40 protein-coding genes and 1 pseudogene (2 of these 41 cut by a window edge) are annotated in these 57,671 nt (G+C 75.7%); 20 read left to right on the top strand and 21 right to left on the bottom strand.

Going from position 1 to position 57,671, the window contains the following annotated elements:
- The 4 genes from ACGFZ2_RS28600 to ACGFZ2_RS28585 form a co-directional block, all read left to right on the top strand.
- Positions 1 to 623, top strand: the 3' portion of a protein-coding gene (locus ACGFZ2_RS28600) for an ATP-binding cassette domain-containing protein (protein WP_393458847.1). It extends 319 nt beyond the left edge of the window; the window shows 623 of its 942 coding nt (coding positions 320–942); the start codon falls outside the window, past its left edge; the stop codon is at positions 621 to 623.
- Positions 620 to 1,357, top strand: a complete 738-nt coding sequence (locus ACGFZ2_RS28595) for an ABC transporter permease (protein WP_393458844.1) — start codon at positions 620 to 622, stop codon at positions 1,355 to 1,357. Before ACGFZ2_RS28600 ends, ACGFZ2_RS28595 begins: the two co-directional genes overlap by 4 nt.
- Positions 1,358 to 1,617: 260 nt before the next feature.
- The gene (locus ACGFZ2_RS28590; protein WP_393458841.1) at positions 1,618 to 1,863 is read left to right on the top strand and encodes a DUF5988 family protein; all 246 of its coding nucleotides are present in this window, start codon (positions 1,618 to 1,620) and stop codon (positions 1,861 to 1,863) included.
- Between the two features lie 20 nt (positions 1,864 to 1,883).
- Complete coding sequence (locus ACGFZ2_RS28585; protein WP_393458838.1) at positions 1,884 to 2,255, top strand: VOC family protein; 372 nt, start codon at positions 1,884 to 1,886, stop codon at positions 2,253 to 2,255.
- Between the two features lie 130 nt (positions 2,256 to 2,385).
- Here ACGFZ2_RS28585 and ACGFZ2_RS28580 read toward each other — a convergent pair whose 3' ends face one another.
- The 7 genes from ACGFZ2_RS28580 to ACGFZ2_RS28550 all read right to left on the bottom strand — a co-directional run bounded on the left by ACGFZ2_RS28580 (position 2,386) and on the right by ACGFZ2_RS28550 (position 12,653).
- A complete protein-coding gene (locus ACGFZ2_RS28580) occupies positions 2,386 to 4,107 on the bottom strand; it encodes a hypothetical protein (protein WP_393458835.1) in 1,722 nt (573 codons plus the stop codon).
- Positions 4,108 to 4,112: 5 nt separating this feature from the next.
- Complete coding sequence (locus tag ACGFZ2_RS28575; protein WP_393458832.1) at positions 4,113 to 5,564, bottom strand: VWA domain-containing protein; 1,452 nt, start codon at positions 5,562 to 5,564, stop codon at positions 4,113 to 4,115.
- 35 nt (positions 5,565 to 5,599) lie between these two features.
- A complete protein-coding gene (locus ACGFZ2_RS28570) occupies positions 5,600 to 7,768 on the bottom strand; it encodes a tetratricopeptide repeat protein (protein ID WP_393458829.1) in 2,169 nt (722 codons plus the stop codon).
- Positions 7,765 to 8,634: a hypothetical protein gene (locus tag ACGFZ2_RS28565; protein ID WP_393267816.1), complete on the bottom strand. Its 870-nt coding sequence runs from the start codon at positions 8,632 to 8,634 to the stop codon at positions 7,765 to 7,767. Before ACGFZ2_RS28565 ends, ACGFZ2_RS28570 begins: the two co-directional genes overlap by 4 nt.
- A gap of 13 nt (positions 8,635 to 8,647) precedes the next feature.
- A complete protein-coding gene (locus ACGFZ2_RS28560; protein WP_393458826.1) occupies positions 8,648 to 9,685 on the bottom strand; it encodes a transporter substrate-binding domain-containing protein in 1,038 nt (345 codons plus the stop codon).
- A 50-nt stretch (positions 9,686 to 9,735) separates the two neighbouring features.
- Positions 9,736 to 11,124, bottom strand: a complete 1,389-nt coding sequence (locus ACGFZ2_RS28555) for a hypothetical protein (RefSeq protein WP_393458823.1) — start codon at positions 11,122 to 11,124, stop codon at positions 9,736 to 9,738.
- 290 nt (positions 11,125 to 11,414) lie between these two features.
- A complete protein-coding gene (locus tag ACGFZ2_RS28550; protein ID WP_393458820.1) occupies positions 11,415 to 12,653 on the bottom strand; it encodes a PucR family transcriptional regulator in 1,239 nt (412 codons plus the stop codon).
- 84 nt (positions 12,654 to 12,737) lie between these two features.
- Between ACGFZ2_RS28550 and ACGFZ2_RS28545 the strand changes: the two genes are divergently transcribed.
- From ACGFZ2_RS28545 to ACGFZ2_RS28510, 8 genes are all read left to right on the top strand, one after another.
- The gene (locus ACGFZ2_RS28545) at positions 12,738 to 13,826 is read left to right on the top strand and encodes a ferredoxin reductase (protein WP_393458817.1); all 1,089 of its coding nucleotides are present in this window, start codon (positions 12,738 to 12,740) and stop codon (positions 13,824 to 13,826) included.
- A gap of 14 nt (positions 13,827 to 13,840) precedes the next feature.
- Positions 13,841 to 14,983 (top strand): fatty acid desaturase family protein, encoded by a 1,143-nt coding sequence (locus ACGFZ2_RS28540; RefSeq protein ID WP_393458814.1) that lies wholly within the window; start codon positions 13,841 to 13,843, stop codon positions 14,981 to 14,983.
- A gap of 262 nt (positions 14,984 to 15,245) precedes the next feature.
- Positions 15,246 to 16,418: an alanine--tRNA ligase-related protein gene (locus tag ACGFZ2_RS28535; RefSeq protein WP_393458811.1), complete on the top strand. Its 1,173-nt coding sequence runs from the start codon at positions 15,246 to 15,248 to the stop codon at positions 16,416 to 16,418.
- Positions 16,419 to 16,690: 272 nt separating this feature from the next.
- Positions 16,691 to 18,463 (top strand): non-ribosomal peptide synthetase, encoded by a 1,773-nt coding sequence (locus ACGFZ2_RS28530; protein WP_393458808.1) that lies wholly within the window; start codon positions 16,691 to 16,693, stop codon positions 18,461 to 18,463.
- Entirely contained in the window at positions 18,460 to 21,615 is a 3,156-nt protein-coding gene (locus tag ACGFZ2_RS28525) for an AMP-binding protein (RefSeq protein WP_393458805.1), read from the top strand. Before ACGFZ2_RS28530 ends, ACGFZ2_RS28525 begins: the two co-directional genes overlap by 4 nt.
- Entirely contained in the window at positions 21,551 to 22,516 is a 966-nt protein-coding gene (locus ACGFZ2_RS28520) for a thioesterase domain-containing protein (protein ID WP_393458803.1), read from the top strand. Before ACGFZ2_RS28525 ends, ACGFZ2_RS28520 begins: the two co-directional genes overlap by 65 nt.
- Before the next feature lie 53 nt (positions 22,517 to 22,569).
- Entirely contained in the window at positions 22,570 to 22,914 is a 345-nt protein-coding gene (locus ACGFZ2_RS28515) for a phosphopantetheine-binding protein (RefSeq protein ID WP_393458800.1), read from the top strand.
- The gene (locus ACGFZ2_RS28510; protein WP_393458797.1) at positions 22,907 to 34,789 is read left to right on the top strand and encodes an amino acid adenylation domain-containing protein; all 11,883 of its coding nucleotides are present in this window, start codon (positions 22,907 to 22,909) and stop codon (positions 34,787 to 34,789) included. The genes ACGFZ2_RS28515 and ACGFZ2_RS28510 overlap by 8 nt, the downstream gene beginning before the upstream one ends.
- A 37-nt stretch (positions 34,790 to 34,826) precedes the next feature.
- Here ACGFZ2_RS28510 and ACGFZ2_RS28505 read toward each other — a convergent pair whose 3' ends face one another.
- Positions 34,827 to 35,564 (bottom strand): hypothetical protein, encoded by a 738-nt coding sequence (locus tag ACGFZ2_RS28505; protein WP_393458794.1) that lies wholly within the window; start codon positions 35,562 to 35,564, stop codon positions 34,827 to 34,829.
- Positions 35,565 to 35,951: 387 nt separating this feature from the next.
- Here ACGFZ2_RS28505 and ACGFZ2_RS28500 point away from each other — a divergent pair, with 387 nt between their 5' ends.
- The gene (locus ACGFZ2_RS28500; protein WP_393267847.1) at positions 35,952 to 36,515 is read left to right on the top strand and encodes a DinB family protein; all 564 of its coding nucleotides are present in this window, start codon (positions 35,952 to 35,954) and stop codon (positions 36,513 to 36,515) included.
- Positions 36,516 to 36,697: 182 nt separating this feature from the next.
- Here ACGFZ2_RS28500 and ACGFZ2_RS28495 read toward each other — a convergent pair whose 3' ends face one another.
- Positions 36,698 to 36,958: a hypothetical protein gene (locus ACGFZ2_RS28495; RefSeq protein WP_393458792.1), complete on the bottom strand. Its 261-nt coding sequence runs from the start codon at positions 36,956 to 36,958 to the stop codon at positions 36,698 to 36,700.
- A gap of 263 nt (positions 36,959 to 37,221) precedes the next feature.
- Between ACGFZ2_RS28495 and ACGFZ2_RS28490 the strand changes: the two genes are divergently transcribed.
- Positions 37,222 to 39,039, top strand: coding sequence for an acyl-CoA dehydrogenase (locus ACGFZ2_RS28490; RefSeq protein ID WP_393458789.1), 1,818 nt, complete (start codon positions 37,222 to 37,224; stop codon positions 39,037 to 39,039).
- A 95-nt stretch (positions 39,040 to 39,134) separates the two neighbouring features.
- On the opposite strand, the gene ACGFZ2_RS28485 is transcribed toward ACGFZ2_RS28490, so the two are convergent.
- Entirely contained in the window at positions 39,135 to 40,826 is a 1,692-nt protein-coding gene (locus tag ACGFZ2_RS28485; protein ID WP_393458786.1) for a long-chain-fatty-acid--CoA ligase, read from the bottom strand.
- 110 nt (positions 40,827 to 40,936) lie between these two features.
- Between ACGFZ2_RS28485 and ACGFZ2_RS28480 the strand changes: the two genes are divergently transcribed.
- Entirely contained in the window at positions 40,937 to 42,568 is a 1,632-nt protein-coding gene (locus tag ACGFZ2_RS28480) for a glycosyltransferase 87 family protein (protein WP_393458783.1), read from the top strand.
- On the opposite strand, the gene ACGFZ2_RS28475 is transcribed toward ACGFZ2_RS28480, so the two are convergent.
- Both ACGFZ2_RS28475 and ACGFZ2_RS28470 read right to left on the bottom strand, forming a co-directional pair.
- Complete coding sequence (locus tag ACGFZ2_RS28475) at positions 42,525 to 42,701, bottom strand: hypothetical protein (protein ID WP_357463340.1); 177 nt, start codon at positions 42,699 to 42,701, stop codon at positions 42,525 to 42,527. The two genes, ACGFZ2_RS28480 and ACGFZ2_RS28475, sit on opposite strands and share 44 nt — an antisense overlap.
- Positions 42,702 to 42,807: 106 nt before the next feature.
- Complete coding sequence (locus ACGFZ2_RS28470; protein ID WP_393458780.1) at positions 42,808 to 43,521, bottom strand: spermidine synthase; 714 nt, start codon at positions 43,519 to 43,521, stop codon at positions 42,808 to 42,810.
- A gap of 131 nt (positions 43,522 to 43,652) precedes the next feature.
- Here ACGFZ2_RS28470 and ACGFZ2_RS28465 point away from each other — a divergent pair, with 131 nt between their 5' ends.
- A complete protein-coding gene (locus ACGFZ2_RS28465; RefSeq protein ID WP_393458877.1) occupies positions 43,653 to 44,657 on the top strand; it encodes a zinc-binding dehydrogenase in 1,005 nt (334 codons plus the stop codon).
- Between the two features lie 204 nt (positions 44,658 to 44,861).
- Here the strand turns inward: ACGFZ2_RS28465 and ACGFZ2_RS28460 are convergent.
- The 4 genes and pseudogenes from ACGFZ2_RS28460 to ACGFZ2_RS28445 form a co-directional block, all read right to left on the bottom strand.
- Positions 44,862 to 45,710 (bottom strand): annotated as a pseudogene (locus tag ACGFZ2_RS28460) (sulfite exporter TauE/SafE family protein); the annotation flags it as partial.
- On the bottom strand, positions 45,707 to 46,312 hold the full coding sequence (locus ACGFZ2_RS28455) for a rhodanese-like domain-containing protein (RefSeq protein ID WP_393458777.1): 606 nt from the start codon (positions 46,310 to 46,312) through the stop codon (positions 45,707 to 45,709). The pseudogene ACGFZ2_RS28460 and the gene ACGFZ2_RS28455, both read right to left, overlap by 4 nt.
- 176 nt (positions 46,313 to 46,488) lie before the next feature.
- Positions 46,489 to 47,889, bottom strand: a complete 1,401-nt coding sequence (locus ACGFZ2_RS28450) for a rhodanese-like domain-containing protein (protein WP_393458774.1) — start codon at positions 47,887 to 47,889, stop codon at positions 46,489 to 46,491.
- Between the two features lie 138 nt (positions 47,890 to 48,027).
- On the bottom strand, positions 48,028 to 48,297 hold the full coding sequence (locus ACGFZ2_RS28445; RefSeq protein WP_393267865.1) for a metal-sensitive transcriptional regulator: 270 nt from the start codon (positions 48,295 to 48,297) through the stop codon (positions 48,028 to 48,030).
- A gap of 239 nt (positions 48,298 to 48,536) precedes the next feature.
- Here ACGFZ2_RS28445 and eccB point away from each other — a divergent pair, with 239 nt between their 5' ends.
- Complete coding sequence (gene eccB, locus ACGFZ2_RS28440; RefSeq protein WP_393458771.1) at positions 48,537 to 49,928, top strand: type VII secretion protein EccB; 1,392 nt, start codon at positions 48,537 to 48,539, stop codon at positions 49,926 to 49,928.
- 73 nt (positions 49,929 to 50,001) lie between these two features.
- On the opposite strand, the gene ACGFZ2_RS28435 is transcribed toward eccB, so the two are convergent.
- The 5 genes from ACGFZ2_RS28435 to ACGFZ2_RS28415 form a co-directional block, all read right to left on the bottom strand.
- Positions 50,002 to 50,607, bottom strand: coding sequence for a class I SAM-dependent methyltransferase (locus ACGFZ2_RS28435; protein ID WP_393458768.1), 606 nt, complete (start codon positions 50,605 to 50,607; stop codon positions 50,002 to 50,004).
- Between the two features lie 217 nt (positions 50,608 to 50,824).
- Positions 50,825 to 51,553 (bottom strand): phosphoesterase PA-phosphatase, encoded by a 729-nt coding sequence (locus ACGFZ2_RS28430; protein ID WP_393458765.1) that lies wholly within the window; start codon positions 51,551 to 51,553, stop codon positions 50,825 to 50,827.
- Positions 51,554 to 51,601: 48 nt separating this feature from the next.
- Positions 51,602 to 52,468: a carbohydrate ABC transporter permease gene (locus ACGFZ2_RS28425; RefSeq protein WP_357462124.1), complete on the bottom strand. Its 867-nt coding sequence runs from the start codon at positions 52,466 to 52,468 to the stop codon at positions 51,602 to 51,604.
- On the bottom strand, positions 52,468 to 53,430 hold the full coding sequence (locus ACGFZ2_RS28420; protein ID WP_393267875.1) for a carbohydrate ABC transporter permease: 963 nt from the start codon (positions 53,428 to 53,430) through the stop codon (positions 52,468 to 52,470). The genes ACGFZ2_RS28425 and ACGFZ2_RS28420 overlap by 1 nt, the downstream gene beginning before the upstream one ends.
- Entirely contained in the window at positions 53,427 to 54,821 is a 1,395-nt protein-coding gene (locus tag ACGFZ2_RS28415) for an ABC transporter substrate-binding protein (protein ID WP_393458763.1), read from the bottom strand. The genes ACGFZ2_RS28420 and ACGFZ2_RS28415 overlap by 4 nt, the downstream gene beginning before the upstream one ends.
- 116 nt (positions 54,822 to 54,937) lie before the next feature.
- On the opposite strand from ACGFZ2_RS28415, the gene ACGFZ2_RS28410 reads away from it, so the two are divergent.
- The 3 genes in view from ACGFZ2_RS28410 to ACGFZ2_RS28400 are tightly spaced (each overlapping or abutting the next) and all read left to right on the top strand, a layout consistent with a single transcriptional unit that may run on beyond the window.
- Entirely contained in the window at positions 54,938 to 55,978 is a 1,041-nt protein-coding gene (locus tag ACGFZ2_RS28410; protein ID WP_393458760.1) for a zinc-binding alcohol dehydrogenase, read from the top strand.
- The gene (locus ACGFZ2_RS28405; RefSeq protein ID WP_393458757.1) at positions 55,975 to 56,793 is read left to right on the top strand and encodes a sugar phosphate isomerase/epimerase family protein; all 819 of its coding nucleotides are present in this window, start codon (positions 55,975 to 55,977) and stop codon (positions 56,791 to 56,793) included. Before ACGFZ2_RS28410 ends, ACGFZ2_RS28405 begins: the two co-directional genes overlap by 4 nt.
- Positions 56,790 to 57,671: the 5' portion of a hypothetical protein gene (locus tag ACGFZ2_RS28400; protein ID WP_393458754.1), read on the top strand. 597 nt of this gene lie beyond the right edge of the window; the window shows 882 of its 1,479 coding nt (coding positions 1–882); the start codon lies at positions 56,790 to 56,792; its stop codon lies off the right edge, out of view. Before ACGFZ2_RS28405 ends, ACGFZ2_RS28400 begins: the two co-directional genes overlap by 4 nt.

Here is a 57,671-nt window from a genome sequence, read left to right as displayed (position 1 = left end):
GGGCCGACATCGACGAGCTGCTGACCGACCTCGGCCTGGCCGAGCAGCGCAACACCTACTTCCAGAAGCTCTCCGGCGGGCAGAAGCAGCGGTTGTCGGTGGCGTTGGCCCTGGTCGGGCGGCCCGAGGTCGCCATCCTCGACGAGCTGACCACGGGGCTCGACCCGCAGGGCCGCCGGGACACCTGGGACCTGGTCGAGCGGATCCGCGACCGGGGCGTCACCGTCGTGCTGGTCACCCACTTCATGGAGGAGGCGGAACGCCTCTGCGACCGGCTGGCGATCATCGACCAGGGGCGGGTGGTGGCGATCGACAGCCCGTCCGGCCTGCTCGACCGGGTCGGTACCGACCACCGGGTGCACTTCCGGCCCGACGAGCCGGTCGAGGACGCGCTGCTGCTCGCGTCGCCCGACGTGACCGGGGTGTCCCACTACGGCGCGGAGGTGATGGTGACCGGCACGAAGGACGTGCTCCAGTCGGTCCTGTCCGCGCTCAACGAGGCCGGCATCCGCTACACCGGGCTCCGGGTCGAGCAGCCCAGCCTCGACGACGCGTTCGTGTCCCTCACCGGCCGTGGGGGCCGGACCGCCACGCAGTCCCCGACCGACGAGAGGTCATCGTGAGCGCCCTGACGAAGCTGATCGCCGTCGAGACGAAGCTCTTCCTGCGGGAGCCGGTGTCGCTGTTCTTCGTCTTCGCCCTGCCGATCGGGCTGATGCTCGTCTTCGGGTTGCCGCAGCGCGCCGGCACGGCCGCCGACACCGGGCAGCACGCCGAGCAGACCTTCCTGCCGTCCCTCGCCCTGGCCCTGACGATCGGGATGCTCGCGCTCTTCACCCTGCCGATGGCGCTCGGCATCTACCGCGAACGCCGGGTCCTGCGCCGCCTGGCGACCACCCCGGTGCAGCCCGCCCTCCTGCTGGTGGCCCAGGTCGTGGTCAACCTCGTGATGGGTGTCCTCGGCGCCGTGGTCACCGCGATCGCCGTACGGTTCCTGCTGGACCAGCCGGCGCCGGCCAACTTTCCCGGTTTCGTGCTGGCGTTCCTGCTCGGGGTGGCCTGCCTCTTCGCCGTCGGGCTGCTGATCGCGGCGCTGGCGCCGTCCGCCCGGGCGGCGCAGTCGATCGGCCCTGCGCTGTTCTTCCCGCTGCTCTTCCTCGCCGGCGCCTGGCTGCCCCGGGACCGGATGCCGGCCGCCCTGGCCCTCATCGCCGACTACTCGCCGCTGGGCGCCACGGTGGACACCATCGGCGCGGCGTGGGCGGGTGCCAGCCCGCAGTGGGGGCAGCTGCTCGCCCTGGCCGTGACGGCCGTGCTCGGCTCCGTGTTGGCGACCCGCTTCTTCCGCTGGGAGTGAGCCGGCCGGTGGCCGGCGCCCGGGCGTGCGGAAGCATCGTCGCTGCCCAGGGCGGGTCCTAGGGGTCCGCTAAGGGTGTTCGGGCGGATGTGACCTGGATTACGTTCGCTGCGGAACGGGCGGCCGGCCACCGGAACAACGACGTTCGACCCGGAGCGTCCGTTCACCCCGGCAACGGGTGTCGTCAGACCTGTGTGGACGCGTCCGCCGGCCAGCGGCGGGCCCGTCCGAGGTGTGCGGAATGCGACGGAGGTCGTGCCATGAAGGACTTTTCGCAAGCTGATCCGGTCGCCCGGGACGTCGCCGGCGTCATCGATGCCGTCCTGGAGGGCGGCCCGGCCGATCTGCCGGCCGACCTGCGCAGTCACCGGGTGGTGCGGGCGGCGGAGAAGATCAAGGTCCGGCACTATGGAGGGTACGAGCACTTCGAGCGGGGCAGCGCCCCGGAGACGGCCGACGTGCCCGTGGTGTTCCGCTGGACCGGTCGGACCCGGATCGCCGAGTAGCGGAAGGGGGCACGAGTCGCATGAGGCCAGCGAACGACGGGCCGGGGCCCCACCTCTCGGTCAGCGACACGGCCGAGGTCGTCGCCTTCTACACGGACGTCCTCGACGCCGTCCAACTCCAGCGGGAGTGCCTGCTCGACGGCCGCGTCCTGCAGGCGGAACTGGCCGTCGACGGGCACCGGCTGACCGTCAGCGAGTGGGCCGAGGCGGGGTCGCCGGCCGAGGGCCGGGACGGCGTGCTGACCATCGAGCGGACCGACCCCGAGGCGGTGCTGCGGCGGGCGCTGGCCGCCGGTGCCCGCGTCGAACCGCCGGCGGGTCCGGCGCAGCAGCCGACCCTGCGCGATCCCGCCGGCCTGTGCTGGACCGTCGTCGGGCCGCAGCCGGCGTAGGCGAACACCGCCGCCCGTCGGGCGACGTGACAGGAGGCCCACGCTCGTCCGAGCGTGGGCCTCTGCGGTGGCACGGCTGCCGCGGGAGGTCGCCGTGCGCGTCCGGGCAGCCGGGGTCGGGAGCCGGCGCTCATCGGGGGCGGGCGTTGCGCTTGCGTACGGCGAAGAAGAGCGCCGCGGCCCGGCGGACGTCGCCCGGCCGGCGCGGATCCGTGGCGACGTCGTGCAGCAGGTCCCGGTCGGCCCGGTCCGCGGCCAGCGTCATGAGCAGCGAGAAGCACTCCCGCGCGGCGTCCCGGCCGGCGGGGCGGTCCGCGCCGCCGGCCCAGTGCGTCAGCAGCGCCGCGAGCACGTCCGCCCGGAACGGGAGTGCGCCGGCCCCGCCCGTCCCGGCGCGGCCGGCGAGCAGGTGACCGGCGGCGATCGCGCCGTCCGGCTCCGCCAGGCGGTCCCGCAGGAAGGCCGGCGCGACGGCGGCCCGGCTGATCGCCTGCAACGCGACGAACCGCGTCGAACGGGTGTTCATCAGCGTCACCCACTCGTCGGGCCGCCAGTCCCGGGCCAGCGGCCCCGCCGCCAGGTATTCCACCAGGCTGGGCCAGACCGAGGCCAGGGTGTGCCGGTCGGCCCGGAAGAGGTTCGTGGCGAGCAGGATCTGCCGTACGTGGGTGGGCCAGTCGGGCAGTGCCCGCGCCGGGGGAGTCGGCGCGTGCGCCGCCGACCAGTCCACGACCGCCGCCACCGGATCGCCCCCGGTGACCGCGGCGGTCGCCGCCACCTCGACGAGTTCGGTGTGCCGCGCCACCAGCCAGGCGGCGATCGACTCGCCCTCGGGCGGGCAGCGCAGCAGCGCCTCGCAGGCGGCGTCCAGGCTGTCCCGGCCGCCGCGCAGCAGGGCGCGGACGAACTCGTCGAGCAGGGCCGCCGGGCCGGGCTGCGGGGCCGCTTCCGCCTGCCCGCCCTCCCACACCAGCACGGCGATGGTGGCGGTCAGCGGGTTGTGCACCGGGCCGGTGATGCGCTGGGCGTGGGCCCAGTCCAGGAACCCGCGCGCCGTGGCGTCGTCCGGGAACCACCGGGCGGCCAGCAGCGCGACGTCGGCGTCGGTGAAGTGCGCCAGGTGGTACGCCGCGTAGCCGTCGCTCAGCACGGCCAACTCGTCCTCGGCCAGGTGCCGCGTGGTCACCAGGAGGCGCCACGGCTTCGGCGCCGCGGCCGGGCCGGGGGAGCGGGCCAGGGTGGCGAGGCGGTTGAGCACGACGGCCCGCTCGTCCGGGTCGGCGACGGCGTCGACCCCGTCGACGCAGACCAGCCACCGCCGCCCGGGAGCGGGCGGCTGCTCCACGTCGAGCGGGGCGCCCTCCCGCGGGTACGCCTCGGCGAGCGCGGCGGGCAGCGGCTGGTGCACCAGGGCGGTGGCCGGCAGGCTCACCAGCACCGGACCGGGCGGGGACCGTCGCCGCCGGCCGCGTCCGGCGAGCCAGCGCTGCGCCGACCGGGCGCTCTCGTAGCGGACGAGCGCGGTCTTGCCGCTGCCCGGCTCACCGATCAGCAGCACGTTGCCGGCACCGGTGAGCAGGTCCGCCACGTCGACGCCGTCGCCGGCCGGGGCGAGCCGGGGCACCACCCGGCGCGGCACGTACACCTCGGACAGCGGCTTCACGTACCCGCCGAACCGGTGCGGGTGCACGATGCCGGCGTCCGCCTCCCGCTTCCAGACCGGGCTCAGCGCGGACCACCAGCCGCGCCGGTCCCGGTCCCGGGTGTACCGGCGGACGGCGAGGACCGCGCCGGCGAGCGCCAGCGTGCCGCTGACGACGCCGGCGACCTGGTTGGGGATCTCCAGGTCCATCGGCGTCAGGGCCGGCCGGCGCCGGGCCGGTCCGCCGCCAGGTGGTGGGCCCCGCATCCCTCGCAGTAGGCGCCGGTCTGCGCCTCGCCGCAGTGCCGCCACGGCGCGGGCGGGCCGGCCGGCGCGGACCGCTGCGCCGGCGGCTCCTGCGGCCCCCACCGGGAGGTGTGGTGGGACACGACCAGGGAGGACTGGGTCAGCCGGGCGTCCACGTCGGGCTTGAGGCGGACCCGGCCGCCGGCGGCGTCCAGGACGTCCACCACCCGGGCGAGCAGGACCACGTCGTCGTCGCGGCCCGCGGCGTGGGCGAGCGCCACCGCGCGGCCCAGGTGCTCCTCCGCCTCGGTGGTCCGGCCCGCCCGGGCGGCCGTCAGCCCGCGCTGGACCGCCGCCGCGTAGTCCTGCTGCCGGGTGTAGTGGGCGACGCTCTCGTTGATCTCCGAGTACCGCAGGGCGTCCTCGGTCCACTCCACGGTGATCGGCGCCTCGACCGGCTCGCCGTCCGCGTCGGCGTGGACGCTCACCCAGCCGACCCGCCGTCGCGCCCCCGGCGCCATCGCGTCGACCTCCAGGGCGACGTGGTAGTCCCGCTGGTCGTGCGGGCTCCACGCGCCGACCGGGTAGTCGGTGGTCAGCTCGCCGGCCGGCTCGCCGCGCCCCGTGAGGTCGGCGATCGCCGGGTGTACCTGCTTGACGAAGCGGACCCGGGTCAGCCCGGTGGTGCGCACCCGGAGCCGCACGTCGGCGACCCGGCGGGACATCGCGCGCGTCAGCACCGCCCGGAACTCGTCGGCGAGCCCGGCGAGGTCCTCCACCGGCACGACGGGGTTGGCTCCCAACGCCTCCGCGATGCCCAGCAGCTCCGCCGCGTCCCAGTCGTGCACGCCGTCGGCGGAGCCGATGGCGCGGCAGTCGACGGTGAAGCGCCCCACGCAGTCGTCCACCGCCGCCCGCAGGTCGGCCGGGCGCTGGGACTCGTTGCGGCCGTCGGTGAGCAGGATGACGTGCCCGATCGCGTCGGGCCGCGTGGCGAGCAGCCGGCGGGCCAGCAGCAGCCACGTGCCGATGGCGGTGCCGCCGTGCGGCGCCACGCGCCGCAGCGCGTCGCGGGCGGCGGCGCGGGTGCTCTCGTCGGCGACCGCCAGCCGCCGGTCGCGCGGGTAGACCATCGTGGCGTTGGCGGTGCCGGCCACCACCGCGAACGCGACCCCGTCCGGCAGGGCGTCGATGGCGGCGGCGGTCGCCTGCCGGGCGGCCCGCATCTTGGCCTGCGGCGCCCCCATCGAGCCCGAGGAGTCGAGCAGGATCACCTCGGCCAGGCCGTCGTGGCGGACCTCCCCCTCCTCCGGCTCCACGCCCTGCACGGTGGCGACGACGTCGACGACCGCTCCGTCGGCGGGCACGTACTCGGTGTGGTGCACGCTCAGGCGCAGCGGCAGACCGTTGGCGGGGGGCACGGGTGACCTCTTTCCGTCGGGGCCGGCGGCCGGGCTCACCACCACGTCACCGGCCGGTACGCGTTGGCAAGGTCGACGAGCGCGATCCGCTCGCGCCGGTCGGCGGTGCGCCGGGCGCGGGACCGGCAGCGGCGCTCGAACGCGCCGCGCAGGGCGTCCTCCTCCAGCGGGTGGCCGAACAGTCGCCGCCCGGCGTGGCGCCCGGCGGCCAGGTCGCAGTCCAGCGCGATCCGCAGGATGTGCGCCTCGACCTGCTCGCGTTCGTCGAACGGGGGCAGCTTGTCGACCATTGCCGCGGCGTCGAGCGCGGCGTCGAGCCGGTGCCCGTCGTCCGGCGCGTCGAGCAGGATCCGCACCGCGCAGGTCACCGCCACCGTCGAGGCCCGGGACGACTCCGGCACCTTCAGCAGGGCGTCGGCGGCGCTGCGCGCGTCGGCTGTCGCCAGCAGGCAGCGGGCCAGCCCGAAGGCCGCGCCCACCACGCCCGGGTCGGTGTCCCACACCCCCCGGTAGTGGTCGGCGGCCGTGCGCGCGTCGCCGTCGAGCTCGCAGGCCACCGCGTACGCGAGCCGGGTGGAGACCTCGCCCGGCAGCCACCCGTAGACCTGCGCGAACCGGCGGCGGGCGGTGCCGAAGTCCCGGCCCACCAGGGCCACCAGGCCGCGGTGCCACCACAGCGACCAGTCCCGCAGCTCCTCGGGGAACTCGGCGAGCAGCGGCCCCGCCTCGTCCGCCCGGCCGGCGGCGAGGTGTGCCCGGACGGCGCGGTAGGTGACCTGCGCCGTCCGCTCCGGGGCGGTCCTCAGCAGCTCGATGAGCTCCGCCGGGTCGGCCGGGCCGAGCGAGGCGAGGAAACCGGCGGCCGGGTCGGCGCCGTCGACCAGGGGCGCGGGCAGACCGAGCGTGATCTCCACGACGTCGAGCGCGTCCCCGTCGGTGTGCAGGCCGAACGCGCACGCGGAGGGACTGAACAGGGTGGACCGGGTCGGCCGCGGCACGCCGTCGCCCGCCGAGGCGACCTGCCGCCGGACCCCTCGGACCTGCTCGCGCATCTCGGCGGCGGAGGCGAACCGGTCGTCCGGCTCGGCGGCGGTGGCGCGGGCCAGCAACCGCAGGAACGGGTCGAGCCGCGCCGGCACGGGCAACCGCAGCAGGTCCTGTCCGGGCGGGATCCGGGTCACGTCGACGGACCGGGGCACCAGGGTCAGCGCCGCGAGGGTCCGGCCGACGGTGTAGAGGTCCGACCGTACGCTCGGGCCGGCCGGCCCCAGGCGTTCCACCTCCGGGGCGGTGAAGCCCGCGGTGCCCCAGGCCGGGCTCACCGTGTTGTCGATCCGGCGGGCGGCACCGAAGTCGACGAGCTTGATCGGGTCGTTGGCGCCCTGGCCGCCGACCCGCATCACGTTCTCGGGCTTCAGGTCGCAGTACAGCCAGCCCTGGTCGTGCAGGTACTCGAAGGCGTCGAGGATCTGCACGCCGTACCCGAGCGCCTGCGCCACGTCGACGGCGCAGGAACCGCCGCCCGGCCCGGCCGCGCTGCGCGCCTCCTCGAGGGTGCCCCCGTTGACGTACTCCATCACCAGGTAGCCGGCGTCCCGGTCGGACTCGGGCCGCAGCGCGTGGGTGATCGTGACGATGTGCGGGTGGTTCAGCGCGATCAGCGCCTGCCGTTCGGCGACGAACGCCGCGACGGCCTCCCGGTCCTCCGGGTTGCGCTGCCCCTTCAGCACCCGCCACGCGCCGTCCATGTCCTCGTCCCGGGCGAGGAACACCCAGCCGACCCCGCCGTTGCCCAGGCAGCCCTCGATCCGGTAGCGCCTGGCCCGCAGGTCGCCGTTGGCCAGCGGCGGGGTGAAGGAGTACCGGGTGCCGCAGTCCGGGCAGTATCCGGCGACCCGGGGCAGCCGGCGCCGGCAGGTCGTCTTCGCGCAGTAGCGGGAGTGCTCGGGGACGACCGGCTGCGACACCAGCGCCGACAGTGGGTCGTGGGGCCGGGCGGTGGGCAGCACGGCCGGCTGCTCCCACGGCCGGGACGCCGTCCGCGCCGGGCGTCGGTCGAGGTCGGGGTCGGGGCTCGGCCCCGTGCCGGTGGCGGCGCCGGCCCCGGCTCCGGCGCATTCGTGCCCCCACAGCCGGCAGAACCCGTCGGAGTCCACCCTGCCGGGGCAGTTGCGCTCCGCGCAGCCGCGGCTGACCGCCGTCATCGCGTCCCCCCGTTCACGGCCTGCTGGTAGGCCCGGACCGCCCGGCTGGCGCCGGTCACGTCGAAGACGTCGGGGCGCAGCGCGGCCCGGGCGTCCCGGTAGCTCTCCTCGACGTCTGGATGCTCGGCCCGGCCCACGTCGGCGGCCTTCTGCCGGTACGCCTCCAGCCGCCCCGTGAGCTCCAGGTGGCACCGGCGGCGCAGCCGGCGCCGCGCGGCGTCGGTCAGCTCGACCGCCCGGTCGACGGCTTCGGACAGCGTCCCGTCGTCCCCGTCCGGCCCGGCGTCGCCGCGCAGCCACCGCCCCCGGCCCGCCGCCTCGGCGGCGGCGACCTGCTCCAGCAGCCCGTCGACCGCGAGCCCGGCCACGGGGTCGGCCCCGTCGCCCAGGCCCTCGGCGGCGGCGTCCGCGGCGAGCCGCCGGAGCCGCTCCACGGAGGAGCGCAGCCGCTGCGCCCGGACCGCCAGCCGGTCGCGGCCGTGCGCGTCGACGATCCGGCGGATCCGGGCCACGTGCTCGCGGGCCGCCACCACGACCTGCTCGACGGTCATCTCCTCTAGGCGGACCGGCTCGCCGGTCGCCGCGGTGAATCGGACCCGGCAGGGGCCGGCCAGCAGCCGGGCCAGCGCGTCCGCACCGGCGGGCGTGGACCGGTCGACGCCGTCGAGGTCGTCGACCAGGCGGTCCAGGGCCAGCGACAGGCAGCCGAGCCGGTGCAGCAGGTCCCGGGCCTCCTGCGCGGACGCCGCGGCGGGGCCGGTCGGCTGCCGGAAGGCGTCGGTGACGAGTTGCTGCACCTCGAGCAGGCTCTCGCACACCCAGGCGTGCGCCGCCAGGGTGGCGTCGAGGCGTTCCCGGTCGGACATCAGGTGCCGCCCGTCAGTCGGTCGGCCGCGGCGTGACCGGCGGCGGGTCGGGGGGCGGCCACACCGTGGTCGGCGGCTCGGGCGACGGCATGCCCCTGTCCCGGTGCCCGGGGATCCACCGGTCGTGGGCCTGCCGCCACACCGTCGCGGTGTGCGGCGAGGCCAGCACGTGGTTCACGTACGCGGCCAGCTCCCGGCCGTGGTCGAGGTGGAACGCGAAGGCGTGCGGCTCGTCGGTGAACCAGGTGCAGTCGGAGTCCTGGTGGTACGCGCAGAACTGCCGGTCGCGGCGCGGCGGCTCGGTCACCAGCATCGTGTCCGGGGCCATCTGGGCGAAGCCCAGCAGGATGTTCTCGTCGGTGCTGACGCCGTCGACCTGGCCCTGGCGCAGCATGACGAGGCAGTCGACCGAGTGGACGGCCTGCACCGGCACGAGCCGCTCGCCCGCGAGGGTGCGGTAGCTGGAGATCATCGCGAGCGAGGTCGTGTTCGCGCCGGCGCAGACCCGCTTGCCCCCGAGCTGCTCCATGCCGGCGTACTCCGGCACCCCCTCGGCGCGTTCGCGGACCAGCACGCTCTGACCGGAGTCGAGGTAGTCGTTGGAGAAGACGACCCGCCGGGCGCGTTGGCACGTCGCCGTCAGGGAGGTGGCCACGACGTCGATGTCGCCGCTCTCGATCATGGTGAAGGCGCCCTGGCCGGGCGGCACCACCTTGAAGGTGAGCCGCTCGCGCGGGTCCTCCGTCGGCCAGACGGCCCGGGCGACCGCCAGCATCAGCTCGATGTTGAAGCCCTCGAACCGCTGGGTGCGGGCGTCCCAGTGGCTCATCGTGGCGTCGGACGGGTCGACGCCCACCACCAGCTCGCCCCGGTCGAGGATCCGGGACGGCGGGGTCGGGTTCGCGGGAAGGCTGCGGCGCACCGGGCAGATCGCGTCCGCCCCGTCGGTCGTCGGGACCGTCGCCACGCCCTGCGGCCGCGCCGGGGGCGCGGGGGGCGGCGCCGTCGGCGCGGTGCACCCGGCCAGGGCGGTCAGGAGCGCGGCGAGCATCGCCCCGCGGCCACCGCGTCGCGTCGTCGTCGGAGCCCTCCGGGGCGCGTTCACTGGTACTCCAGGTAGCGCTGGCGCAGCCCGGCGACCACCCCGGCGGCGGCGAGCAGCGTGACCCAGGCGGCCGTGCCGCCGAGATGGCGTGGCGCCTCGGGCAGGTCGGCCACCATCCGGGAGACCTCCTCGTTGCGGGCGGTCAGGTCGGCGAGGAGGTGGCCCTCCGCGGTGACGAACGCCCGGCCCGCCGAACCCTCGCTGAGCACGGTGTCGACAGCGTCGCGGAACGCGTTGGGCGTCCGGCTCTGCCGGGCCGGCCAGACCGCCTCCGTCAGGGCGGTGCAGTCGATCCGGTCCCTCGGGGGCTCCTGCCCGGCGGGATCGGCGCAGAGGTCCCGCCGGTCGAAGTCGGCCTTGTGCCCCGCCGGGTCGACGCTCGCCCCGAGCCCGAGGTAGACGTCGGCGCGGCCGGCCAGCAGGCTGCCGAGTCGCTGCTGGGTGGCGCTCTGCGCGTCGATCGCCCGTTCCAGCTCGGGGAACCTCCGGTCGGCGTCCGGCCAGTGCCACCACGACGAGACCAGCATGGCCAGCACGGCCGCGGTGCCCAGCGAGGCCAGCAGCAGGCCGGCGTTCAGCCGGCGCCGGGTCCGCCGGCGCAGCCACACCTGCACCACCACCAGGGCGGCGAGGGTGCCCAGCGGCACCAGCACGGACGCGGCGAGCCACGGCCGCGCGTCGGCGCGGGCCTCGAGCAGCCGCCGGGTGTCGTAGTTCCACAGGCCCTGCGCCGCGGTGAGCAGCTCGGTGGACATGTAGTGCGACGCCTCGCGGGCGTAGGCCGAGGCGAGCACGGCGCGGGCCGCCGCGTCCTCCGCCCCGGTCTCCGCCGTCGTCTCCGCCGGCGTGCAGGGGCGGCGCTGCTCCGCGCCGGGAAGCGTGGGGAGGGGGCCGGCCACCCGCAGCGCGGCGCACACCACGTCCCGGTAGACCTTCAGCCGCGCGGCGATCGTCGCCAGCCTGGTCAGCCGGTCGGGGTCGTCGACGGCGTTGCCCATCGAGTCGGTCAGCGTGCGCTCCACCTCGTGCACCGCCGCGTCGTACGCGCCGACGAGCGAGACGCGCCGGTCCTCGGTGGGCGGGAGCAGGAAGACGGCGCTGGCGGCGACGTCGGCGTCGGCGAGGCCCTGGTAGATCTCCCGGGCGGTCGTGCTGGTGCGCACGGCGGTCTCGGCGGACCGCTCGCCGAGCGTGGTGGCGGACGCCCGGGACTGCACGGCGACGGCGGCGGTCGCGGCGAGCGCGGCGACCAGCACGGCGCCGCCGACCACGATCAGCGCCGGGGTCGTCCGCAGGGCGTCGCGGAGCCGGCCCGCGCGACGTCTCCGTCGGGTGGCCGGGGCCGACCGGTCGGTCCCGTGTCCGTCCCCCGTGTGCGGCGCCATGCACGTCCTCTCGCTCGCCGGCCCCGCCCGACGGCCCTCCTGGTGCGGGTGGCGCGGTGTCGGAAGCAGCCCCGTTCCGCCCCGCCGCGCGGCGACCACCGGCCTTGCCGGCGGCCGACGTGGTGATCGTGGGCGAGGAGGGACCAGGGTGCCAGACGAAGTCGGCCGGCGATACGGGTATGTCCGGTATCTGACCTGATCGTTCCCACGCGGGGAACCGCGCTCGGCGCGCGTCCCGTCGCCGATCCCCGAGCGGGGGCGGGGCCGATCCCCGAGGGCCGACGGTCCGATCAGGACGGCGGGTCGCCGGCCCCGTCGCGGGGCGGGAAGGCCAGGGCGAGGGTGAGGTCGAGGACGGTCCCCGGATCGGTCAGCCGGTCGCCGTACAGCTCGCGGAGCTTGCCCATCCGGTAGCGCACGGTCTGCGGGTGCACGAAGAGGTCGGCGGCGACGTCGTCGCGCCGGCCGTGGTGCAGCAGCCAGGAGCGCAGCGTCTCGACGAGGCGGTCGGCGGTGGCGGACGGCAGCGACGCCAGCGGCGCCAGGACCCGGGCGCGCAGGTCGGCGAGCCCCTCCGGGTCCGTGCTCAGCACCAGCTCGGCGAGGTGCTCCTCGGTGTCCAGCGCCGCGCCGTCGTCGGCGGGGTGGAGGCCGAGCGACAGGGCCCGGGTCGCGCGCTGGTAGGAGGAGGCCACCCGGGTCCACGGGCGGGCGGGGCCCAGCACCGCGCGCCGCCCGCGCAGCACCCGGGCGAGCTGGCGCCGCCGGTCGCCGTGCGTGTCGGGCACCAGCAGCACCGCGAGGTCCTCGCCCGCCGCGGCCGCCGGCAGGTCGTCGCCGCTCTCGAGGGTGTGCGAGGGCAGCAGCGCGAGCGCCGCCCGGAGGTTGGCCCGCGGCAGCAGGACGACGGTGAGGGTCTGCGGCGGCGGCCAGTCGGCCCGGTCGGCGCTGCGCAGCAGCGCCTCCTCGGGCTCGCCGGCGAGCAGCCGCTGGGTGAGCCGTTCCAGGTTGCGGCGCCGGGCCCGGCCCACGCTGGCCAGCTCGTCGGCGTGCCCGGCCACGCTGGCGGCGGAAAGCTCGTCGATGTACGCGAACATCAGCTCGGCGAACTCGGCGACGGTGGCTGCGGACGACCCGCCCTGCACCGTGGTGGTCGACATCTCCCGCCACGAGACGCGGGCGCCCACCCGGTACGCGGCCAGCAGCGCGTCCATGCTCCGGCCGGAGCGCGCCTCGCCGCTGCCGAGGGCGTACGCGGCCTCCAGGGCGCCGACCAGGGGCGTGCTCGGGTCGGCGCCCTGGGACCGCTCGATGAGCTGGAGGAACGTGCCGAGCGCGAGCTGCACCGCGGTCTCGATCTTCTCGCGCATCTGGCCGGTGAGGGTGCCGGAGTAGCTCGGGACCTCGGCGGTGATCGCGGTGATCGTCCGCTCGGCGAGCAGCGGCAGCCGGTCGCGCAGCGCGCCCGCGACCCGCGCGTCCAGTTCGAGGCGGGCGGCGCGCCGGGTGGCCTCGGAGCGTTCCGACACGTTTGTTCCCTTCGCACAAAAAGGCTCGATCGGTTCACCTTCGCAGGCCAAGATTTTATGCCAGGCCGCCGCGACCATCGAATCATGACGACCACCGTCCCGCGCCCACCCGCGAAGGCGTCCCTGCGGGGCCGCATCCTGCGGCTGGCCGCGTCGGTCACCACCCCGCTGCTGCCCGACGACTACCTCGACCTGGTGGCCCCGCTGCGCTCGGGGGCGGACCTGCGCGGCCGGATCGTCGCCGTCCGCCCCGAGACCGCCGACGCGGCGACACTGGTGATCCGGCCGGGCCGCGACTGGCGGGGGCACACCCCCGGCCAGTACGTCCGCCTCGGCGTCGACGTCGACGGCGTGCGCCTGTGGCGGGCGTACTCGGTCACCTCGGCCCCGACCGCCCGCGGGCCCATCTCGATCACCGTCAAGGCGATCCCGGACGGCGTGGTCAGCAACCACCTCGTCCGCCGGGCGCAGCCCGGGACGCTGGTCCAGCTCGACCAGGCCCAGGGCGACTTCGTGCTGCCGGGCCGGCCGCCCGCCCGGGTGCTCTTCGTGACCGCCGGCAGCGGGGTCACCCCGGTGATGGGGATGCTGCGCTCGGGCGTGCTGGCCGGTGCCGACGTCGTCGTCGTGCACTCCGCGCCGACCCCCGCCGACTCGATCTTCGGCGCCGACCTGCGGGACCTCGCCGCGCGGGGCGCGATCCGGCTGGTGGAGCGGCACACCGACGCCGACGGGCTGCTCACCGTGGCCGACCTCGCCGGTCTCGTGCCCGACCACCTCGACCGGGAGACCTGGGCCTGCGGCCCGGTCGGCCTGCTCGACGCGCTGGCGGAGCACTGGACGGCCCAGGGGTGCGGCGAGCGGCTGCACACCGAGCGGTTCCGGCCCACCGTCATCTCGCCCGGGGAGGGCGGCACCGTCACCTTCACCCGCTCGGGGGCGACCGTGGCGGCCGACGGCGCCACCCCGCTGCTCGACGCCGGTGAGAACGCCGGGGTGCTGATGCCGTCGGGCTGCCGGATGGGCATCTGCTTCGGCTGCGTCCTGCCGCTGCGCCAGGGCGCGGTCCGCGACCTGCGCAACGGGGACCTGACCACGGCGGTGCCCGGCGACGGCGTCCTCATCCAGACCTGCGTGTCGGCCGCGGCCGGCCCCTGCGACATCGACCACTGACCGGAGTACCCGACGTGACCGTGATCCAGAACAAGCCCGTCAACCCGATCGCCCACCTGACCGCCGAGGACATCGAGACCATCGGCAAGGAACTCGACGCGATCCGCGACCGGGTGATCGCCGACCGGGGCGAGCGGGACGCCGCGTACATCCGCCGGGTCATCTCGACGCAGCGCAGGCTGGAGCTGGGCAGCCGGGTGGTGCTGCTGTTCTCGCTCTTCCCGCCGGCCTGGATCGTGGGCACCGCCGGCCTGACCGTGGCCAAGATCCTGGAGAACATGGAGATCGGCCACAACGTCCTGCACGGCCAGTGGGACTGGATGCGGGACCCGAAGATCCACTCCACCACTTGGGAGTGGGACCACGTCTCGCCGGCCGACCAGTGGAAGCACTCGCACAACGAGCTGCACCACCGGTACACGAACGTGATCGGCAAGGACAACGACCTCGGCTACGGCATCATGCGCGTCGACGAGGACCAGCGGTGGCACCCGTTCCACCTGGGCCAGCCGCTGTGGAACTTCATCAACGCCTGCTTCTTCGAGTACGGCATCGCCGCGTACGACCTGGAGCTGGGGCGCAACCTGCGCAAGGGCCGGCACAAGAAGCCGGAGTTCCGGGCCCGGGCCCGCGCGGTGGGGCGGAAGATCCGCCGCCAGGTGCTCAAGGACTACGTCCTGCACCCGCTGCTGTCCGGGCCGTCGTTCCTGCACACGCTGGCCGCGACGTTCACCGCCAACCTCCTGCGCAACCTGTGGAGCCACTCGGTGATCATGTGCGGGCACTTCCCGGAGGGCGTGGAGACCTTCTCCCGGCGCTCGATCGAGGGCGAGACGCGCGGCGAGTGGTACCTGCGGCAGATGCTCGGCTCGGCCAACATCAGCGGCAGCCGGCTGCTGCACATCATGACCGGCAATCTGTCGTACCAGATCGAGCACCACCTCTTCCCCGACCTGCCCAGCAACCGCTACCAGGAGATCGCCCCCGAGGTGCGGGCCCTGTTCGACCGGTACGGGCTGAAGTACACCACCGGCTCGCTGCCCCGGCAGGTCTTCTCCGCGTGGAAGAAGGTCTTCCGGCTGTCCCTGCCCAACCGGAAGACGCCCCGCCCGGTCGACGACCGTCCCGCCCCGGCCCTCGTCTCCGTGGGTTCCTGACCCTCCCCGACGCCGCCGCCCCCGCGCGAAACGCGCTGGGCGGCGGCGTCGGCGTGCGCGTACAGTCGGGGGCATGGAGATCAGGTGTTCCTTCGCCGCCGCGGCCGCGCGAGCTTCGCGCTCGTCGGTCGCCGCCGCCTGACCTCACCACCTCCCGCCGGCGACCGGAAACGGTCCGCCGGCGTTCTTCTCCGTCGTCCCGGCCCGCCGGTTCCCCGGCGGTGGACCCTTTCCGGCCGCCCCACCCGGAAGGCCGTCCGCCATGACGTACGACCCGATCAGCCGCACCTTCGTCGACTTCTTCCGCGAGCGCGGCCACGAACTCGTGCCCGACGGCTCGCTCGTCCCGCCGCCGGGCGACCCAGTGCTGTTCACCACCTCCGGCATGCATCCCCTGACCCCCTACCTGGAGGGCCGACCCCACCCGCTGGGCCGGCGCCTGGTGAGCGTGCAGCGCTGCCTGCGCACCACCGACCTGGACGAGGTCGGCGACTCCACCCACCTGACCGTGTTCCGGATGCTGGGTTCCTGGTCGCTCGGCGACTACGGCCTCCCGCAGAGCCTGCGCTGGGGCTACGAGCTGCTGCGCGACGGCTTCGGCGTCGACCACGACCGGCTGCACGTGACGGTCTTCGGCGGCGACGACCAGGTCGGCCCGGACGAGTCCTCGTTGCGCACCTGGGGTGAGCTGGGCCTGCCCGTGGAGCTGACCGGGCAGGAGAACTGGTGGTCCAACGGCCCCACCGGGCCGTGCGGACCCGACACGGAGATCTTCGTCTGGACGGGGGACGGGCCGTCCCGGGGCACCCCCGGCACCGACGGCCGGTGGATGGAGGTCTGGAACCACGTGCGGATGCGCTACCGCCGGCACCCGGACGGGAGCCTGACGCCGCTGCGGCAGCCCAACGTGGACACCGGGATGGGCCTCGAACGGCTGGAGATGGTGCTGCGGGGCCACCGCTCCGTCTTCGAGACCGAGGGGCTCGTGCCGTGGGTCCGCGGCGTCCGCAACGTGTGGGACCTGCGGGACGAGCCGCTGCGCCTGGTCGGCGACCACCTGCGGTCGAGCGTGGTGGTGGTCGGCGACGGCGTCCGGCCGTCGAACACGGGTCGCGGCTACGTGCTGCGCCGGCTGCTGCGCCGCGTACTCACCACCCTGTGGCGCGACGAGCCGTCCCGCAGCCTGTCCGACCTGCCCACCGGGCCGGTGCGGCACACCCTCGACGGGTTCCGGCAGGGCGTCACCGTCGAGGAGGTGCGCGAGGTGCTCTCCGGCGAGGAGCGGCGGTTCCGGGAGCTGCTGCGGCGCGGGCGCCCGGTGGTCCGGCGCCGCCGGTCCCGGGGGCCGCTGACCGACGAGGACTACCGCGACCTGCACGACACCCACGGGCTGCCGCGCGACCTCGTCGACGGGCTGCTGAGCGAGGTGGGGTGAGCCGGCCCGCCCCGGTCCCGCGTCGGGTGCGGCCGCCGGGTCACCGTGGGTTTCCCGCCTGCTCCGTTTAGCGAAGTCGACATCCGCGCGTCAATAGACCTACGTGCATGAAAATGGAGGCGAACGCCGTTTCGGCCCGTCACCGTCGATGATGGTCGTGACACGTGCCGTGGTGCCAGGATGACTCGCGTAACAAGCGTTGACGTGCTGTTACGCACCCCTTCCGCCGCGCGACCTGGAGGCGCTGTCGTGACCCGACCCTGCGGGGAGCCGTGACCGCCACCGCACGTGCCGGTCAGCACCGCCCCACCACCGTCCCCGCCCAGGTGCTGCGCGCCGCCCGGACACATCCCGACCGGCCGGCGGTCGTCGACAGCCACCGCACGCTGCGCTACCGCGACCTCGTCACCGCCGCCACGAAGCTGGCCGGGGCGCTGGCCCCGACGCTGGCCGCGGGCGACACCGACGGGCGGGTCGTCGCGGTGCTGCGGCCGCGTACCGCCGACGCCGTCGTCGGGCAGCTCGCCGCCTGGTTCTGCGGTGCCGCGTTCCTCCCGCTGGACCCGGCGCTGCCGGTGGCCCGGGTCGCCCGGATCCTCACCGACGCCGGCTGCCGCGTCGCCGTCACCGCCGAGGAGTACGCCGACCGGCTGCCCGCCGGGGTCATCCCGGTCCGCGCGGGCCGGGAGGAACACCTGCGGCTGCCCGACGCCGACGACCTGGCGTACCTCATCTCCACCTCCGGCTCCACCGGCCGGCCCAAGCAGGTCGAGGTCGCCCACCGCAGCCTGTGGACGGTCCTCGACTGGTACGCGACCGCCTTCCGCCTCGGCCCCGGCGTGCGGACCGCCGCCTTCGCCGGGCTGGCCTTCGACGCCGCCCTGCTCGACCTCTGGGCGCCGCTGATGCGCGGCGCCACGGTGCTGCTCGCCGACGAGTCGGTGGCCCGCGACCCGGAGCGGGTGGCGGCGACGGTGCGCGAGGTCGACCACTGCTTCCTCACCACCCCGCTCGCCGAGCACCTGCTGCGCGCCGGCGCCGACACCGGCCGGCTGCGCAGCCTGGCCACGGGCGGCGACCGGCTGCGCACCTGGCCACCGGCCGACTTCGGCGCCGCCGTGCACAACCTCTACGGCCCCACCGAGGCGACCATCCTGGTCACCGCCACGTCGGACCTGCGCCGGCACACCGACCGGACCGGTCCGCCGCCGATCGGACGGCCGGTCGCCGGCGCCCGGCTGGCCCTGGCCCCGACCGGCCCCGAGGACGGTGCCGAGCAGGGTGAGCTGGTCGTCGCCGGGCCGGTGCTGGCCCGTGGCTACCGGTCCGCGCCCGCCGAGACCGCCGCCGCCTTCGGCGTCACCGACGGGGAGCGGCGCTACCGCACCGGGGACGTCTGCCGGCGCGACCGCGACGGCGAGCTGCACTTCGTCGGCCGCGGCGACGGCCAGGTCAAGGTCCGCGGCCACCGGATCGAGCTGCGGGAGGTGGAGTTCGCCCTGCTCGCGATGCCCGGCGTCGGCCAGGCCGCAGCCGGCACGCTCGACCGGGACGGGCAGACGCTGCTGGTGGCCTGGGTGGTCGGCGCGGTCGACGCCGACGGCGTGCGGGACTGGCTGCGTTCCCGGCTGCCCGCCGCGATGGTGCCGCACCTCGTGGAGCGGTGCGACGCCCTGCCGCTGACCACCAACGGCAAGCTCGACCGGGCCGCGCTGCGCGCCGGCACCGCCCGGCGGCTGGCCGGCGAGCGCGGGGACGGCCGGGACGCGCCGGGGGACCGGCCGACCGAGGCCGGGACGGCGGTCGCCGAGGCGTGGCGGGCCGTGCTGGGCGCCCCGCCCCGTCCCGACGACGACTTCTTCACCGTCGGCGGCGACTCGCTGCTCGCGGTGCGGCTGAGCGCCCTGGTCCGGCAGGGCCTGCGGGTCGACGTGCGCGCCACGCTGCTCTACGAGCACCGGCGCTTCGCCGACTACCTCGCCGCCGTCGAGGCGCTGCGCGCCGCCGGGCCGGTCGCGGCGGACGGGGTCGGGGCGGCCCGGTGACCGGCACCCTGCTCAGCCGCCTGCTCGCCGCCGCCGACCGGCGGCCGGACGCGGTCGCCGTGCACGCCGAGGACGCCGTCGTCACCTGGGCCGGGCTGCGCGACCTGGCCGGCCGCTACGCCGCCGGCTACGCCGCGCGCGGTGTCGGCCCCGGCGACCGGGTCGGGGTGCTGCTGGAGCCCGGCGCGCATGCCGTCGCCGCCGCCGTCGGCGCGTTCGCGGTGCGGGCGGCGTACGTGCCGCTGGACCCGCGCCAGCCGCCGGCCCGCGTCGCCGCGCTGCTCGACGCCGCCGAACCGGCGCTCGTGGTGGCCGGGTCCGCCCCGCCCGGGCGGCCCGTCCTCGCGCCGGCCGCCGTCGGGGCCGGGCCGGCCACGCCCCTCACCGACACCGGCGAGCCGTCCGACGTGGCGTACGTGGTGCACACCTCCGGCTCGACGGGCGCGCCGAAGGCCGTGCAGGTGGAGCACGGCAACCTGGTCAACCTCCTCGCCGACCTCGACGACCGCGCGCCGGCGCCGGACGGGCACACCGGCACCTGGTGGACCCGCCCCTCCTTCGACGTCGCGGTCTGGGAGTGCTTCGCCCCGCTGGTGCGGGCCGGGACGGTGCGGGTCGTGCCGGACGGGGCGCGGCACGACGGCGCCGCGCTCGCCGGGTTCCTGGACGCGGCGGGGGCGGGCAGCGCGTACGTGCCGCCGGCGTTCCTGCCCGAGCTGCGGGCGCTGCTGCGCGCCGAGCCGGGGGCGCTGACCGGGCTGCGGCGGCTGCTGGTCGGCGTCGAGCCGATCCCGCGCCCGCTGTTGCAGGACATCGCCCGCAGCAGGCCGGCCCTGACCGTCGTCAACGGGTACGGCCCGGCCGAGGCGACCGTCTGCTGCGCCCTGTACGTGGTGCCCCGCGACGGCGCGGTGGCCGGCGAACGGACCCCGATCGGCACCGCCGTGCGGGGCACCCGGCTGCTGCTGCGCCAACCCGACGGGTCGTGCCGCCCGACGGGGACCGGCGAGGTGGTCGTCGCCGGCGCGGCGGTGGCCCGCGGCTACCTGCGGGACCCGGGCGGGGAACCGGCGTTCGGCACGGCGGCCGACGGCACGCGCAGCTACCGGACCGGCGACCTGGCGCGCACCCTGCCCGACGGCAACCTGCTCTTCCTCGGCCGCGTCGACCGGCAGGTCAAGCTCCGCGGCTTCCGGATCGAGCCGGCCGAGGTGGAGGCGGTGCTGCGCCGGCTGTCCGGCGTCCGCGACGTGGTGGTGGCGGCCCGGCGTTGGGACGAGCTCGGGGACGTGCTGGTGGCGTACGTGGCGGCGGAGCCGGGGGCCGGGCTGACCGAGCGGGCGGTACGGGACCACGCCCGCGACCGGCTCCCCGGGTACGCCGTGCCGGCGGTGGTGGCCCTGCTGCCCCGGCTGCCGCTGACCCCGCACGGCAAGTACGACCACGACCGGCTCGCCGCGCTGCCCCTGCCCGCCGCCGGCTCCCCGACCGGCCCCGGGGGCCTGGCCGACGTGCCCGGCCCGGTCGACGTGCCTGACCCGGTCGACGTGCCCGACCCGGCCGCCGTGGTGCTCGACGCCTGGCGGCGGGTGTTGCCGGCCGGGGAGATCCGGCCCGGCGACGCCTTCCTGCCGCTCGGTGGCACCTCGCTCGCCGCGGCCCGGGTGGCCGCCCGGCTGACCGAGCGCACCGGCGTGCCGGTGACCCCCGCCGACGTCCTGCGCGCCCCCGACGCGGCGGCCCTCGCCGCCCGGCTGCGCGAGGCGTCGACCGGCCGGTCGCGCGACGCCGCCGGGCGGGTCGCGTCCGGCGGTCCGGCGCTCGCGGGCGCGCCCTCGACGACGGCGACCGCAGGCGCGCCCCCGACGCCAGCGGGCGCGCGGTGCGCGCCGCTGACCCCCGAGCAGCTCGGGCTGTGGCTGCACGACGAGCTGAACCCGGGCACCGACCTCTACGTGGAGCCGGTCTGGTTCAGCACGACCAGCCCGGTGGACCGGAGCCGGCTGGCCGCCGCGCTGCGCCGGGCGGTCGCCGCCCACCCCGCGTTCGGCGCCGGGCTGCGGCTCGTCGACGGCCTGCCCGAGCTGGTGCTCGACCGGCACCCACCGACCGTGGAACTGGTCGACGTCACCGACGGCCCGGCGCTCGACGCGGCCGTGCGGGCCCGCGCCCGCCGCCCGTTCGACACGACGGCCGAGCCGCTGCTGCGCTGCGCCGTGCTCGGTTCCGGCGACCGCACCGACCTGCTGCTGGTCTGGCACCACCTGGCGGTCGACGCGTGGTCCCTGCGGCTGTTCCTGGCCGACCTGGCCCGCTGCCACGACGACCCGGCCTGGTCGCCCCCGTCGCCCGCCACCACGCTGTGCGACCTGAACCTGCGCCGGTCGGCCCGGGTCGCCGACGCCGCCGCCCGGGAGGCCGTCCGCGCCACCGCCGCCCGGGTGCGCGGGATCGCCGAGCCGGCCCCGGTACCCGGCGGCACCGGCCGGACCGTGGTGACCCGTCCGGTGCGCGCCACGGCCCGGGCGCTGACCCGGGCGGGCGACGGCACCGCGACCGAACTGGCCGCCGCCGCGTACGCGCGGGCGCTCGGCGCGCTGCTCGACCGGGACGCGGTGGTCGTCGGCTGCGCCACCACCACCCGCCGGGCCGCCGACGAGTTCGACGTCGCCGGGTACGCGGTCAACACCGTGCTGCTGCCCTGCACGGACCTACGGAAGCCCTGGCCCGACACCCTCGGCCGGGTCCGGACGGAGCTGCGTCGGGCGGTGGCCGAGCAGGCCCCGTTCCGGGAGGTGGCGGCCGAGGTGCTGCGGGGCACCGGCGCCCCGCCCGGCGCCTACCCGACCTGCTATCTCGACTCGGTGGAGGAGCCCGAGCTGGTCACCGGCCGGGTCACCTGGCGGCGGCGGGAGCTGCGCCGCTCCGCTAACCGCTTCCCGGTCTGCCTGACCCTGCGTCAGCACCCGGGTGGGGCGTTGTCCGTCCTCGTCGAGGCCGACGGGCGGGCGCTCACCCCGGACGCCGCGGCGGCGCTCGCCGCCGCCGTCACCGACCAGCTCGACGCGTACGCACAAGGAGACCCCGATGGCACGGACGATCGCGTTGCGCCAGGTCAGCGAGGGACGGTCCGGGTGCCTGCTGACGGTTGAGTTCGCCGGCGACTCCGCCGGCCCCGGCCTCGCCGCCACCCTCGCCGAAGCCGAAGCCGAAGCCGAAGCCGAAGCCGAAGCCGAAGCCGAAGTCGAAGTCGAAGCCGAAGCCGAATCCGAAACCGAAGCCGAGGCCGGTGTCGAGGCCGAGGCCGGTGTCGACGGGGCGACGGGAGCCGGGGCGGGGTGCCGACCGGGCGGGCCCGGGCGGGGCGGCCGGCACGAGATCTGGCGGCTGGACCCGGTGACCAGCCTGGAGCTGCACCCGGGGCTGCCCGGCCACCGCGACCTGGCGGACGCCTGCGCGGCGGAGTTCCTCCGGCTGCGGCCCGCCGACGCCGGCCCGGTGACGGTCGTCGGCTACTGCAGCGCGGCGGTCTTCGCCCACCACCTGGCCCGCGCCCTCGCCGACGCCGGCGGACCACCGGTCCACCTGGTCCTGGTCGCGGCGACGGTGCCCGACGAGGAGACGGTCCGCCACGAGTACGCGGTGCTGCACCGCAAGCTCACCGGCGATCCCGCGCCGGCCGACCCGACGCCGCTGCTCGCCGACCCGGTGACCACCGTGGACCGGTTGCGCGACGAGCTGACCCGGCTCGCCCGCGCCTTCGCCACCGCCAACGGGTTCGACCCGGCCGAGGCGGAGACCGCGGCCGACGAGATCGCCGGCCGGTACCTCGCCTGGCTCTGGTTCCTGCTGGATGCCGCCGGCACCGGCCCGGCCCCGGTGCCGTGCCCGGTGGTCGAGGCGCGCGACGACGCGGAGGCGCTCGGCCTGCTGCGGGTGTGGGCCGTTGACGGGCAGACCGTCGGCACCGGCGGAGACACCCGGGGACGAGCTGACGGGAACGGAACACGCGACCGGGGGGCCGCGATGACGGGACGACGGGGGCCGCGATGACGGGACGACGGGGACGCGATGACGACGGACGGACGACGCGACCGGGGGACGCGATGACGACGGACGGGACACGTGACGGGGGCAGCGCGGTCGCGGAGGTCGTGGCGGACGCCTGGCGCGCGGCGCTGCGGGCCGACCACGTGACGGCGGAGGACAACTTCTTCGTGCTCGGTGGCGACTCCCTGGTGGCTGCCCGGATGGCAGCCCGGCTGCGCGCCGCCCTCGACGTGCGGGTACCGCTGGCCGCCGTCTTCGAGCATCCCACGCTGGGCGAGTTCACCGCCGCGCTGCGCGCCGAGCACGGTCCCGCCGTGGACGAGGCCGCCGCGCTCTACCTCAGCGTGCTGGCCTGCTCGGACGCCGAGGCCGAGACGATGCTCGGGCGTCTCGATGACTGATGTGCTCTCGCCGCGCCAGGCCGCGCTGCTCGCCGCCCTGCGCGCCCGGCGCGCCGCTACCGCCGACGGGGACGCGGCCGTCCCCGACGTGGACGCGATCATCCCCGGCGGCGGGGCCGCCGGCCGCGTCGCCTCCGCCGGGCAGCGGCAGATGTGGTACCTGGCGCAGGCCGACCCGGGCGACCCGGCGTACCTGGCGCCGGTGGCGTGGCGGCTGCGCGGCCCGCTGGACCTGCCCGCCCTGAGCGCGGCGCTGGACGCGGTGGTCGCCCGGCACGAGCCGCTGCGCACCACGCTGACCGCCGAGGGCGACCAGGTGGTGCCGGTGGTCGCCGAGCCGCCGACCGGACTGCTGGCCGTGCTGGACCTGACCGGGCTGGCCGCGTCCGCGCGGGAGGACGAGCTGGCCGCCCGCCTCGCCGCCGAGGCGGCCACCCCGATCGACCTGGGCGGCGGCCCGGTGCTGCGGGCCCGCCTGCTGCGCCTCGCCGACACCGACCACGTGCTGGTGCTGACCGCGCACCACGCGGCGGTGGACGAGTGGTCGCTGCGGATCGTCGCCGACGAACTCTCCGAGGCGTACGCCGCCCGGCTCGCCGGCCGGTCCGCCGAGCTGCCGGCGTTGCCTGTCACGTACGGCGACTACGCGCGGTGGCAGCGGCGGTGGCTGGCCGGGCCGGAGGCGGAGGCGCAGCGGCGCTGGTGGCGGGAGCGGCTCGCGGGCGCGCCGCCGGTGCTGGAGCTGCCCACCACCGGCCCCCGGCCCGCCGCGCCGTCGCAGGCCGGCGCCACCGCCGTGTTCCCGCTGGGCGTCCCGCCCGAGGCGCTGCGGGCGCTGTGCCGGCGGCTCAACGTCACGCCGTACCTGCTGCTGCTCGCCGCGTTCCAGGTGCTGCTGGCCCGGTGGACCGGCCGGTACGACGTGCCTGTCGGCACCCCGGTGGCCAACCGCGGCCGCCCGGAGACGGAGCCGCTGGTCGGCCTGTTCGTCAACACCGTGGTGATCCGGACCGACCTGACCGACGACCCGACCTTCGCCACCTGCGTCGCCCGGGTCCGGGCCGAGGTGCTGGCCGCCCGGGAACGGCAGGAGCTGCCCTTCGGAAGCGTGGTCGAGGCGGTGCGCCCGGCCCGGCACGCCGGGCACAGCCCGCTGTTCCAGGTGATGTTCGTGCACGCCGACGCGCCCGCGCCGCTGCGGCTGCCCGGGATCGACGCGACCTGCGTCGAGGTGCCGACCCACACCGCGAAGTTCGACCTGACCGTGGCCGTACGCCCCGGCGCGGACGGGCTCGACGCCGTGGTCGAGTACCGCACCGACCTGTTCGACGCGGCGACCGTGGCGCGGCTCGCCGGACACTTCCGGACCCTGCTGGCCGACCTGCTCGCCGATCCCGACGTCCGGATCCGCGACGCCCGGCTGCTCGCCGCCGAGGAACGCCGACGGATGCTGGTGGACTGGAACGACACCGCCACCGCCGCGCCGCCGGACGACCGCGTCCACGCGCTGGTCGGCCGGTGGGCCCGGGAACTGCCGGACGCCCCGGCGGTCGCCGACGACGCGCGCACCCTGAGCTACGGGGAACTCGACGCCCGCGCCGATGCGCTGGCCGCGACGCTGCGCGCCGAGGGGATCGGCGCGGGCGACCTCGTCGGCGTCCTGCTGGAGCGGTCCGCCGCGCTGCCGGTGGCGCTCCTCGCGGCGCTCAAGGCCGGGGCCGCGTACGTGCCGCTGGACCCGACCCACCCGCCGGCCCGGCTCGGGCACCTCCTGGCCGACACCGGCGCGCCGGTGGTGCTGACCTCCGCGCCGCTGCGGCACCGGCTCCCCGCGGGGGAGGCCCGGCCGGTCGAGGTCGGCCTCGACGCGGCGCCGCCGACCGGGACGGCCCCGGTGTCCGCGCGGACCGGCCCGGACGACCTCGCCTACGTCATGCACACCTCCGGCTCGACGGGCCGCCCGAAGGGCGTGATGGTGACCCATCGGGGCGTGGTGAACTACCTGCGCTGGGCGGGCGCCGCGTACCGGCTGGGCCCGGGCGACGAGGTGCCGGTGCACTCCTCGATCGGCTTCGACCTGACGGTGACCAGCCTGCTGGTGCCGCTGGCCGCCGGCGCGACCGTCCGGCTGCTCCCCGACGACCTCGGGCCGGCGGGGCTCGGCGAGGCGCTGCGCGCACGGCGCACGCCGTACGGGCTGGTCAAGATCACCCCCGCCCAGTTGGAGATCGTCAACCGGCAGGTCGGGGCGACCGGGGCGGCGGGCCGGACCCGGGCGTTCGTCATCGGCGGGGAGAACCTGCGCGCCGACCAGGTGGCGCTGTGGCGGGACCACGCCGCCGGCACCCGGCTCGTCAACGAGTACGGCCCGACCGAGACCGTCGTCGGCTGCGCGGTGCACGAGGTCGGCCCCGACACCGCGCGGGCCGGCTCCGTGCCGATCGGCCGGCCGATCGCCAACACCACCCTGTACGTGCTGGACGACCGGCTCGACCCGGTCCCCGTCGGCGTCACCGGCGAGTTGTACGTCGGCGGCGTTGGCGTGGCCCGCGGCTACCTGAACCGGCCCGGGCTGACCGCCGACCGGTTCCTGCCCGACCCGTTCGCCGCCGAGGGCGGGCGGCGGCTCTACCGCACCGGCGACCTGGCCCGGTGGCGCGCCGACGGCGTCCTGGAGTTCCTGGGCCGCGCCGACGGGCAGGTCAAGCTGCGCGGCCACCGCATCGAGCCCGGCGAGGTGGAGGCGGCGCTGCGCCGGCTCCGGCCGGACAGCGACGTCGCCGTCGTGCTGCGCCGCGACGACCCCGACGACCCGCGGCTGGTCGCCTACCTGACCGGCGACCCGGATCCGGCCGCGCTGCGCGCCGGGCTGCGGGCGGAGCTGCCCGGACACCTGGTGCCGGCCGCGTTCGTCGGCGTCGACGCGCTGCCGCTGACCGGCAACGGCAAGCTCGACCCGGCCGCCCTCCCGCCGCCCCCGGGCGGCAGGCCGGAGCCGGCCGGGCCGGGGGCCGCGCCGGTGGCGCCGCCGGTCGGCGACGTCGCCGCGGCCGAGCGGCTCGTCGCCGAGCTGTGGCGGGAGGTGCTCGGCGTCGACCGGGTCGGCACCCGGGACAACTTCTTCGACCTGGGCGGGCACTCGCTGCGGCTGCTGGCCGTGCACCGGCTGCTGGTCGAGCGGCTCGGTCCGGTGCTCACCGTGACCGACCTGTTCCGCCACACCACCGTCGCCGCGCTGGCCGGGTTCCTCGCCGGCGTCGCCGCGCCGCCGGCTGTTTCGGCGCCGCGTGCGGCCCCGGCCGCCACGCGTACGGGGGTGCCCGGGGACGCGATCGCGGTGGTCGGGATGGCTCTCCGGTTCCCCGGCGCCCGCACCCCCGAGGAGTTCTGGCGGCTGGTCCGCGACGGCGTGGAGGCCGTCCGGGAGTTCCGCACCGAGGAACTGCTCGCCGACGGGGCCGACCCGACGCTGATCGGCGACCCGGCGTACGTGCGGCGGGGCACCGAGCTGCCCGACGTGGACCGCTTCGACGCCGAGTTCTTCGGCTTCACGCCGCGCGAGGCACAGGTGCTCGACCCGCAGCACCGGCTGCTGCTGGAGTGCGCCTGGGAGGCCCTCGAACGCGCCGGCCACGACCCGGAGGCGTACGCGGGGCAGATCGGGCTCTTCGCCGGCTCCGGCCGGGCCGACTACCTGTCGGAGCACCTGCGCGACGCGCCCGAGGAGATCCGGGCGCTCGGGGAGTACCAGCTCGCGCTGAGCAACGACAAGGACTTCCTGGCGACCCGGGCGTCGTACAAGCTGAACCTGACCGGGCCGAGCGTCAGCGTCGGCACCGCCTGCTCCACCTCCCTGGTCGCGGTGCACCTGGCCCGGCAGAGCCTGCTCGCCGGCGAGTGCGACCTGGCGCTGGCCGGCGGGGTGAGCGTCTTTCCCGCCCAGCGGCAGGGATACCTGCATCACGACGGCGGGATCTTCTCCCCGGACGGGCACTGCCGCCCGTTCGACGCCGACGCCCGCGGCACCATCGCCTCCAGCGGGGTCGGCATCGTGGTGCTGCGCCGGCTTGCCGACGCCCTCGCCGACGGCGACCTGGTGCACGCGGTGATCCGCGGCTCGGCGGTGAACAACGACGGCGCCCGCCGGGCCGGCTACTCGGCCCCCGGCGTCGCCGGCCAGGCCGAGGTGGTCAGCCGAGCCCTCACCGTGGCCGGGGTGGACCCCCGCACGGTCGGCTACGTCGAGGCGCACGGCACCGGCACCAGCCTCGGCGACCCGATCGAGGTCGCCGCGCTCACCGAGGCGTTCCGCCGCGGCACCGCCGACACCGGGTTCTGCGCGCTCGGCTCGGTCAAGGCCGCCATCGGGCACACCGACGCCGCGGCCGGGGTGGCCGGCCTGATCAAGACCGTGCTGGCGCTGCGGCACCGCACCCTGCCGCCGGTGGTCAACCTGCGCCGGCCCAACCCCGCCATCGACTTCGCCGCCAGCCCGTTCCACCTGCCGACCCGGGCCCGGCCGTGGCCGGGCGACTCCGGGCCGCGCCGGGCCGGGGTGAGTTCCTTCGGGATGGGCGGCACGAACGCCCACGTCGTGCTGGAGGAAGCCCCGCCGGCCGCCGCCGCGCCGCCGGCCGTCGCGCCGCCCGCCGGTCCGCACCTGCTGGTGCTCTCCGCGCGTACGCCCGCCGCGCTGGACCGGGCCACCGACGCGCTGCGCGCGCACCTCGACGCGTACCCCGCGCTGCCGCTGGCGGACGTGGCCGCGGGCCTGGGCCGGCGGCGGCAGATGGCGCACCGGCGGGCCGTCGTCTGCGCCGACCGGGCCGACGCCCTCGACGCGCTCGGCGACCCGGCGCGGCTGCTCACCGCCGCGACCGACGGCGACGCCGGCCTGGCCTTCGTCTTCCCGGGCCACGGCGCGCAGCACGTCGGCATGGGCGCCGGCCTGTACCGGGCCGAGCCCGGCTACCGGGCGGTCGTGGACCACTGCGCGGAACTGCTGCGCGAGCCGCTCGGGGTGGACCTGCGGGCGGTGCTCGACCCCGCGCCCGCCGACCGGGCCGAGGCGGAGCGCCTGCTCGCCGAGCCCCGGATCAACCAGCCGGCGCTCTTCGTCACCGAGTACGCGCTGGCCCGGCTGCTGGTCGAGCGGGGCCTGCGCCCCGAGGCGGTGGCCGGGCACAGCCTCGGCGAGTACGTCGCCGCGTGCCTGGCCGGCGTGTTCGTCCTCGCGGACGCGCTGCGGCTGGTGTGCGCCCGCAGCCGCCTCGCCCAGGGCACCGAGCCGGGCGCGATGCTCGCCGTCGCCCTGCCGGAGTCCGAGGTCGGCGCGCTGCTCGGCGACGACCTGGCGCTCGCCGCGGTCAACGCGCCCGGCCTGTGCGTGGTGTCCGGCCGGCCCGACACCGTCGCCGCCCTGCGCCGGCGGCTCGACCGCGACGGGGTCGAGACCCGCCCGCTGCACGCCGACCGGGCCTTCCACTCCGCGCTGCTCGACCCGGTGCTCGACGACTTCCGCACCGAGGCGCGGCAGGTCGGTTATGCCGAGCCGACGACGACGTTCCTGTCGAACGTCACCGGCGCCGCCGTGGGGCCCGGGGAGGTCACCGACCCGGAGTACTGGGTGCGGCACCTGCGCGGCACGGTCCGCTTCGCCGACTGCGCCGCGCTGCTGGCCGAGCGGGGCCTGGTCGTCGCCGAGGTCGGCCCCGGGCACACCCTCGGCGGGCTGCTGCGCCAGGGCGGCGCGCGGCCCGAGCGCGTGGTGCAGGTCATGCGCCACGTCCGCGCCGACGCCGACGACCACCGCGTGGCGCTCGACGCCGTGGGCCGGCTCTGGCTCGCCGGCGTACGCGTCGACTGGTCCGCCTTCCACCCCGGGCCGCACCGCCGGGTGGAACTGCCCACCTACCCGTTCGAGCGGCAGCGGCACTGGGTCGACCGCGGCGTCCCCGCCCCGCGCCCTGCCCCGCCGCCCGGCGCGGAACCCGCCGTGCCGCCGTCCGGGGCGGATCCCGTCGTGCGACCCGGGGCGGAGCCCGCGTCGTCGTCCGGCGCGGCGGCTGCGTCCCCTGGGGACGGCGGCGGCGTCCCGTCCGGCGTGGACTCGCCGGAGCGGGGCAACCGGCCGGCACTGACCACCGCCTACCTCGCCCCCCGCACCGCCGCGGAGCGGGCGGTGGCGGAGATCTGGTCCGAGCTGCTCGGCGTCGCGCCGGTCGGCGCGCACGACGACTTCTTCGCCCTCGGCGGCCACTCGTTGCTCGCCACCCAGGTCGTCGCCCGGGTGCGCGCCCGGCTCGGGGTGGCGCTGCCGATCGAGGCGGTGTTCGCCCGGCCCACCGTCGCCGGGGTCGCCGCCGCCCTGCCGGCCGCGCCGGAGCCGGCGGTGCCGCCGATCCCGCGCGCCATCGACCCCGGGCCCGCCCCGGTCTCCTCCGGGCAGCGCCGGCTGTGGTTCCTGGAGCAGGTGCACGACCAGGTCGCGTACGCGGTGCTCACCGCCCTGCGGCTGCACGGCGACCTGCGGGTCGACGTGCTCGCCGCCGCGCTGACCGAGGTGGTGCGTCGGCACGAGGTGCTGCGCACCGTGGTCCGGCCGGGCCCCGACGGCGGGGACCCGGTGCAGGTGGTGCTGCCCGCCGCACCGGTCGACCTGCCGGTGGTCGACCTGGCCGCCGAGGGCGCCGACGACGCGGACCTCGCCGAGCGGGAGCGCGTGGCGCTGGTCGCCGAGGCCCGCCGGCCGTACGACCTGGAACGGGGGCCGCTGTTCCGGCCCGTCCTGTTCCGCTCCGGGCCGGGCCGGCACGTGCTCTGCCTCGCGATGCACCACATCGTCTCCGACGGCTGGTCGCTCGGGGTGATCCGGGCCGACCTGGGCGCCCTCTACGACGCCCTCGCCGCCGACCTGCCCTCGCCCCTGCCCGACCTGCCGGTCCAGTACGCCGACTACGCCCGCTGGCAGCGGGAGCGGGCCGCCGCCGACTCCGCCGACCTGGCGTACTGGACCGAGCGGCTGGCCGGCGCGACGGGCGCCCTGGAACTGCCCACCGACCGGCCCCGGCCGCCGGTGCAGACCTTCGACGGGGCGGTGGCCCGGCTGACCCTGCCGCCGGCGCTGACCGAGCGGGTCCGCGACCTTGGCCAGCGGCACGGCGCCACCCTCTACATGACGGTGCTCGCCGCCGTGCAGGCGCTGCTGTTCCGCTACACCGGGCAGCGCGACATCTGCGTCGGCTCCCCGGTCGCCGGCCGGGTCCGCGCCGAGCTGGAGCCGATGGTCGGCTTCTTCCTCAACAGCATCGTGCTGCGCACCACCCTGGACGGCGACTGGAGCGTCGCCCGGCTGCTCGACGAGACCCGCCGCACCGCCCTGGCCGCGTACGACCACCAGGAGACGCCCTTCGAGCGGGTCGTCGACGCCCTCGACGTGCCCCGGGACCTCAGCCGCAACGCCCTGTTCCAGGTGATGGTGAACCTGCTCAACCTGCCCGAGCAGGACCTGGCGATGACGGGCCTGCGGGTGGAGCAGCTCACCGTCGAACCCGGCACCGCCCAGGTCGACCTCGCCCTGTACGCGTACGACCGGCCGGACGGGTTGCTCTGCTGCCTGGAGTACAACACCGCGCTGTTCGACCCGGGTACCGCCGAGCGGATGCTGGCCCACCTGGAGACGCTGCTGACCGCGTTCGTGGCGGACCCGGACGGCCGGCTCGCCGACGTGGAGATCCTGACCCCCGCCGAGCGGCACCGGCAACTGGGGGAGTGGAACGCCACGGCCGCGCCGGTCCCGGCGGTCGGGCTGGCCCGGCTGGTCGAGGAGCAGGTGGCCCGCACCCCGGACCGCCCCGCGGTCACCTTCGCGGGCCGCACCCTCAGCTACGCCGAGCTGAACGTGCGCGCCAACCGGCTGGCCCGCCGGCTGCGCCGGGTCGGCGTCGGGCCGGACGTGACGGTCGCCGTGTCGATGGAACGCTCCGCCGACCTGCTGGTGGCGCTGCTCGGCGTGCTCAAGTCCGGTGGCGCGTACGTCCCGCTGGACCCGTCGTACCCGCTGGACCGGCAGCGCTGGGTGCTGGACCACAGCCGCGCGGCGGTGCTGGTCACCGAGCCGGGGCTGGCCGACCGGTTCGCGGACTTCGCCGGCCCGGTGCTGCGCGTCGACGACCCGTCCCTGGCCGTCGAGTGCGCCGCCGACCCCGTTCCGGTCACCACGCCCGCGCACCTGGCGTACGTGCTCTACACCTCCGGCTCCACCGGCCGGCCCAAGGGCGTGCGGGTCAGCCACGCCTCGGTGGTCAACCTGCTCACCGCGATGCGGCACGCGCCGGGCCTGACCGCCGACGACACCCTGGTCGCGCTGACCACCTTCGCCTTCGACATCTCCGTGCTGGAGCTGTTCCTGCCGCTGGTGGTCGGCGCCCGGGTGGTGGTCGCCGGCCGGGACGTCGGCTACGACGCCGCCGGGCTGGCCGCGCTGCTGCGCGCCGAGGGGGCCACCGTCGTGCAGGCCACCCCGGCCACCTGGCGGCTGCTGATCGCCTCCGGCTGGACCGGGATGCCGGGGCTGAGGGCGCTCTGCGGCGGCGAGGCGCTGCCCCCGCCGCTGGCCCACGACCTGGCCGCCCGGGTCGGCGAGCTGTGGAACATGTACGGGCCGACGGAGGCCACCATCTGGGCCACCACGGCCCGGATCGCGCCGGACGCGCCCGAGGTCACCATCGGCCGGCCGATCGCCAACCTGCGGGCGTACGTGCTCGACGAGGCGCTGCGGCCGGTGCCCGTCGGGGTGGTCGGGGAGCTCTGGCTCGGCGGCGCCGGGGTGGCCCGCGACTACCTCGACCAGCCGGGCCTGACCGCCGACCGGTTCCGCCCCGACCCGTACGCCGACCGGCCGGGCGCCCGGCTCTACCGCACCGGCGACCTCGCCCGGTGGCGTCCCGACGGCACGATCGAGTGCCTCGGCCGCAACGACTCCCAGGTGAAGGTGCGCGGCCACCGCATCGAGCTGGGCGAGATCGAGGCGGCGCTGCAACGGCACCCGGCGGTGCGGGAGTCGGCCGTCGTGGTGCGTGACATCGACGGCGAGCCGGCCCTGGTCGCGTACCTCGCGCCACGCCCCGAGCCGCCCGACGAGGGGGCCGGCCGGTGGCGGGCGTTCCTGCGCGACTGGCTGCCCGACTACATGGTCCCGACGACGTACGTGCCGCTCGACGCCCTGCCGCTGACCGACAACGGCAAGGTCGACCGCCGGGCCCTGCCGGCGCCCGAGCGCGGCGGGCCGCGCGGCGATGTCGGCGCGGCGCCGGCCACCCCGCTGCAGGCCGCCCTCGCCGAGCGCTGGGCGCAGGTGCTCGGCTACGACCGGGTCGGCATCGACGACGACTTCTTCGACCTCGGCGGGGACTCGTTCACGGCGATCCGGGCGCTCAGCGGCATCGAGCCGCCGATCAGCGTGCTGGACCTGTTCCGCCACCCGACGATCCGCGGCCTGACCGGGCACGCCGACACGGCGGCGGGCGAGCCCGACCGGTTGCTGCACGAGCTGACCCCGCCCCGGACGGCCGCGCCGGCGGTGACGGTGCTCTGCGTACCGTTCGCCGGGGCCGGCGCGGTGACCTACCAGTCCCTGGCCGCCGCGATGCCCGCGCACGTCGCGCTCTACGCGCTGCAACGCCCCGGGCACGACCTCAACCGCCCCGACGAGCCGGCCCTGGGCATGGCCGAGCTGGTCGAGCGGTGCGTGGCCGAGGTGACCGCCGGCATCTCCGGTCCGGTGCTGGTATACGGCCACTGCATGGGCGGCGCCACCGCCGTCGAGCTGGGCCGGCGGCTGGAGGCGGCCGGAGTCGACGTGCGCCGGGTGGTCGTCGGCGGGCACTTCCCGGCGCCCCGGCTGCCGGGCCGGTTCGCCCGCTGGTTCCGCCGCGCCTTCCCGATGGAGCGCTGGACCTCGAAGCGGCACGCGCTGGACTTCCTGCGGGCCATGGGCTTCTTCACCGACGTGCTCGACGAACGGGAGAAGGACTTCCTGATGGGGATCTTCCTGGCCGACACCCGGGTCGGCGAGGACTACTACACCGACGTCTACGCCCAGGGGCTGCCCCGGCGGCTGGCCGCCCCGATCGTCTGCGTGGTGGGCACCGGCGACCGCGCCACCGAGCTGTACGAGGAGCGCTACCTGGAGTGGGCGTACTTCTCCGACTCGGTCTGCCTGCGCACCATCGAGGGCGCGGGCCACTACTTCCAGAAGCACCAGGCCACGGAGCTGGCCGACATCATCCTGGCCGACCCGGCGGAGGCGGCAGTCGTCGCCGAGCCGGCCATTGTCGGGCCGGCCGTCGGGGAGGGGGTCTCCGGCGAGGTGGCGGCCCCGGCCGAGCCGTCCCGGGCGACGGGCGGTGCGCCGCCGCCCCGAACGGCTGGCCCGGTGGCCGGGACCGGGTCGTCCGCCGCGCCGCCCGGCCGGCGCGTGCCCCGGACGGGCGCCCCCGCGCCGGTTCCGCCGGCCCGCTCCGGGCTGACCACGTTCTTCCTGGTCGCGTTCGGGCAGCTCGTGTCGCTGGTCGGCACGGGGCTGACCGGGTTCGCCCTGTCGCTGTGGGTCTACCAGCGCACCGGCTCGATCTCCTGGTTCGCGCTGGCCTCCGTGCTGGCGCTGCTGCCGGCGGTGGTCCTCTCACCGATCGCCGGCGCGCTGGCCGACCGCTGGGACCGCCGGCTGATCATGGTCTGCGCCGACTCCTTCGCCGCCTGCGGCACGGTGGTCCTGGCGGTGCTGCTCTGGACCGGCCGGGCGCAGCTCTGGCACGTCTTCGCGGCGCTCACGGCCAGCGCGCTGGCCACCGCGTTCCAGCAACCGGCGTACCTCGCGGCGGTGACCCAGCTCGTGCCCAAGCGGTACTACGGCCGGGCCAACGGCCTCATCTCGCTGGGCACCGCGACCAGCACCGTGCTCGCCCCGCTGGTCGGCGGCGCGCTCGTGGTCGCGATCGGCCTGCGCGGCATCGTCCTGATCGACCTGGTCAGCTTCGCCGTCGCGGTCGGCATCACCCTCGCCGTACGCTTCCCCGACACCCTGTTCAAGCGGCGGGAGGAGTCGTTCGGACAGGAGGTCCTCGGGGGCTGGCGGTTCATCGCCCGCCGGCACGGCCTGCTCGCGATGATCGTGCTGACCGCGCTGCTCAACTACTTCTTCGCCGTCGTCGAGGTGCTGGCCACCCCGCTGACCCTCTCCTTCGGCGACCCCTCCGTGCTCGGCGTGGTGCTCGCCGCCAGCGGCGCCGGGCTGCTGCTGGGCAGCATCCTGATGGGCGTGTGGGGCGGCACGGCGCGGCGGACCACCGGCATCCTGACCGGCGTGGTGCTGCTCGGTGTCGCGATGCTGATGGTCGGGCTGCGTCCGGACCCGGTCTTCCCGGCGGTGGGCCTGTTCGGGCTGGGGCTCGCCTCGGCGCTGGTCAACACGCACTGGCTGGCCATCGTGCAGGCCAAGGTGGGGCTGGAGCTGCAGGGCCGGGTGCTCGCCACCACGCTGATGCTCTCCTGGCTGATGGTGCCCGCCGGGTTCCTCACCGCCGCCCCGCTCGCCGAGGGGGTCTTCGAGCCGCTGATGGCTACCGGCGACGGCATCGCCGGGTCGCTCGGCGCGGTGATCGGGCACGGGCCCGGCCGGGGGATCGCGCTCACCGCCATCGTCGCCGGGCTGTGCACCCTGGCGCTCGCCGCCGCCGGGTGGGCGTACCGGCCGATCCGGCGGCTGGAGGACGAGCTGCCGGACGCCGACCCGGGCACGGTGATCGTCAGCGACAAGGACCGCATCCAGGAACTCGCCGACCGGCGGCTGGCCGAGCTGACCGGCGCCCGCTGACTGGTGAGGAGATGACGGTGCGCGGCGGTGGGCTCGCTCACCGGCCGGTCACCGCGCGGCCGAATCGTTCGGCGACGTCCTGGATCAGCAGGTTCGACGGGGTGCGGAAGTCGTCGAAGCGACCGTCGATCGACCGGTCGAGCAGCGGCTTGTGCCGCTCGGACGGTACGCCCGCCAAGCCGAGGAACCAGCCGAGCACCTGCCGGCAGTGCCACTCCCAGGGGCCGTCGGCACAGGTCCGGTCGACCACGACGGTGACCAGGTGCGCCACCGCCCGTTCCCAGGCGGACGGGTCGGCGCGGTCGGCGGCGATCAGCGGCAGGAACCGGTCGAAGCGCTCGGCCAGCTCCTCCAGCCACCCCCGCCACTCGACCAGCGCCTCGGTGACCACGCCGAGCGTCTGCTCGGGGTCACCCATGCTGTCGGCGGGGCAGCACCAGGCGTGGACGGGGCCGCCGCCGAAGTCCGCCTCGCCGACACCCCACCGCCAGCCCGACGCCCAGTGCCCGTAGTGGCCGACGATCGCGAAGCTCATCTCGTCGGCCCACCGCATGCCCTGCCGCTGCCCCCATTCGTGCACCTCGGGTCGGCCCGACCGGCCGGGTGGCCGGGTGGGGACAGCGGCGGCCGGCGGCAGCGACCGGACGACGGCGGGGGCGGAGACCGGATCGAACTGCTGCCGGGACGGGGCCACCTCCGCCCAGGTCAGGTGCCGGGGCACGATCTTCGGGTCATAGCTGGGGAGGTAGGGCTCGGTGTCTGGCGCGTCGGGCAACGAGGCGTCCTCCGGTGGCTCGCGGTCTGATCCGCCCACCCTAGTGTCCAGCCGCGGTGCCGCCGTCAATGAGTCTTCGCCTCTTCGAACATGCAGGCAGGAGGCTCTGGCGTGGCGCTCGCTCGGGGTACCCACGCTGATCACGGGCGGGAGTCTGCGGTCTTGATCATCCGTCATGTCATCGGTCGCGGCTGTTACATTTGGGTCATTGAACCCAACCCAGCCAGCCGGGTTGTTAATGTCAAACAGCCGCTCGCGGCGGCACGGCCCGAAGGGCGCATCAGCCCCCAGCGTCATCTCCCGGTGCGGTACGCGCTCGCGGCCCACGGCCGGCGACGGCGTCCGCGAGGGTCGCAGCCAGGTCTCCGTTGTCTGTAGTGTGCGGAAATGGCAAGAAGCGAGCGGCTCGCGGAGCAGTTGGACCGGCACTGGCGCAAGAACCTGCGGCCGCGGCTGGACGGTCTTACCGATGAGGAGTACCTCTGGGAGCCGGTGCGCGGTTGCTGGAGCATCCGCCCACGTGGCACGTCGGCCGCACCGATGTCGGCAGGTTCGGGGGAGTGGACGGTGGACTCCGCGTCTCCTGACCCGGTGCCGGCGCCGGTGACCACGATTGCCTGGCGGCTGGCACACGTCATCGTCTCGTGCCTGGGCTATCGGGTCGGATGGCACTTCGGCGGCCAGGACGTCGACTTCCAGACATTCGCCTACGCGGGGACCGCTGACGAGGCGCTAAAACAGCTCGATGAGATGTATGGGAGATGGAACGCGGGGGTCCGCGAACTCTCGGACGCTGAACTGGAGAATCCGCCCACGGTGGGTCCCGAGCGGTTTCCCATGGAGGGCATCGTCCTGCACGTCAACAGGGAGCTGATCCATCACGGCGCCGAGATTTCCCTGCTGCGCGACCTCTACCGCTGGCAGGACGGAGCCGTACCGCGCCGAATATGACTTTTCGGTAACCGGTGTTCGAGCTTCGGAAACTTACGTGGACTCCGTGACGCTCCGTGGCTGCTGCCGCCGAGAGGCCTCACGATCCTTAACCGCCGTTTTGCGCAGGTAGAAGGCCCTGGCATGAGCATCCCGGGCGAGCGCCATGCCAGGGCCTTCTACCTGCATCGCCCTGACCGATGTCAAGGGGCGGCTGTTGTGGACCTCTCACTGCCCGGCCCGCCCGCGGCTCGGAGATCACCGCGTGCCGTCACGACGACCTGGTCGGCCGGCTGCGCGAGGCGGGTCTCGCGGCGATCGCCGACATCGGCTTCGTCGGCCTGGACGACGAAGCGGGCGACCCGGCGGTCATCACCGGCTACAAGAAGCCGAAGGGCAAGAAGCGCCCGTCCGCGAAAAATCCTCACCCAGCACGAGATCGCCCGCTGACCGACGATCTTCACGCCAGACAGACCCCGACGACCAGCACGAGCACGACGTCACCCGTCCACGCCACCCCCGTGACCTGCACGTTCAGGATGAACACAACTCAATGCCCGCCCTCATCTGGCGGCGCCCGCCCGGATCCGCGAGAGGTGCCGGGCTGGTACGACGCGCACGGCGCCGGGTGGTGCGCCGGCCGGCCGGATCGGTCAGGATGACCTGGGCGAGGGCACCGCCGGGCCGAGCCGCGGCCGGCGGCGCGACCGCCGCCGGAAGGAGACCTGTGTCGTCCACTCTGCTCTCCCGTCGCGACCTGCGGTTCCTGCTGCACGACTGGCTGGAGGTGACCCGGCTGACCGAGCGGCCCCGCTACGCGGAGCACTCCCGGGAGACCTTCGACGCCGTGCTGGACCTCGCCGAGCGGGTGGCCACCGAGCGGTTCGCCCCGCACAACCGGGCCGCCGACCTCACCGAGCCCACCTTCGACGGTCGGCGGGTGCACATCATCCCGCAGGTCAAGCAGGCCCTCGACGTCTTCGCCGAGACCGGCCTGCTGGCCGCCGGCATGGACGCCTCGATCGGCGGGATGCAGTTGCCGCACGTCGTGCAGGCCGCCTGCTTCGCCTGGTTCCAGGCCGCCAACATCGGCACCTCGGCCTACCCGTTCCTGACCCTCGGCAACGCCAACCTGCTGCTGGCGCACGGCAGCGCGGAGCAGATCGACACCTGGGTCCGGCCGATGGTGCAGGGCCGCTTCTTCGGCACCATGTGCCTGTCCGAGCCGCAGGCCGGCAGCTCGCTGGCCGACATCACCACCCGGGCGGAGCCGCAGGACGACGGGACGTACCGGCTGCACGGCACCAAGATGTGGATCTCCGGCGGCGACCACGAACTGTCGGAGAACATCGTCCACCTGGTGCTCGCCCGGATCCCCGGCGGCCCGTCCGGAGTGAAGGGCATCTCGCTGTTCATCGTCCCGAAGGTGCTGCTCGACGCCGACGGCGCCCCCGACGCGCGCAACGACGTGGTGCTGGTCGGCCTCAACCACAAGATGGGCTACCGGGGCACCACCAACACGGTGCTGAACTTCGGCGAGGGCGTGCACCGGCCGGGCGGGCGCCCCGGCGCGGTCGGCTACCTGGTCGGCGAGCCGCACCAGGGCCTGCCGCAGATGTTCCACCTGATGAACGAGGCCCGGATCGGGGTGGGCGCGGGCGCCACCGCCCTCGGCTACACCGGCTACCTGAAGTCGCTCACGTACGCCCGCCAGCGGCCGCAGGGCCGCCCGGCCGCCGACAAGGACCCCACCGCGCCGCAGGTGCCGATCGTCGCCCACCCCGACGTGCGGCGGATGCTGCTGGCGCAGAAGAGCTACGTGGAGGGCGCGCTGGCGCTCGTCCTCTACTGCGGACGGCTGCTCGACGAGGAGAAGACCGCGCCGGAGGCGGCGGACCGGGAACGCGCGCGCCTGCTGCTGGACGTGCTCACCCCGATCGCGAAGAGCTGGCCGTCGCAGTGGTGCCTGGCCGCCAACGACCTGGCCATCCAGGTGCACGGGGGCTACGGCTACACCCGCGACTACGACGTCGAGCAGCACTGGCGCGACAACCGGCTCAACCCGATCCACGAGGGCACCCACGGCATCCAGGCGCTGGACCTGCTGGGCCGCAAGGTGACCATGCGCGGCGGGGACGGGCTCGCACTGCTGGTCGAGACGGTCCGCGCCACGGTCACCCGGGCGTGGAAGGCCGAGGGCGAGGCCGCCGAGCTGGCCGGCCCGCTCGGCGCGGCCCTGGACCGGATCACCCTGGTCACCCGGCGGCTGTGGAGCACCGGCGACCCGGCGGCGGCGCTGGCCAACGCGAGCGTCTACCTGGAGGCGGTCGGCCACGTGGTGATCGCCTGGATGTGGCTGGAGCAGCTGCTCGTCGTCGAGGCGGCCGGCGGCCCGGGCGACGGGCCGGACGCCGACCTGCACGCCGGTAAGCGGCAGGCCGCCCGGTACTTCTTCCGCTACGAGCTGCCCCGCACCGGGCCTCAGTTCGACCTGCTGGAGAGCCTCGACCGGACCACGCTGGAGATGCGCGACGACTGGTTCTGACCGCCCCGCGCCACCGTCCGCCGCCGCACCGGCCTGCGCGTGACGGTGCGGGCCCGGTCGGCCCGCCCGTCGGCGGACCGACCGGCCCCGCCGCCTCAGCCGTCGGCGAGCAGCCGGTCGCGCACCTCGCGGCGCAGGATCTTGCCGATCTGCGAGCGGGGCAGGTCCTCGACCATGACGACCCGGCGGGGCACCTTGTACGCGGTGAGGTGCTGCCGGCACGCGGCCCGGACGGCGGCCTCGTCCAGGTCGGCCTCCTCGTGCGGCACGACCGCCGCCACCACCTCCTCGCCGCCGTGGGCGCCGGGCAGGCCGACCGCCGCGGCGTCGCGCACGCCGGGGACGCGGCGCAGCGCGTCCTCCACCTCGGACGGGTAGACGTTGAACCCGCCGGTGATGATCAGCTCCTTGATCCGGTCGACCACCGTGACGAAGCCGTCGGCGTCCGTCACCACGATGTCCCCGGTCCGCAGCCAGCCGCCGGGCAGCAGCACCGCCGCCGTCTCCTCCGGGCGGCGCCAGTAGCCGGCGAACACCTGCGGTCCCCGGACCAGCAGCTCGCCCGCCTGGCCCGGCTCGCGGTCGTGCGCGGGGTCCTCCGGGTCCACGACGCGGATCTCGGTGGACGGGAACGGCACCCCGACGGTGCCGGGACGCCGGGCGGGGGAGACCGGGTTGCCCAGCGCCACGGGGGAGGTCTCGGTCAGGCCGTAGCCCTCGACGAGCAGCCCGCCGGTGACCGACTCCCACACCTCGACCGTCGCCGGGGGCAGTGCCATGGCGCCGGAGATGGCGTACCGGGCCGAGGTGAGGTCGACGCCGCGTTCCCGGGCCGCGGTGGCGAGCTTCTCGTAGATCGGCGGGACGGCGGGCAGGAACGTCGGCGGGCGACGGCGTGCCGCCTCCAGGGTCTGGTCGAGGTCGAAGCGGGGAAACAGCACCAGCGTGGCGCCGATGCCCACCGCGAAGGTGAGGCACAGCGTCAGCCCGTACGCGTGGAACAGCGGCAGTACCGCGTAGACCGTCTCCGCGCCGTCGCGCAGGCCCGGCACCCAGGCGCGGCCCTGCGCCGCGTTGGCCCGCAGGTTGCGGTGGGTCAGGACGGCGCCCTTCGGCGTGCCGGTGGTGCCGCCGGTGTACTGCAGCAGCGCCGTGTCGTCCGGGCCGGGGGCGGGGTGCCCGGCGGCGAGCGGCGGGCCGGCGGCGACCAGGCGCTCCCAGGGCAGCGTCCCCGGCGCGGGCGCGGTCATCGCCGCGCGGGCGGCGCGCGCCCGGGGCAGCGGGAGCCGCAGTGCCCAGCGCTTGCGCCGGGGCAGCGCCCGGGTCAGGTCCACCGCGACCACGGTCTCGACCGCCGTGGCGCCGGCGGTACGGCGGACGAGGGGCGCCACCTTGTCCCAGACGACCGCGACGCGGGCGCCGTGGTCGGCGAGCTGGTGTGTGAGCTCCTGTTCGGTGTAGAGCGGGTTGTGCTCCACCACCACCGCGCCGAGGCGCAGCACGGCGTAGAAGGCCACCACGTGCTGCGGACAGTTCGGCAGCACCAGCGCCACCCGGTCGCCCCGGTCGACGCCGAGCCGCCGCAGCGCCTCCGCCGCGCGGCCGACCTGGTCGAACAGGTCGGCGTACGTGGTGGTGGCGCCGAAGAAGTCGAGGGCGACCCGGGGACCGAACCGGTGGGTGGCGTCGCGGAGCAGGTCGACCAGCGACTCGTCGCACGGCGGGATGGTCGCCGGCACGCCCGGGGCGTAGCTGCGCAGCCAGGGCCGCTCCGCACTCAGCTCCATGTCTCTCCTCCGCACCTCACGCGCCGCCGGGCCTACTTCACGGTAACCTACGGTCACGTAGGTATTGGTCGGGGTCCCCGCCGGACGGGCGCCGGCCGTAGACTCCGACGATGCGGGATCGGCGGGTGGCGGTGCTCTGGTCGGTTTTCGTCATCGTCGCCGCGGGGTCGTCCGCGCTCGTGACGCTCCGCCCGGACCGCCTCTCCGACCTGCACATCTACCGGGGCGCGCTGCTGCACCTGCACGCCGGCCGACCGCTGTACGACTTCGTCGCCGAGAACGGCGGGCCGTTCACCTACCCGCCGTTCGCGGCGCTGGTGCTCTGGCCGGTCGCCGCCGTCCCCGAGGGGGTCGCGCAGGGCATCTGGCTGGCGCTGACCTGCCTCGCGGTGGTCGCCATCGCGATCCCGGTGGGCCGCCTGCTCGCCCGCCCCGGGCCCCGGCGGGCCCTCGTCGTGCCGGCCGTCGCCTGCGCCCTGATGCTCTCCGCGCCGGTGCAGAGCAACCTCCGCTTCGGCCAGGTCAGCATCTTCATCGTGCTGCTCGCGCTGCTGGACGGCATGGGCGTCGTCCCGGCCCGACTCCGGGGCGTGCTCGTCGGGGTGGCCGCCGCGATCAAACTGACCCCGCTGCTGTTCGTCGTCTACTTCCTCGCCACCGGACGCTACCGGGACGCCGGGCGGGCCGTGGTCACCTTCCTGGGCTGCGCAGCGTTGGGGGCGGCGGTCCTGCCGGCGGCGAGCTGGACGTACTGGACCGAGGCGATGCGCGACACGGCGCGGATCGGCAACCTCGCCTCGCTCGGCAACCAGTCGGTGCACGGCATGCTGCTGCGGATCGGGCTCGACGAGGCGTCCCTGCCGCTGCTCTGGGCGGCCCTGGTGGCCGTTCTCTGCGGGGTGGCCCTGCTGCGGGCGCGGCACCTCGCCGCGCACGGGCGGCCCGGGCACGCCGCCGTGCTCGTCGGGTGCGCCACCGTCGCCGCGTCCCCGGTGTCCTGGACCCACCACCAGATCTGGCCGGTGCTGGCGGCGATGCTGCTGATCGGCGCCGAGGGGATCGCCCGGCGGGTGGCCGGCGGCGCGCTGCTGGTGGCGATGGTGGTCTCGCTGGGGGTGGTGCTGGCCCCGGTCTCGACGACCCCCGGGATCCAGTTCCTCTTCGAGAACGCCCGGGCGCTCGGCGTCGGGGTGCTCTGCCTGGCCGGGTTCGGCGGGGCGGCACTGGCCGTGGCGGGCGCGGGCCGGCGGCCCCGGGCGGCCCGCGGCTGGCTGCGGGTGAGCACCACCGCCGCGCTGGCCGTGGCGTTCTTCGCCGTGCAGCCGCTGCCGGCCGGTGCCGACCCGACGTTCAAGGCGTACACGCTGTCCGACGTGGACAATCCGCGCTACTTCTTCGTCTGCCGGGGCCCGGTGCAGTGCGCCGCGTACGGCACCGACGCCCCGGTGACCTTCGGCACCCGGCGCGAAAAGACCAAGGTCCGGGTCAACGGGGTGGTGTCGCCGGCGGTGGCCCGGCTGGAATACCACTCCGCCCCCGGTGGTGCGCCCCGGGTCATCCCGCTGCTGGCGGCCCATCCGGGGCCCCGGACGTTCTCGTTCCGGTCGGCGACCATGGCCCACGGCCGGCTCGTCGCCTACGCCGCCGACGGGCGACCGATCGCGACCTACGACGAGGAGCTGGCCGCCGCGCTCGACGTCACCGGCGCCCGGCGGAGTGGTGCATCGCCTGCCGCCCCTTGACCGCCGCCAGCACGACGACCGCGAGCAGCGCCACCGCGCCGATGACCACCAGCCAGCGCACCGCCTCGAGGAGCAGCCCGAGCAGGACGAGCGCGCCGGCGATGACGGCGACGACCCAGAGCATGGCCCGCATGTCCACCTTCCGTGACTCCGGCCGCGTCGTGCGGCCCCCGCCCGCCTTCCCGGTCCGGCCCGCACCATGCGGCGCGGACCGCCGAAACGCCTGGTCAGGTGGCCTGTCAGAGCTGGGCGACGTACACGGTGTTGGTCGACTCCCCGCCGGTCAGCGGGTTGGCGAACGGGACGACGTGTGCCCGCGCGGTACGGAACACCGCCGCGAGTGCCTCCTCGAACGCGGCGTCGGGCGGGTCGTCCGACCAGAGGGCGAACACCCCGTCCGGGTGCAGGTGGGCGGCGAGCCGGCGCAGGCCGTCCGGGGTGTAGAAGGCGGCGTGGGTGGGGTGCAGCACGTTGCGCGGCGAGTGGTCGACGTCGAGGAGCACGGCGTGGAACCGCCGTCCCGGCGCCTGCGGGTCGAAACCGGTGCCGTCGGCGACGGCGGCGAAGAAGTCGGCCCGCACGAAACGGGTCCGCGGGTCGGCGGCCAGCCCGGCGGCGAACGGCAGCAACTCGCGGCGGTGCCAGTCGATGACGTCCTCGATCGCCTCCACCACCAGCAGCGAGCCGACCCGCTCGTCGGTGAGCGCCGTGCGGGCGGTGTAGCCGAGGCCGAGGCCGCCGACGACCACGTCGAGGTCGTGCCCGGCCAGCGGGGCCAGCCCCAGCCGGGCCAGCTCGATCTCCGCGACGGGGAAGAGGCTGGACATCAGGAACTCGTCGTCGAGCTTGACCTCGTACACCTCGACGTCGAGCGACGGGTCGCGGCGCCGACGCAGGCTGATGAGGCCGATCGGGGTGTCCCGCCAGGCCAGTTCCTCGAATCGCACGCCCACGGGCCCGGATGCTACCGGGCGGCGCCCCGAGGACCGGCCACCGGCGCGCATTCCTTCCGTCCGGCCGGGTATGCGCGCTCGTCGAGGGCCGCCGACCGGGGGCCGGACAGGGAGCGCGCACTGTGGCGGAGATGCTGGCCGGACGGCTGCACGTGGCGGACCGGGTGCTGCGGATGGAGTCGGTGCGGGTGCCGGAGCCGGAGCGCGGGCAGGTGCGGATCAGGGTCGAGGCGGCGGGTGTCTGCCTGTCGGACGTGCACCTGATCGACGGCACCCTCACGCCGCTCTACCTGCCCGGCGACGTGGTGACGCTGGGCCACGAGGTAGCCGGGGTGGTCGACGCGTTCGGCGACGACGTCGAGGGGTGGGAGCCGGGCCAGCGGGTGCTGCTCCAGGCGGGGGAGCGGGACCGGCGCGGCACGGTGTTCACCCGGGGCGTGGACTACGACGGCGGCTGGGCCGAGTACGCCGTGGCCCGGGAGGACACGGTGGTGCCGATCCCGGACGACCTGCCGTTCGAGCAGGCCTGCATCATCCCGGACGCGGTCTCCACCCCCTGGGCGGCGGTGACGGACACCGGGCGTACCCGGCCCGGGGAGGCGGTCGCGGTGTGGGGCGTGGGCGGCCTGGGCGCGCACGCCGTCCAACTGCTGCGCCTGGTGGGCGCGGCCCCGGTGATCGCGGTGGAGCCGCTGGCGGCGGCGCGGGACCGGGCGACGGTGCTGGGCGCCGACGCGGCGCTCGACCCGGCCGACCCCGGGTTCCGCGACGCCGTGCTCGAGTTGACCGGCGGGCGGGGGCTCGACGTCGCGTTCGACTTCGCCGGGGTGACTCCGGTCCGGGAGCAGGCGCTGACCGTGCTCGCCCGCCGGGGCCGGCTGGTGCTCGCCGGGATCGCCAACAAGCCGGTCACGATCGCGTCGGACAGCCCGTTCAACTACTTCCAGCAGGCGCTGCTCGGCCACTACGGCTCGGAGTCCGAGCACGTCGAGCAACTGGTGTCCCTGGCCCGGCAGAAGCGGCTCGACCTGAGCGCGTCGATCAGTGACGTGCTGCCGCTGGGCGAGGCGGAGGAGGCGGTGCGGCGGGTGCGCACCAAGGAGGGCAATCCCATCCGGCTGATCCTGCGTCCCTGAGCGGCGCCGGCCCGCCGGGTCGCCCCGCGACTCCGCCCGCCGGTGGAGCTGGCGTCACGGCCGCACCGTCGCCCGGCCGGGTCGGTCTGCCCGGCCGCGCCGGCCGCGCCGGCCGCGCCGGCCGGGCCGGTCGGGCCGGTCGTGCCGGTCGCGTCGCCGGCGCCGGCGCGGCGCACCGGCACTCGTCGTCCGGTCGGGTCGGGCGCGGTGCCGGCGGTCGCGCAGCAGCGCGCCGACCGCGGCGGCGGCCACCGCTCCCGCCACGATCCAGAGCAGCGGGCTGGTCCGCACCTGCCCGGGGAGCTGCTGGCCGAGGACGAAGATGCCCATCGCCGCCACGAACCACCCGAACGCCCTGCGCAGCACGTCCTCGGGGACGTGCCCGGCGAGCCGGCCGCCGGCGAGGCTGCCGGCCACGGCGGCGGCGGTGACCGCGGCGGCCAGGCCCCAGTCGACGCCGACGGTGGACAGGTAGCCGGCCAGGCCGGCGAGGGACTTCATCGCGATGACCACGAGCGAGGTGCCGACCGCGACCGGCATCGGCAGGCCGCCGAGCAGGGCGAGGGCGGGGACGACCAGGAAGCCGCCGCCGGCGCCGACCAGGCCGGTGACCAGGCCGACCACGGCGCCGTCGAGCACCACCCGCAGCACCGGCAGTTCGTGCGGCACGGGCCGGCCGCCGCCGCGGTCGCGCCGGCCGCGGATCATGGCCGTCGCGGTGGCGAGCATCATCACGGCGAAGCCGGCGAGCAGGACCGCGGCCGGGACGAACGCGGCGAGGCGGCCGCCGGCGTACGCGCCGGCCATGCCCGCGGCACCGAAGACCAGGCCGGTCCGCCACCGGATGCGACCCGCGCGGGCGTGGGGCAGCACGCCCACGGCGCTGGTCACCCCGACGACCAGCAGCGAGGTGGCGATCGCCTCCTTCGGTGGCAGGTCGGCGACGTAGACCAGCAGCGGTACGGCGAGGATGGAGCCGCCCCCGCCGAGCAGGCCGAGGGTGATCCCGATGAGGACGGCCAGCCCGACGGTCAGCGCGAGGCCGCCGGTCACGACCGCCGCCCGGTTGTCGACCCCGCCCGCAGCTGGCCGACGACGGTGTCGAGGTCGCAGCTGGCGCCCCGGTTGTAGGGCAGCTTGCCGAGCAGCATGCCCATGGCGCAGGTGTTGGTGACGGCGGCGACGGTGAGCCCGGCGCCGATGAAGCCGGCTACCCACTTCAGGCCGGGCACGAACACCGAGCCCAGGATGCTGACGAGGACGATCGACCCGGCGACGAGCCGCACCTGTCGCTCCAGGTCCCAGCGCGGGGCGCCCTGGCTGATCGGCGCGTGGGCGGCCTGCCAGGCCGTCATGCCGCCGCGCAGGACCATGAGGCGGGGCAGCCCGACCCCGGAGAGGGCCTGCTCGGCCTGGGTGGCGCGGGCGCCGGAGCGGCAGATCAGCACCACGTCCTCGTCGAGGTGGTGGCGCAGTTCCTCGCGGTGTTCCTTGAGCAGGTCGAGCGGGACGTTGTAGGCGCCGGGGATGTGTGCGGTCTCGAACTCCGCCGGGGTGCGCACGTCCAGCAGGCGGGGCGCGCGGCCGGAGTCGATCAGCTCGCGCAGGGCGACGGCGTCGAGGACGGCGGGGCGGGCGTTCTCCGAAGTGCTCATTCTTCCTCATTCGGGGTGTGTCGCGCGGATTCTGGGCAGGGACCGGCCGGCCGCGGCGGTTTCGCGGCGGCCGACCCGGGCAGGGGGGTGGCCGGCCGAAGCCGCTTCGCGGGGGCCGACCGGCGCAGGGGGCTGGCCGGCCGCCGCCGTCGCGGCGGCCGGCGGCCAGGTTCAGGTCAGGCGCCGCCGACCATGGCGACGCCGGCGGCCTCGGCCCGGGCGAACGCGTCGTCGAGCACCACGACCTCGCGGCCCGCGTTCGCCAGCAGCGACGCGGCGGCGGTGGCCCGGTATCCGGAGCCGCAGTGCACCCAGACCACGCCCGGGGGCACCTCGGCGAGCCGCGTCCGCAGGTCGGGCAGGGGGATGTGCACGGCGCCCTCGACATGACCGGCGCGCCACTCGTTGGTCATCCGGACGTCGAGCACGACGTCCGGGGCGGGCAGCCCCGCCGGGGTGTCGCCGGCGCGGGCGGCGGCCAGCGCGGGGAAGTCGGCGGTCCGCAGGTCCCGCAGCTGCCCCGGGTCGGCGGCCCACTGCTCGGCCGTCCCGGTGGCCTGGGCGGCGGGCCGGTCGATGCCGATGCGGACCAGTTCGCGCTGGGCGTCGGCGACCTGCGCCGCGGTCTCCGCGAGCAGGGTGATCGGTGCGCCCCAGTCGACGAGCCAGCCGAGCCAGGTCGACATCGGGCCGTCGAGCCCGAGGCTGACGGTGCCGGCCAGGTGTGAGGCGGCGTACGCCTTGCGGTGCCGCAGGTCGACGACCCACTGGCCGTCGGCGATCCGCTCGCGCAGCGCGGCGGCGTCGGCCCGGGCGACCGGGGTGAGGTCCACGGGCGCCGGACCGGCGAGGTTCGCCACGCCCATGTGGGCGTAGTACGCCGGGTAGGCGTCGAGCCCGGCCAGGGTCTCGGTGACGAACTCGTCGGCGGCCAGCCGCAGCACGGGGTTGGCCCTCTTCTCCCGGCCGATGGTCGACTCCGGCGCGTCGGCCTGGCTGGCCGAGCAGAAGCTGCCGAATCCGTGGGTCGGCCACACCTCGGCCCCGTCGGGCAGCAGGTCGGCCAGCCGTTTCGCCGACGCGTGCTGGTGGTGGGCGAGTTCGTGGGCGTGCTGCGCGCCGAGCAGGTCGGTGCGGCCGGTGGTGCCGAAGAGCAGCGAGCCGCCGGTGAACACCCCGACCGGCCGCCAGCCGCCGTCGTCGGCCTCGTCGAGCGCGTACGACAGGTGGTGGAAGGTGTGCCCCGGCGTGGCCACCACCCGGAGCCGCATCGCGCCGGAGACGGGCACGGTGTCGCCGTCGGCGACCGGGGTCCGGTCGAATCCCACCTCGTCGTCCGCGGCGACCAGGTAGTCGGCGCCGGTCAGCCGGGCCAGTTCCAGGCCGCCGGAGACGTAGTCGTTGTGGATGTGGGTCTCCACCACGTGGGTGATGCGTACGCCCTTGGCGCCCGCGAGGTACATGACCCGGTCGATGTCGCGCTGGGGATCGACGACGATCGCCACCCCGCCGTCGGAGGCCAGGTAACTGCGGTCGCCGAGCGAGGACGTCGCGATGACGGACACCTCAACTGCCATTGTCGTGCTCCTTGTGGGATCCCATACCCCGGGGGGTATCCGACGGGCACACGTCCGCGGTTGTCGACGTGTGCGCACTGCTTACCCACCCACGTCGCTGTCACGCGACGTGGGTGGCCGTGCTCCGTGCCGGTGTGCTCAGGCCAGCGAGAGGAAGAGCTTCTCCAGCTCCTCCTCGGTCATCTCCGGCGCCTCGCCGCGCTCGCGGGCGGCGTTGCAGTGCCGCATGCCGGACGCAATGATCTTGAAACCGGCCCGGTCGATCGCCTTCGACACCGCGGCGAGCTGGGTCAGCACGTCGCGGCAGTCCTGGCCGCTCTCCATCATCTCGATGACCGCGTTGAGCTGCCCCCGGGCCCGCTTCAGGCGCGTCAGCGCGTCGCTCGTCATCTCGGGTCGAAGCTTCACCCCGCACCTCCTCGTCACCCACTATACCCCCGGGGGTACCCGACGACACCATGCTGTCCCCGGGGGGGTACGACAGGTGCCAGGCCCCGGGGTGCTCCCTGGCCTGGCCTGATCAGCCCGAGCGCCTACCCCGGGGTGACGCCGGCGAAGGCGGGGGCCGTGCCGCCGCGACGCAGGGTCCTCGGGACATCGACGGAACGCTTATCCTGTGCCCCGACCGCACCACCGGAAGGGATCCCATGCCGTCGCGGCAGGACCAGCTGCACTCGTACCAGTTCACCGTCCAGCGGGCGGTCGCCGCCCTGGTGATGCGGGAGACCGACCCGGCGCAGTCGCCGTTCCGGCGGCTGGCCGGCGCGGCCCTGGCCAGCGTCCTGGTCGCGGCCATCGGCCTGGGCGGTTTCGCCCTCTACGGCCTCTTCGCCGGTGGTGGCAAGACGTGGCGCGACCCGGGCGCGGTGATCGTCGAGAAGGAGTCCGGGGCCCGCTTCGTCTATCGGGAGCAGAAGCTGCACCCGGTGCTCAACTACGCGTCGGCCCTGCTGATCATCGGCGCGGACCGGCCGAAGACCGTGCTCGTCTCCCGCCGCGCCATAGACGGGGTGCCGCGCGGGTTGCCGCTGGGTATCGCCGACGCCCCCGACTCGCTGCCCGCGCCCGGACGATTGTCGACCGCGCCGTGGACGGTCTGCTCCGTGGCGGCCCCCGAGGACAACCGGTCGACGCCACGGTCGGCGCTGCTGATCGGCGTGGCCGGCGACGGCGGCCGGGCGCTCGGCGAGGACGCGCTGCTGCTGCGCCACCCCGACGGCGCGCTGCACCTGGTCTGGCACCAGCGTCGCTACCTGCTGCGCGACCCCAACCGGGTGTTGGCCGCCCTGGCGGCCACCCGGGCCCGGGCGGTCCCGGCGGCGCCGGCGCTGCTCAACAGCCTGCCGGCGGGCGCCGACCTGGCCCCGCTGGCCCTGCCCGCCGAGGGGGAACGCTCGGCGCGGGTGTCCGGGGCGCGGATCGGCGACGTCTACCTGGTACGCAACTCCGGTGGGGGCCGGCAGTACGCCGTCGCCTTGCGGGACGGCCTGGCGGGCATCACCGAGTTGCAGGCCGGCCTGCTGCTCGCCCGCAACGGGCAGGGCGAACCGGAGCCGATCACCCTCGGGCGCTTCGCCGCACTGCCGAAGCTGCCCGACCTCGCGCCGACCGGCCCGACCGCCCCGCCGACCGCGCCGCCCCGCCTGGCCGCGCCCGACGGGTCCGCGCTCTGCGTCCGGGTCGGTGACGACGGGGGCGCGACCGAGGTCAGGCTCGGCGTGGGGCTGCCCGACCTCGCCGCCGCGCCGCGCACCCCGCCTCCGGCGTCCGGCGGCGGGGTGCACGCGGACCACGTCGTGGTGGAGCCGGGCCGGGGCGCGGTGGTCGAATCGGTCGCGGCGCCGGGCGCGCCAGGCGGCGCGGTCTCCGTGGTGACCGACCTGGGACGGCGGTACGTGCTCGCTGGCGGCGAGGTGCGCGGGATGCTCGGCTACCGCGACATCCGGCCGCTGCGGCTGCCGGCGGGCCTGGTCAGCCTGGTGCCCGCCGGCGCCACGCTCGACCCCGCCGCCGCGCGGGTCGTCGCCACCCCCGCCTGACCCGGCCGGTGAAGCCCCGGCTCATGCGACGCCGCGGCTCATGCGACGCCGTGGCCCAGGCGGTGGGGCGGGCTCAGGCGGCGGGGCGACGCAGCACGGTGACGGCGAAGTCGGCGTCGTCGCGCCAGGGGCGCAGGTCCCAGGTGGCGAAGCGGTGCTCCAGCCGCAGCCCGGCGGCGACGGCGTCGGCGTCGAAGTCGGTGAGCGGATAGCCCCGGTCGGTGCCGAAGCCCACCGCCACCACGCCGTCGGGTCGCAGGTGGAGGGCGATCCGGCGGAGCACGTCCCGCTCGGTGCCGGGGGCCACGAAGGCCAGCACGTTGCCGGCGACGACCACCGCGTCGAACGGCTCCGGCTCCCCGGCCGCCGCCAGGTCCAGCTCGGCCAGGTCGGCCACCAGCCAGCGCGGGCCCGGGTGGTCGGCGCTGGCGGCCTCCACCAGCGCCGGGTCGGCGTCCACGCCGACGACCGCGTGCCCCCGGGCGGCCAGCGCCGCGCCCACCCGGCCGGTGCCGGAGCCGGCGTCGAGGATCCGGGATCCCGGCGCGACCAGGGCGTCCACCAGCCGGGCCTCGCCGGCCAGGTCCGCCCCCTCGGCGGCCAGCCGGCGGAACCGGTCGATGTACCACTGCGAGTGCTCCGGACCGGTCTCGGTCACCCAACGGGTCGGCTTTCCCATGCCGCCACGGTAGCCGGATCCGGCCGGCCCTCCGGCGGCGGGCACACCTGCGCCGACGGGGATCACGCCCACGGGTGCCGAAGGGCGGGCCCACCGCGCGGCGGGTGCACCGCGCGGGCGTCCGGGGCCGGCGGGTCCAGCACCCCGCCGAGCGGACGGCCGGGCGACGCTCCACGGCGCGCCGCCACGCCCGGCCCGTGGCACCGGTCGGCGCGGGTCAGGTCAGCGCGAGGAACGTCGCGGCGGTGAGCGGGGCGCCGGCGACCGCCCCGGCGACCACCTGGGCCACCGTGTGGTCGCGCAGGCGCACCCGTGACCAGGCCACCGCGACGACCAGCGACCAGAGCGCGTGCAGCGCGGGACCGAGGAGCAGGACGAGGACGGCCACCGAACCGGCGGCGGTGGCGGCGTGCACGCTGAGCTTCCACCAGTGGTTGACCGCCGTGACGACCGCCCCGTTGACGAGGGTGGCGACCATCAGCGCGACCAGCAGCCGGGGCGCGTCGAGGGCGGCCAGCAGCGCGATGCCGACCGCGACGGAGGCCAGCCCGAGGGCCAGGGGGCGCAGCCGCTGCGTGTGGTCGCCGATGTGCCGGTCGGTCAGCCAGCCCCGGCGTACGCCGTACAGCACCACGCCGACCGGGATCACCGCGCAGAAGACCAGGGCGGCGCTGCCCCAGCGCAGCACGCCGCCGAGGCTGCCGGTGGCGCGGGCCGCCACCACCAGCGGCATGACGGTGACCAGCACGCTGGGCGCGAGGACCTCCGTGACCAGCCGGGCCGCGCGGCGGCCGGGGCTCCGGTCAACCAGGTCGACGCCGAACGGCGTCGCGTCGACCGGTTCCGCGGCGGGCGGCTCCGCGCCGGTCAGGCCGGCGCCGGGCGGGGCCGCCGCGGGCGGGACGCCGGTGTCGGTGTCGGTGTCGGTGTCGGGGGAGACTTCCACCCGGGACATCCTTGGCCGGCGGACGCCGCGCGGCAACCCCGCCCCGCCTCAGCCCTTCTCGGCGCCGCTGGTGAGCCCCTCCGTGAGCAGGCGCTCGCTGGCGAAGAAGAGGATCACGATGGGTAGGGTGAGGATCACCGAACCGGCCATCAGCACCGTCTTCGGCACCTCGACCCCATCCGCCAGCTGCGCCAGCCCCAGCGACACCGTCCACCGGTTCGGCTTGTCGACCAGGAAGAGCAGGGCGAAGAGGAACTCGTTCCAGGCGATCATGAAGTCGTACAGAGCGACCGCCATGATGGACGGCGCCGCCAGGGGGAGGCTGACCCGACGGATGATGCCGAGCCGCCCCGCGCCGTCGATCGCCGCGGACTCCTCCAGGCTGACGGGGATGGTCTCGAAGTAGTTGCGCAGCATGTAGACCGAGACCGGCAGCGTCTGCGAGATGTAGACCAGCACCAGGCCCAGCAGCGAGCCGCGCAGCCCGGCCCGGGTGAAGACCACGAAGAGCGGGATCGCGATGACGATCGACGGGAAGAGGTAGACCGCCAGGAAGAGGAAGTCGACCTGCCGCCGGCCGAAGAACCGCAGCCGGGCGACGGCGTACGCGCCGGGGATCGCCACGGCCAGCGTCAGCAGGGTCGCCGCCACGGCGACCAGGCCGCTGTTGCGCATGAAGGTGAGGAAGCCCTGGCCGCCGTCGTCGGCCGCCCTGACCACCTCGGCGTACGTGTCGAAGGTCAGCTCGCCGAGGCCCACCACCAGCGAGCCGGGGTCGAGCAGCAGCCGCTCGATGGGGCGCACCGAGAGCACCAGCATGTAGTAGAAGGGGAAGACGGTGACCAGCAGGAACGTGGCGATCACCAGCCGGCGCAGCCAGCGCAGGCCCACCGTCTCGATCCGGTCCCGGTCCATCAGTCGACCCTCCGTCCACCGAAGAAGCGCAGGTACACCAGCACGAACACGATCAGCACCACCGCGAGCACGACCGCCTGCGCCGCCGCCGCGCCGATGTCCGTCCGCGCGGTCAGGAACTCGTAGACCCGGACGCTGACCACCTCGGTGCCGGCCGCCCCGCCGGTGAGCAGGTAGACGTCGTCGAACTTGTTGAACGTCATGATGAACCGCAGCACGCCCAGCAGGCCGATCACCGGCAGCAGTTGCGGCAGCAGGATGTGCCGGAACCGCTGGGTGGGGGTGGCCCCGTCCACCCGGGCGGCCTCCTCCAGCTCGCCGGGCACGGCCTGGAGCCGGGCGAGCAGGAACAGGAACGCGAACGGGAAGTAGCGCCACGCCTCGAACGCGATGACCGTGGCCAGGGCCGTCGACTCCTGGGACAGGAACGGCACCGGGGTGTCCCAGCCGAGGAACCGTCGGCCCCAGTCGTTGACGACGCCGAGCTGGGGGTCGAGCATCACCTGCCAGACGAAGGTGACCGCGACCACCGGCGCCACGTACGGCAGCAGCATCGACGCGCGCACGAGGGTACGGCCCCGGAACGGCCGGCGTACGACGAGCGCCGCCACCAGGCCGAGCACGATCGAGCCGGCGGTGCTGGCCACGCTGTAGACCAGCGTGGTCCAGAGGGTGTCGGCGAAGCCCGGGGTGTTCAGGACCCGCTCGACGTTGTCCATCGTGAACTCGCCGAAGAGCCCGGTGCGGCGCAGCGTGGCGAGGCGTACCCGCTGGAAGGCCAGCACGACGGTCCAGACGATGGGGATGCCGATGACCGCGACCACGACGAGCAGGGTCGGGGCGACCAGCGCGAGCCCGGCGCGGGCCTCGCGGCGGCGCAGGGTCAGCGGCCGGCGGCGGGGGGCCGGGGCCGGCCGCTCCCGGGTGGGGGAGCGGCCGGTGCCCGGCGCGGCGGTGGTCAATTGACGCCCGCCTTGATCGCCTCCACGTCCTTCTTCGCCCGGCCGGCGGCTGCGGCGGCGTCGGTCTTGCCGGCGACCACGTCGTTCAGCGCCTTGGGCACGGGCAGCTCGCCGAGGATCGCGCCGACCAGCTTGCCCTGGCCCTGGGTGAGGCCCCAGCGCTGGAAGGTGTCCGGGCTGCGCCGCAGGCCGGCGAGCACCTCCTCGCCGTACACGTCGGCGAGCGGCTTCTTGGCGTCCACCCCGGCCTGGCTGGCGTTCCAGGCGGTGAGGAACTTCTCCGGCTCGGCAGCGGTGCCCTTGCGGACGGGGAAGCGTCCCTCGGGCGACATGCCGAACCAGTGCGGGTAGGCGCCGCCGAGCATGTGCTCCACGAAGGACTTCGCCGAGTCGGCGGCGGCGCCGTCGAGCACGGCCCACGAGCTGATCTCGCCGTACTGGGCCGGCGCGGCGCCGTTCGGGCCCTTGATCGCGGTGACGAAGCCGCTGTTCTTCGCCAGGTACGCCGGGTCGGCCTGGCACTGTGGGCAGGTCGGCTTGGCGTCGTTGCGCAGCCCGGCCAGCTCGTCGAGGATGAACGGCGACCAGATCAGCATGGCTGCCTTGCCGGCGAAGTAGGTGGCCCGCGTGGTGTCCACGTCCTGCGCGCCCTTCACGGAGCTGGTGCGCATGAGGTCGCCGTAGAACCGGAACGCCTCGACGCACTCGGGGGAGTCCAGTTTCACGGCCCCGGCGTCGTCGGTGAGCTGGCAGTTGTTGGCCAGCGCCAAGTGCTCGAAGGTCTGCTGGGTGAACACGTCGCCGGGGGCGGTGGCGGCGGTGATGCCGGCGACGCCGCCGGTGTTCAGCTTCGTGGCGGCGGCGGCGATCTTCTCGTACGTGTCGGGGGCGGGCAGCCCGGCGGCGTCGAACAGGTCCTTGCGGTAGACGAGCAGCTGCCCCCAGCCGTCGCTGGGCACGGAGAGCTGTCTGCCGTCGTCGGCGGTCAGCTCGAGCGCGCGCGGCGAGAACGTCTGCCGGCCGAGCGCCTCGACGACCTCCGCGTTCGCCGAGGGGTGCAGCAGTTCGTTGCCGGCGAGGGTGCGTACCCCGGCCAGCGACACCGAGCCGACCACGTCGGGCAACTCGCCGGCGGCGGCGCTGGAGGCGATCAGCGAGGGGAACTGGTCCTCGTTCACGGTGACCAGGTCGACCGTGATCCCGGTCCGGGCGGTGAAGTCCGCGATGATCGCCTTGGTGGCGGTGACCCGGTCGGCCACGTCCTCCAGGCTCCACACGGTGATCTTCTTGCTGTCGCTGTCGGTTTCCTCGTCGCCGCAGGCGAGCAGGCTGGCCCCGGTGACTGCCATGATCAGGGTGGCGGCGAGTATCCGCATCGGAGGTGCTGACATCGGTGGCACTCCTCTCGAAGGGTATACAAGGGATTCAACGCCTTCGATTGATCAATTACAAGACATATACCGATTTTCTGCCTACGATGGAACCCAGTGCTACCGGGATGTGACTCATGGTCAACTGGGTTGTCTCTCTGGCCGGGCCCCGACGGATCAGCCTCGAGCCCTGCCCCCCGGATCCGCTCGGGCCCGGTCAGGTCCGCGTCCGCACCTGCTACTCCGGCATCTCGGCCGGCACCGAGCTCACCCTCTACCGGGGCAGCAACCCCCGGCTGAGCAAGGACTGGGACGACGTCAGCCGGATGTTCGTGCCCCGGCAGACCTCCGTGCCGTACCCGCTGGTGGGCTTCGGCTACGAGGAGGTCGGCGAGGTCGTCGAGGTCGCGCCCGACGTGGCCGACCGGCGGACGGGCGAGGCGGTCTGGGGCATCTGGGGGCATCGCGCCGAGGCGGTCGTGGCCGCCGAGGCGGTGCACCCGCTGCCCGCCGGGCTGGATCCGCTCGCGGCCGTCTTCGCCCGCCCCGGGGCGATCGCCCTCACCGCCGTGCTCGCCGGCGACCTGCACCTCGGTGACTGGGTCGGCATCTTCGGGCAGGGCGTCATCGGGCTGCTCGCCACCCGCCTCGCCGCCCTCTCCGGCGCCCGGGTGGTCGCCGTCGACCGGGTGCCCGCCCGGCTGGCGCACGCCACCCGCCTCGGCGCGCGCATCGCGGTCGACGCGGGCGCCGAGTCGGCCGCGGCCGTGCTGCGCCGGGCCACCGGCGGCCGGGGTGCGGACGTCTGCCTGGAGCTGTCCGGGGCCTACCCGGCGCTGCACGAGGCGATCCGCTCCACCACCCACGCCGGCCGCGTCGTGGCCGCCGGCTTCTACCAGGGGCAGGCCGACGGGCTCGGCCTGGGTGAGGAGTTCCACCACAACCGGATCCAGCTGGTGGCGGCCCAGGTCTCCGGGCCGACCCCGGCTCCCGGCATGGCCGGCCGGTGGACCGGAGCCCGCGTCGCACACACCTTCATGGACCTGGTGGCCGAGGGCAGCGTCGACCCGCTGCCGCTGGTGAGCCACGTCGTGGACGCCAGCGCGGTGGCCGACGCGCTGGCGCTGCTCGACCGCGGTGACGGTGACACCCTCCAAGTGGTGCTGAGGTTCCGATGACGATTCCCCTGGCCTGTCAGGAGCAGCTCCTGCCGGGCACCGACCTGATCCAGAAGTACGCGCTCGCCACCGCGCTCGGCTACGACGCGATCGAGCTGCGCGGCCGGGGCGACCTCGGCCTCGCCCGCCGGCTGCCCGAGCTGCGCCGCGCCCGGGCGGCCGGGGTGGTCATGCCCACCGTCTGTGTCGAGATGGACCACTTCATCGGCGACTTCGACCCCGGGCGGTCCCGCGACGCGGTGCGCAACCTGCGCTCGCAGCTCTCGGTGATCGCCGAGCTCGGCGGCGTCGGCGCGATGACCCCGGCGGCGTGGGGGATGTTCTCCCGGCGGCTGCCGCCGTTCGAGCCGCCCCGTTCGCCCGCCGGCGACCGGCAGGTGCTCCTCGACGCCCTCGGCGAGCTGGGCGAGCACGCCCGCGCCGAGGGGGTCACCCTCTTCCTGGAACCGCTGAACCGGTACGAGGACCACATGGTCAACCGGCTCGACGACGCGGTGGCCCTCTGCGCGGCCGTCGGGCTGCCCTCGGTGCGGGTGGCGGCGGACACCTTCCACATGAACATCGAGGAGGACGACGTGCACCGGGCGCTGCGCGCCGCCGCGCCCTATCTCGGGCACGTGCAGGTCAGCGACTCCAACCGCTACCAGCCGGGCGCCGGCCACCTCGACTGGCCGGCCCTGGTGCGCACCCTGCTGGAGATCGACTACCGGGGCTGGCTGGCGCTGGAGTGCCGGCTGCGGGGCGACCCGGTCCGCGCCCTGCACCAGGCCGCCGCCGTGCTCCGACACGCGCAGCCCCGGCAGGCGGCGGCATGAGCACAGACACCGCGGACGGCGGCCCGGACACCGGGACGGCCGCCGACGCCGGCCCCCGTGACGCCGGCCCCCGTGACGCCGGCCCCCGTGACGCCGGCCCCCGTGACGCCGGCCCCCGTGACGCCGGCCCCCGGGAGGCCGAGGCCCGGGACGGCGGCGCCCGGGACGGCGCGGCGCTGCGCCAGCTCGCCGTCGCCACCCTCGACGGCAACTGGGAGCACGACCACACCGTGCCCTCGCGCACCCTCTACCCGCACCAGTGGAGCTGGGACTCGGCGTTCATCGCGCTCGGCTGGGCCCACGTCCGCCCCGACCGCGCCTGGCGGGAGCTGGCGAGCCTGTTCCGGGCCCAGTGGGCCGACGGGCGGGTGCCGCACATCGTGTTCAACCCGGCGCTGCGGGTCGGCTCGTACTTCCCGGGGCCGGAGTTCTGGGACTCGGCCCTCGCCGAGGGCGCCCCGGCCGCCGCCACGTCCGGGCTGGTCCAGCCGCCGGTGCATGCGCCCGCCGCGTGGCTGGCGTACCGCCGGTGCCCCTCGGCGGAGGGACGGGCCGCGCTGCGTCGGCTCTATCCCGGGCTGGTGGCGCAGCAGCGCTACCTGGCCACCCACCGGGACGTCGGCGGCGGCGGGCTGGCCTGCATCGTCCACCCGTGGGAGTCCGGGCTGGACAACAGCCCCGCCTGGGACGCGCCGATGGCGGCGGTTCCCGCCGACGCCGCCGTCATGCGCGCGTACCGCCGGCACGACACCACGCACGCCGACGCCGCGCACCGCCCCACCGACCTCGACTACGCCCGCTACGTCGCGATCGTGGCGTCCTACCGGCAGCACCGCTACCGCGACGCGGAACTGGCCGCCCACCATCCGTTCCTCGTG

Source organism: Micromonospora sp. NPDC048063 (assembly GCF_043202855.1).
Taxonomy (GTDB): Bacteria; Actinomycetota; Actinomycetes; order Mycobacteriales; family Micromonosporaceae; genus Micromonospora.
Note: the sequence above shows the minus strand (reverse complement) of the source record. Positions and strands in the feature narration are given on the sequence as shown.

What these genes read in the sequence shown, in the direction of transcription:
- ACGFZ2_RS28590 (WP_393458841.1), top strand. Translation starts at nt 1,618, where the DNA reads ATGAAGGACTTTTCGCAAGCTGATCCGGTCGCCCGGGACGTCGCCGGC.
- ACGFZ2_RS28585 (WP_393458838.1), top strand. Translation starts at nt 1,884, where the DNA reads ATGAGGCCAGCGAACGACGGGCCGGGGCCCCACCTCTCGGTCAGCGAC.
- ACGFZ2_RS28580 (WP_393458835.1), bottom strand. Translation starts at nt 4,107, where the DNA reads ATGGACCTGGAGATCCCCAACCAGGTCGCCGGCGTCGTCAGCGGCACG.
- ACGFZ2_RS28570 (WP_393458829.1), bottom strand. Translation starts at nt 7,768, where the DNA reads ATGACGGCGGTCAGCCGCGGCTGCGCGGAGCGCAACTGCCCCGGCAGG.
- ACGFZ2_RS28565 (WP_393267816.1), bottom strand. Translation starts at nt 8,634, where the DNA reads ATGTCCGACCGGGAACGCCTCGACGCCACCCTGGCGGCGCACGCCTGG.
- ACGFZ2_RS28560 (WP_393458826.1), bottom strand. Translation starts at nt 9,685, where the DNA reads ATGCTCGCCGCGCTCCTGACCGCCCTGGCCGGGTGCACCGCGCCGACG.
- ACGFZ2_RS28555 (WP_393458823.1), bottom strand. Translation starts at nt 11,124, where the DNA reads ATGGCGCCGCACACGGGGGACGGACACGGGACCGACCGGTCGGCCCCG.
- ACGFZ2_RS28545 (WP_393458817.1), top strand. Translation starts at nt 12,738, where the DNA reads ATGACGACCACCGTCCCGCGCCCACCCGCGAAGGCGTCCCTGCGGGGC.
- ACGFZ2_RS28535 (WP_393458811.1), top strand. Translation starts at nt 15,246, where the DNA reads ATGACGTACGACCCGATCAGCCGCACCTTCGTCGACTTCTTCCGCGAG.
- ACGFZ2_RS28520 (WP_393458803.1), top strand. Translation starts at nt 21,551, where the DNA reads ATGGCACGGACGATCGCGTTGCGCCAGGTCAGCGAGGGACGGTCCGGG.
- ACGFZ2_RS28515 (WP_393458800.1), top strand. Translation starts at nt 22,570, where the DNA reads ATGACGACGGACGGGACACGTGACGGGGGCAGCGCGGTCGCGGAGGTC.
- ACGFZ2_RS28510 (WP_393458797.1), top strand. Translation starts at nt 22,907, where the DNA reads ATGACTGATGTGCTCTCGCCGCGCCAGGCCGCGCTGCTCGCCGCCCTG.
- ACGFZ2_RS28500 (WP_393267847.1), top strand. Translation starts at nt 35,952, where the DNA reads ATGGCAAGAAGCGAGCGGCTCGCGGAGCAGTTGGACCGGCACTGGCGC.
- ACGFZ2_RS28485 (WP_393458786.1), bottom strand. Translation starts at nt 40,826, where the DNA reads ATGGAGCTGAGTGCGGAGCGGCCCTGGCTGCGCAGCTACGCCCCGGGC.
- ACGFZ2_RS28480 (WP_393458783.1), top strand. Translation starts at nt 40,937, where the DNA reads ATGCGGGATCGGCGGGTGGCGGTGCTCTGGTCGGTTTTCGTCATCGTC.
- ACGFZ2_RS28475 (WP_357463340.1), bottom strand. Translation starts at nt 42,701, where the DNA reads ATGCGGGCCATGCTCTGGGTCGTCGCCGTCATCGCCGGCGCGCTCGTC.
- ACGFZ2_RS28465 (WP_393458877.1), top strand. Translation starts at nt 43,653, where the DNA reads ATGCTGGCCGGACGGCTGCACGTGGCGGACCGGGTGCTGCGGATGGAG.
- ACGFZ2_RS28455 (WP_393458777.1), bottom strand. Translation starts at nt 46,312, where the DNA reads ATGAGCACTTCGGAGAACGCCCGCCCCGCCGTCCTCGACGCCGTCGCC.
- ACGFZ2_RS28450 (WP_393458774.1), bottom strand. Translation starts at nt 47,889, where the DNA reads ATGGCAGTTGAGGTGTCCGTCATCGCGACGTCCTCGCTCGGCGACCGC.
- eccB (WP_393458771.1), top strand. Translation starts at nt 48,537, where the DNA reads ATGCCGTCGCGGCAGGACCAGCTGCACTCGTACCAGTTCACCGTCCAG.
- ACGFZ2_RS28435 (WP_393458768.1), bottom strand. Translation starts at nt 50,607, where the DNA reads ATGGGAAAGCCGACCCGTTGGGTGACCGAGACCGGTCCGGAGCACTCG.
- ACGFZ2_RS28425 (WP_357462124.1), bottom strand. Translation starts at nt 52,468, where the DNA reads ATGGACCGGGACCGGATCGAGACGGTGGGCCTGCGCTGGCTGCGCCGG.
- ACGFZ2_RS28415 (WP_393458763.1), bottom strand. Translation starts at nt 54,821, where the DNA reads ATGTCAGCACCTCCGATGCGGATACTCGCCGCCACCCTGATCATGGCA.
- ACGFZ2_RS28410 (WP_393458760.1), top strand. Translation starts at nt 54,938, where the DNA reads ATGGTCAACTGGGTTGTCTCTCTGGCCGGGCCCCGACGGATCAGCCTC.
- ACGFZ2_RS28405 (WP_393458757.1), top strand. Translation starts at nt 55,975, where the DNA reads ATGACGATTCCCCTGGCCTGTCAGGAGCAGCTCCTGCCGGGCACCGAC.